This is a genomic window from Streptomyces sp. NPDC002845, assembly GCF_053591955.1.
This window is the reverse complement of sequence record NZ_JBSFUU010000043.1, coordinates 1-48,571: the sequence shown is the minus strand read 5'-3', so window position 1 is coordinate 48,571 and position 48,571 is coordinate 1. Positions and strand designations below refer to the sequence as shown.

Annotated in this window: 46 protein-coding genes and 3 pseudogenes; 17 read left to right on the top strand and 32 right to left on the bottom strand. The window is 70.3% G+C overall.

What is annotated here, in order from left to right; translation table 11 throughout:
- On the bottom strand, positions 1–1,850 hold a 1,850-nt coding region (locus ACWD3C_RS28295; protein ID WP_451148720.1), incomplete at its 3' end, for a sigma-70 family RNA polymerase sigma factor.
- Between the two features lie 221 nt (positions 1,851–2,071).
- Here ACWD3C_RS28295 and ACWD3C_RS28290 point away from each other — a divergent pair.
- From ACWD3C_RS28290 to ACWD3C_RS28280, 3 genes and pseudogenes are all read left to right on the top strand, one after another.
- The gene (locus ACWD3C_RS28290; protein ID WP_451148718.1) at positions 2,072–2,488 is read left to right on the top strand and encodes an SsgA family sporulation/cell division regulator; all 417 of its coding nucleotides are present in this window, start codon (positions 2,072–2,074) and stop codon (positions 2,486–2,488) included.
- Positions 2,489–2,635: 147 nt separating this feature from the next.
- Positions 2,636–3,820: an abortive phage infection protein gene (locus ACWD3C_RS28285; protein WP_451148716.1), complete on the top strand. Its 1,185-nt coding sequence runs from the start codon at positions 2,636–2,638 to the stop codon at positions 3,818–3,820.
- A 43-nt stretch (positions 3,821–3,863) separates the two neighbouring features.
- A pseudogene (locus tag ACWD3C_RS28280) lies at positions 3,864–4,031 on the top strand (nucleoside deaminase); the annotation flags it as partial.
- A 151-nt stretch (positions 4,032–4,182) separates the two neighbouring features.
- Here ACWD3C_RS28280 and ACWD3C_RS28275 read toward each other — a convergent pair.
- Both ACWD3C_RS28275 and ACWD3C_RS28270 read right to left on the bottom strand, forming a co-directional pair.
- Complete coding sequence (locus tag ACWD3C_RS28275) at positions 4,183–4,599, bottom strand: DUF7848 domain-containing protein (protein WP_451148714.1); 417 nt, start codon at positions 4,597–4,599, stop codon at positions 4,183–4,185.
- Entirely contained in the window at positions 4,596–4,748 is a 153-nt protein-coding gene (locus ACWD3C_RS28270) for a hypothetical protein (RefSeq protein ID WP_451148712.1), read from the bottom strand. The genes ACWD3C_RS28275 and ACWD3C_RS28270 overlap by 4 nt, the downstream gene beginning before the upstream one ends.
- A gap of 162 nt (positions 4,749–4,910) precedes the next feature.
- Here ACWD3C_RS28270 and ACWD3C_RS28265 point away from each other — a divergent pair, with 162 nt between their 5' ends.
- The 3 genes from ACWD3C_RS28265 to ACWD3C_RS28255 are packed head-to-tail and all read left to right on the top strand — an operon-like array spanning position 4,911 to position 6,368.
- Positions 4,911–5,873, top strand: coding sequence for a helix-turn-helix domain-containing protein (locus ACWD3C_RS28265; protein ID WP_451148710.1), 963 nt, complete (start codon positions 4,911–4,913; stop codon positions 5,871–5,873).
- Positions 5,776–5,976 carry a DUF397 domain-containing protein gene (locus ACWD3C_RS28260; RefSeq protein WP_451148770.1) on the top strand — a complete coding sequence of 67 codons (201 nt, stop codon included), beginning with the start codon at positions 5,776–5,778 and terminating at the stop codon, positions 5,974–5,976. Before ACWD3C_RS28265 ends, ACWD3C_RS28260 begins: the two co-directional genes overlap by 98 nt.
- Positions 5,946–6,368: a DoxX family protein gene (locus ACWD3C_RS28255; RefSeq protein WP_451148708.1), complete on the top strand. Its 423-nt coding sequence runs from the start codon at positions 5,946–5,948 to the stop codon at positions 6,366–6,368. The genes ACWD3C_RS28260 and ACWD3C_RS28255 overlap by 31 nt, the downstream gene beginning before the upstream one ends.
- Positions 6,369–6,522: 154 nt before the next feature.
- Here ACWD3C_RS28255 and ACWD3C_RS28250 read toward each other — a convergent pair whose 3' ends face one another.
- Together ACWD3C_RS28250 and ACWD3C_RS28245 are read right to left on the bottom strand one after the other, a co-directional pair.
- Entirely contained in the window at positions 6,523–6,921 is a 399-nt protein-coding gene (locus ACWD3C_RS28250; protein WP_451148706.1) for an SRPBCC domain-containing protein, read from the bottom strand.
- Between the two features lie 58 nt (positions 6,922–6,979).
- Entirely contained in the window at positions 6,980–7,108 is a 129-nt protein-coding gene (locus ACWD3C_RS28245) for a hypothetical protein (protein WP_451148704.1), read from the bottom strand.
- A 271-nt stretch (positions 7,109–7,379) separates the two neighbouring features.
- On the opposite strand from ACWD3C_RS28245, the gene ACWD3C_RS28240 reads away from it, so the two are divergent.
- Entirely contained in the window at positions 7,380–8,540 is a 1,161-nt protein-coding gene (locus ACWD3C_RS28240) for an RNA-guided endonuclease InsQ/TnpB family protein (RefSeq protein WP_451148702.1), read from the top strand.
- Positions 8,541–8,724: 184 nt separating this feature from the next.
- Here ACWD3C_RS28240 and ccsB read toward each other — a convergent pair whose 3' ends face one another.
- The 7 genes from ccsB to hemL all read right to left on the bottom strand — a co-directional run bounded on the left by ccsB (position 8,725) and on the right by hemL (position 16,807).
- Positions 8,725–9,825 carry a c-type cytochrome biogenesis protein CcsB gene (ccsB, locus tag ACWD3C_RS28235; RefSeq protein ID WP_451148700.1) on the bottom strand — a complete coding sequence of 367 codons (1,101 nt, stop codon included), beginning with the start codon at positions 9,823–9,825 and terminating at the stop codon, positions 8,725–8,727.
- The gene (resB, locus tag ACWD3C_RS28230; RefSeq protein ID WP_451148698.1) at positions 9,822–11,696 is read right to left on the bottom strand and encodes a cytochrome c biogenesis protein ResB; all 1,875 of its coding nucleotides are present in this window, start codon (positions 11,694–11,696) and stop codon (positions 9,822–9,824) included. Before resB ends, ccsB begins: the two co-directional genes overlap by 4 nt.
- 3 nt (positions 11,697–11,699) lie before the next feature.
- Positions 11,700–12,494, bottom strand: a complete 795-nt coding sequence (locus tag ACWD3C_RS28225; RefSeq protein ID WP_451148696.1) for a cytochrome c biogenesis CcdA family protein — start codon at positions 12,492–12,494, stop codon at positions 11,700–11,702.
- 6 nt (positions 12,495–12,500) lie between these two features.
- Positions 12,501–13,145 carry a TlpA family protein disulfide reductase gene (locus ACWD3C_RS28220; protein ID WP_451148694.1) on the bottom strand — a complete coding sequence of 215 codons (645 nt, stop codon included), beginning with the start codon at positions 13,143–13,145 and terminating at the stop codon, positions 12,501–12,503.
- 124 nt (positions 13,146–13,269) lie between these two features.
- Positions 13,270–14,604 (bottom strand): hypothetical protein, encoded by a 1,335-nt coding sequence (locus ACWD3C_RS28215; RefSeq protein WP_451148692.1) that lies wholly within the window; start codon positions 14,602–14,604, stop codon positions 13,270–13,272.
- A 212-nt stretch (positions 14,605–14,816) separates the two neighbouring features.
- Positions 14,817–15,491 carry a histidine phosphatase family protein gene (locus ACWD3C_RS28210; protein WP_451148690.1) on the bottom strand — a complete coding sequence of 225 codons (675 nt, stop codon included), beginning with the start codon at positions 15,489–15,491 and terminating at the stop codon, positions 14,817–14,819.
- A complete protein-coding gene (hemL, locus tag ACWD3C_RS28205) occupies positions 15,488–16,807 on the bottom strand; it encodes a glutamate-1-semialdehyde 2,1-aminomutase (protein ID WP_451148688.1) in 1,320 nt (439 codons plus the stop codon). The genes ACWD3C_RS28210 and hemL overlap by 4 nt, the downstream gene beginning before the upstream one ends.
- A 902-nt stretch (positions 16,808–17,709) precedes the next feature.
- On the opposite strand from hemL, the gene ACWD3C_RS28200 reads away from it, so the two are divergent.
- Complete coding sequence (locus tag ACWD3C_RS28200) at positions 17,710–18,147, top strand: hypothetical protein (protein ID WP_451148686.1); 438 nt, start codon at positions 17,710–17,712, stop codon at positions 18,145–18,147.
- Between the two features lie 141 nt (positions 18,148–18,288).
- Here ACWD3C_RS28200 and ACWD3C_RS28195 read toward each other — a convergent pair.
- From ACWD3C_RS28195 to ACWD3C_RS28185, 3 genes and pseudogenes are all read right to left on the bottom strand, one after another.
- Positions 18,289–18,758 (bottom strand): annotated as a pseudogene (locus ACWD3C_RS28195) (LLM class flavin-dependent oxidoreductase); the annotation flags it as partial.
- Between the two features lie 182 nt (positions 18,759–18,940).
- A pseudogene (locus ACWD3C_RS28190) lies at positions 18,941–19,132 on the bottom strand (LLM class flavin-dependent oxidoreductase); the annotation flags it as partial.
- A 108-nt stretch (positions 19,133–19,240) separates the two neighbouring features.
- Positions 19,241–20,260, bottom strand: coding sequence for an aldo/keto reductase (locus ACWD3C_RS28185; RefSeq protein ID WP_451148684.1), 1,020 nt, complete (start codon positions 20,258–20,260; stop codon positions 19,241–19,243).
- Positions 20,261–20,429: 169 nt separating this feature from the next.
- Here ACWD3C_RS28185 and ACWD3C_RS28180 point away from each other — a divergent pair, with 169 nt between their 5' ends.
- On the top strand, positions 20,430–21,038 hold the full coding sequence (locus ACWD3C_RS28180) for a TetR/AcrR family transcriptional regulator (protein WP_451148683.1): 609 nt from the start codon (positions 20,430–20,432) through the stop codon (positions 21,036–21,038).
- Positions 21,039–21,178: 140 nt separating this feature from the next.
- On the opposite strand, the gene pdxR is transcribed toward ACWD3C_RS28180, so the two are convergent.
- The 8 genes from pdxR to ACWD3C_RS28140 form a co-directional block, all read right to left on the bottom strand.
- On the bottom strand, positions 21,179–22,744 hold the full coding sequence (gene pdxR, locus ACWD3C_RS28175) for a MocR-like pyridoxine biosynthesis transcription factor PdxR (protein ID WP_451148768.1): 1,566 nt from the start codon (positions 22,742–22,744) through the stop codon (positions 21,179–21,181).
- 41 nt (positions 22,745–22,785) lie between these two features.
- Positions 22,786–23,556 (bottom strand): B3/B4 domain-containing protein, encoded by a 771-nt coding sequence (locus tag ACWD3C_RS28170; protein ID WP_451148681.1) that lies wholly within the window; start codon positions 23,554–23,556, stop codon positions 22,786–22,788.
- A gap of 2 nt (positions 23,557–23,558) precedes the next feature.
- Positions 23,559–24,212, bottom strand: a complete 654-nt coding sequence (locus tag ACWD3C_RS28165; RefSeq protein WP_451148679.1) for a LysE family translocator — start codon at positions 24,210–24,212, stop codon at positions 23,559–23,561.
- Positions 24,213–24,407: 195 nt separating this feature from the next.
- Positions 24,408–27,101, bottom strand: coding sequence for an FG-GAP-like repeat-containing protein (locus tag ACWD3C_RS28160; protein ID WP_451148677.1), 2,694 nt, complete (start codon positions 27,099–27,101; stop codon positions 24,408–24,410).
- A gap of 250 nt (positions 27,102–27,351) precedes the next feature.
- Positions 27,352–29,664, bottom strand: coding sequence for an N-acetylmuramoyl-L-alanine amidase (locus tag ACWD3C_RS28155; RefSeq protein WP_451148675.1), 2,313 nt, complete (start codon positions 29,662–29,664; stop codon positions 27,352–27,354).
- A 391-nt stretch (positions 29,665–30,055) separates the two neighbouring features.
- Positions 30,056–30,259 carry a hypothetical protein gene (locus tag ACWD3C_RS28150; RefSeq protein WP_451148673.1) on the bottom strand — a complete coding sequence of 68 codons (204 nt, stop codon included), beginning with the start codon at positions 30,257–30,259 and terminating at the stop codon, positions 30,056–30,058.
- Positions 30,253–30,717 (bottom strand): RHS repeat-associated core domain-containing protein, encoded by a 465-nt coding sequence (locus ACWD3C_RS28145; protein ID WP_451148671.1) that lies wholly within the window; start codon positions 30,715–30,717, stop codon positions 30,253–30,255. The genes ACWD3C_RS28150 and ACWD3C_RS28145 overlap by 7 nt, the downstream gene beginning before the upstream one ends.
- 132 nt (positions 30,718–30,849) lie before the next feature.
- Positions 30,850–31,455, bottom strand: a complete 606-nt coding sequence (locus ACWD3C_RS28140; protein WP_451148669.1) for a response regulator transcription factor — start codon at positions 31,453–31,455, stop codon at positions 30,850–30,852.
- Between the two features lie 257 nt (positions 31,456–31,712).
- Here ACWD3C_RS28140 and ACWD3C_RS28135 point away from each other — a divergent pair, with 257 nt between their 5' ends.
- Entirely contained in the window at positions 31,713–32,453 is a 741-nt protein-coding gene (locus tag ACWD3C_RS28135) for a transglutaminase domain-containing protein (protein WP_451148667.1), read from the top strand.
- Positions 32,454–32,493: 40 nt separating this feature from the next.
- Here ACWD3C_RS28135 and ACWD3C_RS28130 read toward each other — a convergent pair whose 3' ends face one another.
- Positions 32,494–33,936, bottom strand: a complete 1,443-nt coding sequence (locus ACWD3C_RS28130; RefSeq protein WP_451148665.1) for a HAMP domain-containing sensor histidine kinase — start codon at positions 33,934–33,936, stop codon at positions 32,494–32,496.
- Positions 33,937–34,644, bottom strand: a complete 708-nt coding sequence (locus tag ACWD3C_RS28125) for a response regulator transcription factor (protein WP_451148663.1) — start codon at positions 34,642–34,644, stop codon at positions 33,937–33,939. It lies immediately after the preceding gene.
- 211 nt (positions 34,645–34,855) lie between these two features.
- Between ACWD3C_RS28125 and ACWD3C_RS28120 the strand changes: the two genes are divergently transcribed.
- Positions 34,856–36,091, top strand: a complete 1,236-nt coding sequence (locus ACWD3C_RS28120; protein WP_451148766.1) for a glycosyltransferase family 4 protein — start codon at positions 34,856–34,858, stop codon at positions 36,089–36,091.
- A gap of 127 nt (positions 36,092–36,218) precedes the next feature.
- On the opposite strand, the gene ACWD3C_RS28115 is transcribed toward ACWD3C_RS28120, so the two are convergent.
- Together ACWD3C_RS28115 and ACWD3C_RS28110 are read right to left on the bottom strand one after the other, a co-directional pair.
- Entirely contained in the window at positions 36,219–37,262 is a 1,044-nt protein-coding gene (locus tag ACWD3C_RS28115) for an LLM class flavin-dependent oxidoreductase (RefSeq protein ID WP_451148764.1), read from the bottom strand.
- A 96-nt stretch (positions 37,263–37,358) separates the two neighbouring features.
- On the bottom strand, positions 37,359–38,006 hold the full coding sequence (locus ACWD3C_RS28110) for a TIGR03086 family metal-binding protein (RefSeq protein ID WP_451148661.1): 648 nt from the start codon (positions 38,004–38,006) through the stop codon (positions 37,359–37,361).
- A 90-nt stretch (positions 38,007–38,096) separates the two neighbouring features.
- On the opposite strand from ACWD3C_RS28110, the gene ACWD3C_RS28105 reads away from it, so the two are divergent.
- The gene (locus ACWD3C_RS28105) at positions 38,097–38,930 is read left to right on the top strand and encodes an AraC family transcriptional regulator (RefSeq protein ID WP_451148659.1); all 834 of its coding nucleotides are present in this window, start codon (positions 38,097–38,099) and stop codon (positions 38,928–38,930) included.
- Here the strand turns inward: ACWD3C_RS28105 and ACWD3C_RS28100 are convergent.
- The 3 genes from ACWD3C_RS28100 to ACWD3C_RS28090 form a co-directional block, all read right to left on the bottom strand.
- A complete protein-coding gene (locus ACWD3C_RS28100) occupies positions 38,914–39,111 on the bottom strand; it encodes a hypothetical protein (protein WP_451148657.1) in 198 nt (65 codons plus the stop codon). The two genes, ACWD3C_RS28105 and ACWD3C_RS28100, sit on opposite strands and share 17 nt — an antisense overlap.
- Positions 39,111–39,890: an SDR family NAD(P)-dependent oxidoreductase gene (locus ACWD3C_RS28095; RefSeq protein WP_451148655.1), complete on the bottom strand. Its 780-nt coding sequence runs from the start codon at positions 39,888–39,890 to the stop codon at positions 39,111–39,113. Before ACWD3C_RS28095 ends, ACWD3C_RS28100 begins: the two co-directional genes overlap by 1 nt.
- Before the next feature lie 222 nt (positions 39,891–40,112).
- Positions 40,113–40,451, bottom strand: coding sequence for a YnfA family protein (locus ACWD3C_RS28090; protein WP_451148653.1), 339 nt, complete (start codon positions 40,449–40,451; stop codon positions 40,113–40,115).
- Positions 40,452–40,592: 141 nt separating this feature from the next.
- On the opposite strand from ACWD3C_RS28090, the gene ACWD3C_RS28085 reads away from it, so the two are divergent.
- Both ACWD3C_RS28085 and ACWD3C_RS28080 read left to right on the top strand, forming a co-directional pair.
- The gene (locus tag ACWD3C_RS28085; protein WP_451148651.1) at positions 40,593–41,057 is read left to right on the top strand and encodes a hypothetical protein; all 465 of its coding nucleotides are present in this window, start codon (positions 40,593–40,595) and stop codon (positions 41,055–41,057) included.
- Between the two features lie 201 nt (positions 41,058–41,258).
- Entirely contained in the window at positions 41,259–42,053 is a 795-nt protein-coding gene (locus ACWD3C_RS28080; RefSeq protein WP_451148649.1) for a hypothetical protein, read from the top strand.
- 47 nt (positions 42,054–42,100) lie between these two features.
- Here ACWD3C_RS28080 and ACWD3C_RS28075 read toward each other — a convergent pair whose 3' ends face one another.
- Positions 42,101–43,294 carry an RtcB family protein gene (locus ACWD3C_RS28075; protein WP_451148647.1) on the bottom strand — a complete coding sequence of 398 codons (1,194 nt, stop codon included), beginning with the start codon at positions 43,292–43,294 and terminating at the stop codon, positions 42,101–42,103.
- 176 nt (positions 43,295–43,470) lie between these two features.
- Between ACWD3C_RS28075 and ACWD3C_RS28070 the strand changes: the two genes are divergently transcribed.
- The 3 genes from ACWD3C_RS28070 (at position 43,471) to ACWD3C_RS28060 (ending at position 46,980) form a co-directional block, all read left to right on the top strand.
- Positions 43,471–44,325 (top strand): DUF3558 domain-containing protein, encoded by an 855-nt coding sequence (locus tag ACWD3C_RS28070; RefSeq protein ID WP_451148645.1) that lies wholly within the window; start codon positions 43,471–43,473, stop codon positions 44,323–44,325.
- A 134-nt stretch (positions 44,326–44,459) separates the two neighbouring features.
- On the top strand, positions 44,460–45,392 hold the full coding sequence (locus tag ACWD3C_RS28065; protein ID WP_451148643.1) for a DUF3558 domain-containing protein: 933 nt from the start codon (positions 44,460–44,462) through the stop codon (positions 45,390–45,392).
- Positions 45,393–45,585: 193 nt separating this feature from the next.
- Complete coding sequence (locus ACWD3C_RS28060) at positions 45,586–46,980, top strand: DUF2637 domain-containing protein (RefSeq protein WP_451148641.1); 1,395 nt, start codon at positions 45,586–45,588, stop codon at positions 46,978–46,980.
- A gap of 95 nt (positions 46,981–47,075) precedes the next feature.
- Here ACWD3C_RS28060 and ACWD3C_RS28055 read toward each other — a convergent pair.
- Positions 47,076–48,571: esterase (locus ACWD3C_RS28055; RefSeq protein WP_451148639.1), on the bottom strand; the 1,496-nt coding region annotated here is incomplete at its 5' end.

Genomic DNA, 48,571 nt, shown 5'->3' with positions numbered 1-48,571 from the left:
GGGGACTCCCCCTCCGGCGACTCCGCCCCAGGAACCTCATAACCCGGGAGTTCGCCCTCCGGACCCACGGCCTCAGGAGCTTCAACCTCCGGGGACTGCCCCTCCGGGCACTCCACTTCGGGATCTTCCGTTTCCGGCGCCTCCGTGTCCGGGGCGTCGGTTCCCGGAGTCTCCGCGTCCGGAGAGTCCGCCTCCCCGCCCCCGGTCCCGGGGGTCTCGTCCGCGGGTGTTTCCGGCTCTTCGTCCGCGGGCGTTCCCGGCTCTTCGTCCGCTGGACCGGTATCGGGCTCGGAACCGGAACCCGCATCGGACTCGGATCCTGAACCGGACTCGGAGTCGGACTCGGCCCCGGCCCCGGCCCCGGACTCGGACTCGGACTCGGACTCGGACTCGGACTCGGACTCGGACTCGGACTCGGCAGGCGGCATACCCGAGTTACCCGGTGCAGTTCCGTCCTGCGGCCGACCGTCCGCCCCTGCATCCTCGTCCGCCGGCCCACCCGGGGCCGGCGTAGGCTCGCCCGCGGACTCCGCGTCGGCCACGACGGTCCCGGTCCCGCCGGTGCCGGCCGAGGACGCGGCCTCACCGCTCGCCCGGTCCTCAGTCACGTCGGTCTCGTCAGTCACGTCGGCGGATGCGTCACGTTCCTCGGGTATCTCCGCGACCGTACCGTCCGACGGACGCACCACCGGCGCCTCCGCCAACGGCACCCGCTCGCGGGCTGCTGACGGCGAGTCACCCGTGCCGAGTGCGATCACGGCCGCGAGGGCGGCGCCCGCGACGGCCGCGCCGACCGCGATCGCCGTGGGCACCTTCGCCCCGCCCGTGCCGGTCACGGCGTGACGCGCCGCGTGCAACAACCCGCCACCGTGCCCACCCACAGCGGCCACCGCACCCCCGGCCCCGCCGCCGACCCCACCCGCCGCAGCCGCCGCCCCACCGGACCCACCGGCCGCGACCCCCGCACCACCGGCGCCACCAGCCACAACCCCCACACCAACGGACCCCGCAGCAACACCCCCCGTCACAAAGGGAAGCAGGAACTTGCCCGCGCCGCCCACGACGAAGACGAGCAGGGCGGGGCCGGCCAGCGCGGGCAGGCGGTCGTTCGCGCGCATCAGGGCGGCGAGCCGGGCTCGGCAGTCGTCGCAGCCGTCCACGTGGCCGAGGAGTTGCCCGGACTGCCGGGATGTCGCGGTACCGCGCACGTAAGCGGGCATGCGCCCCCAGTGGGCCTCGCACGCGGGGTCGGCCGGGACGCCGGACTGGGCGCGCAGAAACGCCTGGCGCATGCCTTCACGGGCCCGGTGCAGAAGTACCGCCGTGGCGCCCTGCTTGGCACCGATGCGCCGCCCCACCGCCTCCAGCGGCTGCCCCTCGGCCTCCGCCAGCCACAGTGCCTCCACCCAGCGCTCGGGCAGTTGGCCCAGCACCCGTACCAGCAGGTCGACCGACGACACCTGCTCGGCCGGGTCGCCGTCGCGCACCCCGCCCTCGGCCCGACCAGCCCGCTCGGCCCGGTCGGCGGCCCACGGCCCCTGCGGGTCCTGAGGATCCTGCGGGGTCTCGCGCGCGGCGCTGCTGCCCGCGGCGGCCGCGAGATGCCGCACCGTCGTCATCAGATACGCCGGTACGTTGTCGATCTCGTGCCCCGCGGAGAGCCGCCGCCACACGCGGAAGTGCGCCTCCGCGACGAGGTCTTCGGCCGTCCAGGAGTTCCTGGTGAGCGAGCGGGCGTACGCGACGAGACGCGGCTGCTGCTCCTCGAAGATCCGGGTGTACGCGACGGTGGCGGACGCGGATGCAGATGCGGACGCCGGTGCCGACATCGCGACGGGACCGTCGGTCATGGAAGGAACACTCCAGTTGGAGTACGAAGGCAGAGGCAAGGACGATTTTGTAAGGCTAGTTGGCGAAAAACTCAAGTAATCACGGAAGGTGACACAGGTCACAGAAGGTGACTCCCGCGGTGGCGTAATACGCGGCCCCTCCGCGAGGTCGAGAAGGCGATCGGCCCAACTGGTCCACGCCCCTCCGCCTCCACGCCCCTCCACCGAATCGGAGTCCCCTCATGCACATCACCCTGGAACAGCCCGCCCGCGCCCGCCTGATCACCCCCGAGTACCTCGAACTCCCGGTGCCCGCCACCCTGCGCTACGACTCCACCGACCCACTCGCCATGCACATCGACTTCCCGGCCGACACCTCGGCCGACGGCGAGTGCGTGACGTGGACGTTCGCCCGCGCGCTTCTGGAGGAGGGGCTGAGCATGCCCGCCGGAATCGGCGACGTGCACATCTGGCCGTGCGGACCGTTCCGTACGGTCGTGGAGGTCCACTCGCCGCTGGGCATGGCCATGATCCGGTTCGACACGGCTGCCCTCCACCGCTTCCTGCGCCGCTCGTACTCCGTCGTCGCGCCGGGCAGAGAGGACCTGGAACCAGCCCTCGACCGCGGCCTCACATCCCTGCTCGTCGACGGAGTCTGACGCCGTGCGGACGTACAGCGAACGTACGACATGGCCGCATGGCGCGGATGTCTCATACCTTCGTCCCCCACCCGTAGACCATCGGCCGACACCGATCACCGCACCCGCTTCCCAGACTGGGGTCAACTCACTGCGAAGAGGGGGAAGATGAACATCAGCCGAGCACGATTCCTGGGCCTGACGGCAGGCATGACCGCAGGCATGACCGCAGGCATGACCGCGGCCGCAGGCGGGGTCTCCCTGCTGTCCGCCGGACCGGCCGCGGCCAGTACCAGCACCAGCACCGCCGCCCCCAACACAGGCCGCCGCCCCGGCCTGACCTACCGAGGCGTCGTGTACGAAGTCGGAGCGGGCGAGACCCCCGGCACCGCCTGGCACCCCCACCGCATGCGCGCCGACATGCACGCGATACGGCACGACCTGCACGCCACCTCCGTCAAGATCACCGGCGACGGCGTGGACCGCCTCACCGCCACCGCCGCCGAGGCGGCCGAACGCGGGCTGCGTGTCTGGCTGGAGCCGACCCTGGGCGACGTACCCGAGCCCGAGATCCTCGACCACCTCGCCGAGACGGGCCGCTTCGCCGAGCGACTGCGGCGACAGGGCGCCGATGTACATCTGAGCGTCGGCTGCGAGTTCTGGCTGTTCGTTCCCGGCATCGTCCCCGGCGAGGACGTCCGCGAACGCATCGACAACCTCCTGAACGGCAACTTCGACCCCGTGCGCATGCTGCGGGAACTGCGCCGCTTCACCGCCCGTGCCGCCGCCGTCGGCCGCTCCGTCTTCCAGGGCCGGCTGGCGTACGCGGCGGCCGACGACGAGGCCCTCGAATGGACCGACTGGGATCTCTTCGACATCGTCGGCGTCGACTACTACGGCTACCACCGCACCCACGCGGCCTACATCCGCGACCTGAGCCGCTTCGTACGTATCCGGCGCCGCAAGCCGCTGGCCGTCATGGAGTTCGGCTGCTGCACGTTCGAGGGGGCGCCGGAAGAGGGTGGCATGGGCTGGAACGTGGTCGACTTCGACAAGGAACCGCCCGAGATCAAGGGTGACCTGGTTCGCAGCGAGCGGACGCAGGCCGCGTACGTGACGGATGTGCTGGCGGCCTTCGAGGCGCTCGGCCTCTACGCGGCCCACGCCTTCACCTTCGTCAGCCCCGATGCCCCGCATCGCCCCGACGCTCCCCGGTACGACCTCGACCTGGCGAGTTACGCGCTGGTGAAACCCCTCAAGGACGACCCTGACGACCCGTCGTCGGAGTGGCACTGGGAGCCGAAGGAGTCGTTTCACGCGCTCGCGGGAGCGTACGGGAGGGCGGCCTGCTAGGTGGCACGTTGCCCCGGTGCTTCCGCCGATGGAGAGTGAACCCATGGATCAGGCACAGGCCCGCGCATGGCTCGCCACCGCCGTCGCCGAGGCCCGCGCCGGGCTCGCCGAGGGCGGTATCCCCATCGGCGCCGCGCTGTACGGCGCGGACGGCACGCTCCGCGGCCGCGGCCACAACCGCCGCGTCCAGCCCGCGGACAACCCCACCATCCAGCCGGACTGACCAGGACCTGTCCGGAGTCCCCCCGCGGCGAAACGCGGGCCCCGAAAGGCAATTGGCCGCTTTGGCTCAGCGGGGAGGGTCGCGACCAGGCCTTTCCGGGGGTCGGTCGCGAGCCAAAGCGGCCAATTGCCCAGGTTGCTCAGGGCTGCTGCTCCAGTACCGCGTAGTCGCCGAAGCTTCGGCGGTAGCGAAGGTGCCGGGTCTCCTGCGTGTGTCTGCGCTGCCACTCCTCCACGTCCGCCGGGTCGTGCAGTACGCCGGACTCGGCGCCGCACTCGGCCTCGTCCCCGGAGACGCACCGCGCCTCGTACTCCGTTGCCCCCAGCGCGTCCTGCACGATCGTGTACGGCACGTAGCGGAAGACCCGGCGGGGCGTGGCCACGCCGCCGTGTTCGCGCCGCTGGTGGTGGCGCAGGAGCACGTTTGCGTCGGTCTCGGCGCTGCGGTCGTACAGGGCGCGGGCCCGTTCCCGCCGTGCGGCGAACCCCGCGCATGTCTCGCAGCCGGGGACGGGGGCGGGCGGGCGGTCCAGCTCCTCTGCCTGACGCTGCGTCACAGCCCGCTCCCCACCGGGGCGTTGATCATCTCCATCGCCCGCACCCCCCAGGAGCGCATCTTCCTGCGACGGGGCGCCACCGCCCGGCCGCCACCCCCGGCCGCCTGCGACGACGCCGTACCCACTGCCTGGTTCGCCGTTTTCCTCATGCGCGTCTCCTCACTTGTTCTGCCATCCGGTCATTACGACAATCACGCCCGCAGAGCCGGACAGCCGATTACTCTGGGTGCAACCAGCGTTGCCCAGCGAGACGGCGGGAATCAATGGCTGGCGCGTGACAATTACCAACTGTCACAAAGGGGCGGACACCTGTGAGTCGACGACGCAATGCCGAAACGGGGGCGGCGGTCACCACCGCCGCCGTGTTCGGGGAGGTACTGAAGCACTACCGGGAGGAAGCCGGGCTCACCCAGGCGGAGCTGGCCGCACGGATTCCCTGCGACCGCTCGCATGTGGCGCGAGTTGAGGCGGGCACGCGGGTACCGCAGGACACGTTCGCGAGGCGATGCGACGAACTGCTCCGCACGGGTGGGGTGTTGGTGAAGTTGTGGGGGCGGATCGAGTGGTATCCGGAGGTTCACCATCCGGACTGGTTCGAACGCAGGGCGGAGATGGATGCGAAAGCGGTGGCTCTGCGGGAGTATCAAGAGAGGGTCATTCCGGGCTTGTTGCAGGCATCGGGCTACGCACACGCGCTGCTCTCCGAGGTCGCGAGCCGCGACGAGGTGGAGGATCGCGTCCGGGCCCGGCTGAGCCGCCAGCCGCGCTTCTTGGCCGACGGCGGCCCGCTGTACGTCGCCGTCCTGGACGAGAGCTGTCTGCGCAACGCGGTAGGAAGCCCGGAGGTCATGCGCGACCAGTGCGCCCATCTGCTGAACGTCGGACAGCGCCCCAACATCCGTATCCAGGTGGCCCCTGCCGGACTTTTCGGTCCCGTTCGACCCAAGAGTTCGATGTCGTTGATCAAGCTGTCCGACGGGCGCGAATGGGTGTACTCGGAGTCGCTGGAACGTGGCCATTTCAACGACGATCCGGCCGTCTTCGCACGCCACAGCCAGACCTATGATGTGCTCAGGGCGGACATCCCGTCAGCCCGCGAGTCCGCCGCTCTGATCAGCGACGTGATGGAGGGGTACGAGCACGATGGACAGTCACGAACTCGGCGCGGCACGCTGGATCAAGAGCAGCTACAGCGGCAACGACGGCGGCAACTGCATCGAAATCGCCCCCGCTATCCCCACCACCGTCCCCGTCCGCGACAGCAAAAACCCTGACGGCCCCGCCCTCCTCCTCTCCCGTGTGGCATGGTCGGCGTTCGTAAGCGCCGTACAGCACCAGGAGACTCGATGCCCGACACACGGACGGCCTCTCGGCTGAACCAGTTGAACCAGTACCAGCCGCTCGCCCTCGCAGGGTTCCGTATCGTCATCGGGCTGCTCTTCGCCGTGCAGGGGGCGGCGTCGCTGTTCGGGGTACTCGGCCGGGAGGCGGAGAGTGTCGGCGGGTGGCCGTACTGGTACGCGGCGTTGATCGAGCTCGTGTGCGGGACACTGGTGATGGTGGGCCTGGGGACGCGGGCCGCCGCGTTCCTGGCCTCCGGGGCCATGGCGTACGCGTACTTCACGGTGCACCAGCCGGATGGGCTGTTCCCCCTTCAGAACAAGGGGGAGAGCCCCGCGTTGTACTGCTGGGCCTTCTTGCTGCTCGTCTTCACCGGGCCGGGCGGGCTGTCCCTGGGACGCCGTCTGGGCACGCCGCTCGATGCCTGAGGCGTCACGACCCCCACACCAACACCATGCGACCAGGACCTTCTGACGTTCCGTTCAAACCCGCCACCCACCGGCTTGGCAGGACGCGTGGCCGACGAGGGGGAGCCGCCAGAGCCGAAGCCGTCATCAAGCACCCCACCGTCCAGCCAGGGGTCTATCCGGCGCCCAGCACCTCCAGCAGCCGTTCGAAGCGTTCGCGCCAGGGAGGCGGCTCACGAGCGCCTCGGTACTCGTTCGTGAACCGGAGCGTGGTACCGCTGGGGTGCGCGGGCTCCAGGTGGAACCGGAGGCGGCCCTCCCTGTCCACGGTGTACTCGGCGACCCGCTCCACGTCCCACGCGGTGATCCGCCCCTCCCCCAGGTCACGCAGCGTGATCGCGCCCCCAAGGTGGGGTTCGAGGAGGTCGGCCGGGGTGAACCAGGCCGCGAGCCCGTCCCGCGTGGCCAGCGCGGGCCAGACCGTCTCCATAGGCCGGGGAAGCCGCACCAGGAAGTGGAGGATGTGGATGTTCCCGTGGGTCTGGCTGATGCCCTGTTCGATGGAACCGGTCATAGCACCAGCCTGACTCTGCCAGGGACGATTCGCACCTCCTACGGGCGCTGACCTGCGTCTACGGTCGATGATCCGCCTTGTCGACGACCGCCCCCTCCAGCACGGCGCTGCGTCCGGTGACCGAGTCGGCTTTGATGACGCCGTCGCAGACCTCGCCGCGGTTGGTCTTGACGTCCTTGAGGACCACCTCCCGGGTGCCGAAGGAGTCAGCGTCTCCTTGTCGAAGATCAGCTCGCTTCGGCTGATCCCCTTCTCGTCCACGTACGCGACGGCGACCCCGTGCCGTCCGACGGTGTCCACCGAGTCGCCGCGTCTGCTGTGTGCCGGGCGGGGAGCGTCCGTACGGCTACCCGGCACAGCAGAGGGAATACGAGCAGCTGCCCTACTGATCACCGGATGGGGTGATCGCCGGATGAATGGCGGCCGTGTGTGTGGTGGTCGCACTACGGTCCGATGTCATGAAGCTGGTGGTGCGCGTGAAGCTGCTGCCGACGCCCAGGCAGGCGTCGGCCCTGGAGGCAACCCTGCGTGCCTGCAACCGGGCTGCCACCTACGCCTCGCAGGTTGCATTCGCCAGGGAGCTGAAGGACCGCAATGCTCTACAGAAGGCGGTGTACACAGATCTGAAGGCGACGTTCGGGCTGTCGGCGCAGCCGGTGGTGCGGGCGGTGAAGAAGGTCGTCGACGCCTACGCGGCTCTGAAAGCCAACCTGCAGGCCGGGAATCTGGGACCGTCCGCCTCGAAGCGGTACCGCAGGGCGGTCAGTATGCCGATCCTCTTCCGCCTGGACGCGGCCCAGCCGTTCGATGACCGCTGTCTGTCCTGGCAGTACGACGCACGCACCGTCTCCATCTGGACCGTGGACGGGCGGATGAAGGGCATCCGGTTCGCCTGCTCGGCCAACCAACTCAAGACGCTCGTGACCCACCGCAAGGGCGAGAGTGACCTCGTCCAGCGCGACGGAAAGTGGTTCCTGATCGCCACCTGCGACATCCCGGATCCCGACGTGTACGAGCCGGTCGACTGGATCGGAGTCGACCGGGGCATCGTGAATCTCGCCACCACCTCCGACGGCACCAACCACCAGGGCCGCCGCCTGGGCCGCTACCGGCGCTGGCAGGGGCGCAAACGCGCCGAACTCCAGGCCAGGGAGACCCGCTCGGCCACCCGCCGTCTCGCCCACCGCGCACAGAAGGAGAAGCGCCATGCCACCCATGTGAACCATCGGATCAGCAAGGAGATCGTGTCCTTCGCCCAACGCACCGGTCGCGGCATCGCCGTCGAGCAACTCGACGGCATCCGCGAGCGGGTACGGCTACGCCGCGACCAGCGGGGCACTCTCTCTTCCTGGCCCTTCCACCAACTTGGCGAGCATCTGAAGTACAAGGCCCGCAAGGCGGGGGTGCCGTTCATCAACGTGGATCCGGCCTACACATCGCAGCGCTGCCCGCGCTGCGGCCACACCGAGCGCGCCAACCGGTCCGCTCGGGACCACTTCTGCTGTCGTCGGTGCGGCCTCGCTGGACCTGCCGATCACGTCGCCGGGGTCAACGTGCGCAACCGGGCACGCTCGGCGTGGGCATTTGTCACCATGCCCGTCCCCGCACTGGGTGGATAGCCAACCGGTGGAGGGAGATGCGACCCGTGACCGTCCCGTCGTAGGGGGCAGTCGGGAGCGCGATCCGGTGTGAACCAAGCCGAGTCTGTGCAAACTCGGCTTGGTTCACGGCCGAGAAGATGACGCCGTAGTAGTTGAACAGCGCCAGGTAGGCGGCTCTGCGGTCTTGCTCGCGCCTAGAGCACTACACACCCGCGTAGGAATGCTTGCCGCTGACGAAGATATTGACGCCGTAGTAGTTGAACAGCCAGCAGCCGAAGGCGATGAGCGCGATGTACGCGGCCTTGCGGCCCTTCCAGCCGGCCGTGGCGCGGGCGTGCAGGTAGCAGGCGTAGGCGACCCAGGTGATGAAGGACCAGGTCTCCTTGGGGTCCCAGCCCCAGTAACGGCCCCACGCGTCGCCCGCCCAGATGGCGCCCGCGATGATCGTGAACGTCCACAGCGGGAAGACGGCGGCGTTGACGCGGTACGAGAACTTGTCGAGCGTGGCCGAGGCGGGCAGCCGCTCCAGGACGGAGGTGGCGAAACGGCCGGGCGTACCCCCGCCGGCCAGCTTGTTCTCGTACGAGTCCTTGAAGAGGTAGAGGATCGTGCCGACCGCGCCCACGTAGAAGACGGCGCCGCAGAAGATCGCGGTGGAGACGTGGATGTAGAGCCAGTACGAGTGGAGGGCGGGAACCAACTGGTCGCTGGCGGTGTACAAGACAGTGACGGCGAGACCGAGATCGAGGAGGACCGTGGTGATCAGGGGGAGGCCCAGCCAGCGGATGTTCTTCCGCAGCGCGAGGAGGGCGAGGTACACGCCGACGGCGACGGTGGAGAAGGTGATGTTGAACTCGTACATGTTGCCCCACGGCGCCCGCTGCACCGAGAGCGCACGGCAGAGCACACCGCCGAACTCGATGACGAAGGCGAGCGCGGTGAGGGACACGGCGATACGGCCGTAGAGGTCGCCCTGCTCGTCCCCGCCGTGCGCCCCGGGCCCGTCCGGCACGTCACGGGCACCGGCGGCGGCCCGCACGACGACCTTCGGCCGCTCCAGTACGGCGGTGGAGCCGCCCTTCTTCACGGTGACCGCGGGGGCGTCGGCCTTCTGTGCCTTCTGTGCCTTCTGTGCCTTCGTCGCGGTGAGCGCGGCGGCGGTACGGCCGACCTTGCTGCGGCTCCCGAAGAGCCATTCGGCGATGTACGCGAAGAAGGCCAGCGTGTAGACGGCCATCGCGGAGTAGATCAGCGTGTTGCTGATGCTCGCGAGGTTCTCGTTGGTCGCGGCGGCGAACGTCACTGCTTGTCAGCCCCTTCGGCAGGTACGGCGTGGGGGTCGGGCGCGGGGTCCCCCGGCTCGGGGTCTGGCTCGGGCGCGGGCTCCGGCTCGGGCGCGGGCGCGGGCGCGGGCTCCGGCTCCGGCTCCGGCTCCGGCTCGGGCTCCGGCTCGGGCTCCGGCTCTGGATCGGTTGCGGTCGGGGCCTGGTCGTGGACCAGGGCCGCCAAGTCCCCCAGCTCCTCCGGGAGCTTCGCGGACTCGCTGCGGCCGAGGCCGGCCATCTCGACGACCGTCACGCCGTCGGAGCCGGTCGTGGCGCGAACCCATACGCGGCGGCGCTGGATGAAGAGGGAGGCGGCGAGGCCGAGGATGGCGACGATGGAGCCGGTGAGGGCCCAGCCGCTGCCGGGCTGCTGGGTGATCTGGAAGTTGGCCCACTCCTTGACGCCCTTCTCGAAGGTGACCGAGCCGGCGCCGTTCGGGAGTTCCAGGGTCTCGCCGGGCAGCAGCCGCTGTGTGAGCAGCTTGCCGTCGGTGTCCTTGAACTCCTTCATATGGGTCTTGTCGAGCTGGTACACGCTCTTCGGGACGCCCGAGTTGACGCCGAGGTCGCCGTGGTAGGCGGACAGGGCCAGGACCGGGAAGTCGAGCGCGGGGAACTGGGAGAGCATGTCGCCCTGGCCCGCGCCCGCGAAGGTCGGCACGAAGAAGGCGTTGAAACCGAGCTGTTCCTTCTCGCCCTCGGCATTGCGGTAGCCGTCGAGGACCTTGATCGCACCGGAGGAGGTGACATTGGAGTCGAGCGGCAGCAGCGGCACGGCATCGCTGTGGACGACCTTGCCCTCGCCGTCCCGGACGGTGACGACGGGTGCGTAACCGTGAGCGGTCAGGTAGACCTTCGAGTCGCCGATCTCCAGCGGCTCGTTGACCTTGACCGTGGTCCGCTGCTCCTCGCCGTCGGCGCCCACGCTGTAGGTGAGGTCGGCCTCGTAGGTGCGCGGGGTGCCCCGGTTGGGGCCCGTCCGCTCGTACGTGCCCGTGAAGCTCTTCAGGTCGAAGCTGAACGGGTTGAGGTCGTCGACGGAGAAGAGGTTGCCGGACTTGAAGTCGTCGTACTGGGTGAGGGTGTTGGCGAAGCCGTCGCCCTCGACGATCAGCTTGTTGCCCTCGGACTTGAAGAGCTGGCCCCAGGCGAAGGCGATGAGCATCACGATCAGCGCCAGGTGGAAGGCGAGGTTGCCGACCTCCCGGAGGTAGCCCTTCTCGGCGGCGACGGCGTCCCCGGCCACGTGCGAGCGGTAGCGGCGCTGCTTGAGCACCTTCAAGGCGACCTCGCGCACCTGCTCGGGCTCGGCCTCGGTGCGCCAGGTCGTGTACGCGGGCAGCCGGGTCAGCCTGCGCGGCGCCCCCGGCGGACGGCCGCGCAGCTGCCCGACGAACTGCCAGGTGCGGGGCACGATGCAGCCGATGAGCGAGACGAACAGGAGGATGTAGATCGCCGAGAACCACACGGAGCTGTACACGTGGAACAGCCCGAGCTTCTCGTAGAGGGGCCCGAGGGTCTCGTGCCGGTCCATGAAGTCGGCGACCCGCGTCTCGTCCTGCCCCGACTGCGGGATCAGCGAGCCCGGGATCGCCGCGAGCGACAGCAGGAACAGCAGCAGCAGCGCGACCCGCATGGAGGTCAGCTGCCGCCAGAACCAGCGCGCCCAGCCGATGAGGCCCAGCGAGGGCAGGTTGGGGGCGTCGTCCTTGGAGGCGTCGTCCTTGGGGGCGGTGGAGAGCTGGGATCCGGCGGCGCCGAGGTCACCGTCCTCGGCGGCACTGGCCTTGGCCTTGTTCTCGGCCTTGGTCTCTGTGGTCGCCTCGGCCTTGGTCTCTGTGTTGCTCATGGATCAGATCCCCACCGTGAAACCGTTGGACCAGACCTGCATCTCCTGCACGATGCGGTCCCAGGCACCGGTCAGCAGGAGCAGGCCGGTAAAGATCATCATTCCGCCGCCGATCCGCATCACCCACACGTAGTGACGCTTGACCCAGCCGAAGGCACCGAGCGCTTTACGGAAGGCGACTGCGGCGACGACGAAGGGCACACCCAGGCCGAGACAGTACGCGACGGTCAGTACGGCCCCGCGTCCGGCGCTCGCCTGGCTGGAGGAGAGTGCCAGCACGGAGGCGAGGGTCGGGCCGATACAGGGCGTCCAACCGATGCCGAAGAGCGCGCCGAGGACGGGGGCGCCCACGAGCCCGGTGGTCGGCCGCGTGTGGAAGCGGAACTCACGCTGGGTCAGCCAGGGCATCATCCCCATGAAGAAGACACCCATGAGGATCATGAGTACGCCCAGCACCTTGGACAGGGTGCCCTGGTGCTCCTGGAGCGTCGAACCGAAGTACCCGAACAGTGCGCCGCCGGAGACGAACACCGCTGTGAAGCCGAGCACGAACAGCGAGGCGCCGACCACCATCCGCCCCCGTCGCGCTTCCGCGAGGTCCGTGCCGCTCACTCCGGTGACGTACGAGAGATAGCCGGGCACCAGCGGCAGCACACAGGGCGAGAAGAAGGAGACGAGCCCGCCGAGGACGGCGACCGGCACGGCGAGCAGCAGGGCCCCGCTGAGCACCGTCTGGTTCGTGTCAGTGACTGCGGCAAGGCTCGTGAGGGTCGTGGGCGCGGTGGCGAGGAGGGACACGAGCGGTCACTTCTCCGCGAGGATCGGCTCGATCATCTTGCGGAGCTTGTCCTCGCTGAGCGCCTGCAGCGAGCGTGCGGCGACCTTCCCGTCCCGGTCGATGACGAGCGTGGAGGGGATCGCCTGCGGGTTGAGCGTGCCCTTCTCGAAGCGGAGCATCAGCTTGCCCGTGGGGTCGTACAGGCTCGGGTACGTGACCTCGTACTCCTCCTCGAAGGCCAGCGCGGGACGGGTGCTGGTGTCGCGGGTGTTGATCCCGACGAACTGCACGCCCTGGTCCGCGAGGTCCTCGGAGACCTTGACGAGGTTGGCCGCCTCGGCGCGGCACGGCGAGCACCACGAGCCCCACACGTTGACGACGACGATCTTGCCCTGGTACGCGGAGCCGACGTCGAGTTCCTCGCCCTCAAGGGTCTTGCCGGAGAGGTCGGGGGCGTCGGCCCGCTCGCCCTTCTTCACGGTCGCGATGCCGTCGGTCCCGGTCACGAACCCGGTCCCGCCGCTGCCTCCCTCGGTCCCTCCGCTCGTACACGCGGACAGGACGAGCGCCGCGACCGCGGCCGAGGAGGTGAGCAGGACGCGACTGCTGCGGCTCCGGGACGTGCGGGACGTGCGGTTCGAGCGCTGGGGGGCATGGCTGGCGGCACTCATGTGAAAAGTTTCGCATGTCCATTTCGAGGATCTTCCGCACCCCCCTCAAGGGCTCCTCCAAGGACTCCCCAAGGACTCCCCAAGGACTGCTCAAGGACGGAAAACCTCACTTCAGGCGCTCATTTCAGGCGGCCGCCGCGGACCCGGCCGTCGGCTGCCCGGCCGACTGCTTCCCGGCGTCCGCGAGGAACTCCTTCCAGCCGCCCACGGGCTCCTGCCCGACCCCGAGCGTCCGGAGCCTGGCCACCACGTCGGGCTTCTGCACGTCCAGCCAGTCCACGAACTGCCGGAAGGAGACGATGCGTATGTCCCCGCCCTTCCCCTTCTCACGTGCGATGTGCTTGAGGGTCTCCTCGACGGCGTCCATGTAGATGCCGCCGTTCCACTCCTCGAAGTGGTTGCCGATGAAGAAGGGCGCCCGGTTCGTCTCGTACGCCCGCTGGAACCCGGCGACGTACGCGCCCGTCGCCTGCTCCCGCCAGCCCGGATAGTTGGCGGGCGGGGCCTGGGTGGAGTTGATCGACTGGTTGGCGAGGATGTTGTAATCCATCGAGAGCACCTCGAAGGTGTGCCCCGGGAACGGTATGCCCTGCAGCGGCAGGTCCCATATGCCCTGCTTCTTCGCCGGCCAGATCTGGAGGCCGCCGGGCGAGGAGGCGTCGTACCGCCAGCCGAGTTCGCGCGCCGTCGGCAGCAGGTTGTCCTGCCCGAGCAGGCACGGGGTGCGTCCGCCGACGAGTTCCTTGTCGTAGTCGAAGGGCAGCGGCTCGACGTCGGTCCAGCCGGTGTTGGTCCGCCACTCCTTGACGAACGCCTTCGCCTGGTCGATCTCGCTGCGCCACTGCTGTGGCGTCCAGTGGGCGACCGAGCCGTGGGCGTCGCCGCAGAAGTGGCCGTTGAAGTGGGTGCCTATCTCGTGGCCGTCGAGCCAGGCCCGACGGATGTGCCCGAGCGTCGACTTGATGTGCTCGTCCGTCAGATACCCGATGTCGGAGGCGCCGGGCGCGTTGTTCGGCGGAAGGTATACGCGCTTTTTCGACTCCGGGAGGAGGTAGAGCCCGGAGAGGAAGAAGGTCATGTGCGCGCCGTGCTCCCGGCCGGCCTTCAGGAACCGCTCGAAGAGCCCGTTGCCCACATCGCCGGCCCCGTCCCAGGAGAAGACGACGAACTGCGGCGGCGCCTCCCCCGCCTCCAGCGGACGCGGCTTCTCCGGCTGGTTCGGCTGCGCGCCGGTGTTCGCGGTGGACCCGTCCCCGAGGGGCTTGACCTGCCGCCCCCGCTTGTTCCCCGACTCCCCCGGCTTCCCTGGCTTCCCCGGCCCGCCCGACTTGCCCGGCTTCCCCGAGGAGCCCTCCGCACCGCTCGACCCGCCCGTCAGCCCCGTACCGCAGGCTCCCAGCCCCAGCCCGGCGGCCGCCGCGCCGAGTCCGATCATTCCCCTGCGCGTCATCTCGCCCATTTCGTCCCCTACTTCCCTATCCGCCGACTACATCCCCAATAAGGCGAAGGTCAGCTTTTTAGAGGTTCGGGGTGGGAGTGGGGTTCCGCCGGGCCGCCGCCTATTTCAGAGCTGTTACGTTCCTGTGGGGCGGCTATGGAAACACACCGAAAAGCCGTACGTCCGCGAGAGAGACATACGGCTTACGGGGTTCCGCTTGGACGTCTGGAGCGTTACGCCCCGAATGCCTTGTCCTTGCCCTTCACCGGCTTGGCGCCCGCCAGCAGATGGGCCGGAACGAGATCGCGCGCGGGCTCGCTGTATCCCACGGACACGATCTTGTCGTCCTGGTAGGTGAAGGTCGTCAGCGAGGCGAGCGTGCACTGCCGCTTGCGCGGGTCGTGCCACAGCCGCCGCCGCTCGACGTACGACCGCACGATCCAGATCGGCAGCTGATGACTGACGAGCACGGCCTCGTGCCCCCGCGCCGCGTCCTTGGCGGCGTCCAGCGCCCCCATCATCCGTACGACCTGGTCGAAGTAGGGCTCACCCCACGACGGCTTGAACGGATTGACGAGATGCTTCCAGTTCTCGGGCCGCCGCAGGGCACCGTCCCCCACCCCGAAGGTCTTGCCCTGGAAGACGTTCTCGGCCTCGATGAGCCGCGCGTCGCTGTGGAGGTCGAGCCCGTGCGCCTTGGCGATCGGGGTCGCGGTCTCCTGGGCCCGCTCCAGCGGGGACGCGACGACGTGGGTGACGTCCCGGGAGGCGAGATGCTCGGCGACCCGCTCGGCCATGCGCCGCCCGAGCTCGGAGAGGTGGTAGCCGGGGAGTCTGCCGTACAGGACCCCCTCCGGGTTGGCGACCTCGCCGTGCCGCATCAGATGTACGACGGTGATGTCACTCATGCCTGTGTGGCCTCCGCTGCTGCCCGCGCCGCCGCCGGAAGGGCGTCGGCGATCCGCTGAACCGCCCGCTCGTCATGGGCGGTCGACACGAACCACGACTCGAAGGACGACGGCGGCAGATAGACGCCCTGCGCCAGCATCGAGTGGAAGAAGGCGTTGAAGCGGTACGACTCCTGCGCCTTGGCGTCCTCGTAGTTCCGCACGGGCTTGTCCGTGAAGAAGACGGAGAACATGTTGGAGGCGTTCTGCAGGGTGTGGACGACACCCTCCTTGGCGAGTGCCTCCGTGACGAGCGTACGGATCTGCACCGATACGGCGTCGACCTTGTCGTACGCCGCCTCGTCGAGCAGCCGCAGCTGCGCGAGCCCGGCGGCGGTGGCGACCGGGTTCCCGGAGAGGGTGCCGGCCTGGTAGACGGGCCCGGCGGGCGCCAGGTGAGCCATCACGTCCGCGCGCCCCCCGAAGGCGGCGGCGGGGAAGCCACCGCCCATGACCTTGCCGAAGGTCATGAGGTCGGGCCGTACCCCGTCGATCCCGAACCACCCGGCGCGGCTGGTCCGGAAGCCGGTCATGACCTCGTCGGAGATGTAGAGCGCGCCGTTCGCCGAGCAGAGGTCCTTGAGGCCCTGGTTGAAACCGGGCATCGGCGGCACGACGCCCATGTTGCCCGGCGAGGCCTCGGTGATGACGCAGGCGATGTCGCCGGGGTGGGCGGCGAAGGCGGCGCGGACGGCGTCGAGGTCGTTATAGGGGAGAACGATGGTGTCCCCGGCCTGCGCACCCGTCACACCCGGGGTGTCGGGAAGGGCGAAGGTAGCGACGCCGCTCCCCGCCGCGGCGAGCAGCGAGTCGACGTGCCCGTGATAGCACCCGGCGAACTTGATCACCTTGCTGCGCCGGGTGAAGCCGCGGGCGAGCCGGATGGCGGACATGGTGGCCTCGGTCCCGCTGGAGACGAGTCGCACCTGTTCGAGGGGCTCGATCCGGCCGACCATCTCCTCGGCGAGCGCGACCTCGCCCTCACCGGGCGTACCGAAGGAGGTGCCGCGCGAGACGGCGTCCTGGACGGCGGCGATGACGTCGGGGTGGGAGTGCCCGAGGATCATGGGCCCCCAGGAACACACAAGATCGACGTACTCGCGCCCGTCGGCGTCGGTCAGATACGGACCGGTACCGGACACCATGAACCGGGGCGTACCGCCCACGGCGCGAAAGGCGCGCACGGGAGAGTTCACGCCACCGGGCGTGACGGCCTCCGCGCGCTCGAAAAGAGTCTGCGAAACCGGGGCTTCGTATGAATAGGGTCCTTGGGGCATGACCTGCGCTTTCTCCAACTTCTCCGACTCCGTCGCCAGTGACCCCTTCAGCGTAGGTCAGGGCCCTCCGGCCACTGGGCGGAAGATCTCAGCCACGGGGCCCTCCGGTGAACGGGCCACCGGGACGATGACCGCACGTCGGCCTTCAGCCGTCTGAGAGACTGGGGGCTTCGTACGGAAAGCTCGCACAAGCCATGGTGTCAGAGGCTGCGAAGATCTTGCGGACAGGTGTTTCAACGCACGTTTCGGCGGGCGGCCGTGGGGGAGGTCACTGACACGATGATCGGGTTGCACGGCGGGGGCCACGCGCCCTAGAAAAGCAGTCGGGTGGAGATATGCATCGCGGTGGCGGACTGGGCGAGGGGACCGGTGACCTCGGCCCCCGGCGTGCCCGGCGGGGAAGGCACCGGCGCGACGCGGAGGAAGCGGCAGAGGCATCACGACAGGCACAGGGCACGTCTGACACCCCGGGTAATACTTCGGGTACCTCCTCGGGCGGCACGTCGGGTAGCTCCTCGGGCGGCACGTCGAGTGCCACTTCGGGCGGCAACCCGGGTGGCAACCCGGGTGGGAGTCCAGTCGGCAACCCTGGCGGCAGCCCCGGTGGCAGTCCAGCCGGCAACCCTGGTGGCAGCCCCGGTGTGCAGAACGAGCCCGAGCAACCTGAGCAGATCGCCCGGCCGGACCGTATGGACGGTATGGGCATGGACCGTATGGACCGTATGGATCAGACCGGCAGCGGCAGCGGCAGCGGCAGGGCGGACCGACCCGGCCGAGGGGAAATGCCGGACCGGGCGGGCAGGGCAGACAGGCGGGGCCGGAAGAACCGGGCAGACAGCCCGGACCGGGCGGACCGGGCTGTCGACCGGCTTCAGGCAACAAGGAGCGGGAATGGTGGTCGGGTGGGGGTGACGTACAAATACTTCGGCGCGCCCGACGGTGCGACCGCGGCCCGCGTCCCGATCTCCATGCGCCCCGAAGAACTCGGCGGCGACGAGCTCGGCATGAACGGCATGTTCACCAAGATCAAGCCGGAAACCATGGCCGCCATGGTCCTCACCGGCATCGAGGGCGTCCCCCTCCACAAGGTCCCGCCCCTGGAACTGGTCGTCCTCCACCCCGACTACGCCGTCGTCCGCCTCCCCATGACCGTCGTCGACCCCCTCCGGGGCATCGGCGAGGAGGCCGTCGGCGCCGCCGCCTTCATCTGGTCGACGGTGCCGGACCGGGGTGGCCCCCAGGACGCGTTCAATGTGTACCAACTGCTGCACGAGTGGCAGGACTTCAGCCATCGGTTGCATGAGGCGGGGCATCAGGCTTATTGCCTTGTGTGGCCCTGAGCTGGGCCTTCGTGGTGTGGGCGGGGTTTTCGGACCCCGCCCTCGCTGGTGCATCCGCGGTTGCTTACCCGCCGGAGTCGAGTGGCTTCGGCACCGGGCCTGGGGCAGAGGCTCGTTGGCGTCCGGGGCAGGATGGCCTGCGTCCAGGAGTGCGCTGCGGCGGGCGGCGTCGTCGATGTCGCCGCCGGGGGATGTTCCAGAGGTCGGCATGCTCGGCGGCCACGCGCAGCGTCGGGGAGGAGCGTCCGCCGATGAGGGGCGGGGGGGCGCTGAACGGGTTTGGGGTTGCCGAACGCTCCGGTGAGGTGGTGGTAGGTGCCGTGGACATCGAAGGGCTTGTCCTTGGTCCACAGCCGCCGGATCACCGTGCAGGCTTCGGCGAGGCTCCCCACGGCGTGGGCGGTGTCGTGGAAGGGCAGGCCGTGTGCCGCGTACTCACGCCGGGCCAGGGGAGGGCTGGGTCGTGAGCCGACGCCGATGCCGAAGTCGAGCCGTCCGCCGGAGACGATGTCGACGGTCGTGGCGATCTTGGCCGGCATCGCGGGCGGTCGGAACCGGTTGCTGGTCACCAGCACGCCGAGTCGCAGTCGTCGGGTGTGGGCGGCTACTGCCCGGCGGATCAGGTCGCAGGAAATCGGCGGCGCCTCATCGACACAGGTGAGCGGGGTCTGGTGCGTCGAGCTGCAAGGCGGAGGAGGGAGTCGACGCGGAGCGTCGGCGACCGACGACAACGCCGCAGATCGGCGTGCCAGACCCCGCGTCTGCGGCATGATCCGCCGGGCAGGCCCTAGGCCGAGAGCAGCGTCCAGCCCTCGTAGGTCGGTCCGTCCGGGTCGCCGAAGATCGGCATGAGGTGATCGAACAACCAGGCGTGCTCGATCTCCGGGATCGTGTCCGCCTCGCGCCAGACCGGCAGGACATCGTGCTAGTCGACCTGCGAGGGGGCGGTCATGATCCCGAAACGGGGCCGGGGTGTGTGGGGCATGGAGTCGTTGGTCCTTTCGATACCGGCGGCGGCGCGCCGGCTGGGCGCGCCGCCGAGGTTCAAGCGGAACGTGATTCCGGAGGGATGCGGGATTTGATTCGCGGACGATCAGCGGCGCCGCAGTGACGGGTCGAGCAGCGCGGGCGGGGTGTCGTACTTCTCGTGTGCGGCCAGGTCGGTGCCGGGAGCGACGATCGTGTCGATCGCGTCGAGTACGTCGGCGGAGAGCACGGTGTCGGCAGCGGCGAGTTGCGAGTGCAGGTGGTCCGGTGTGCGGGGGCCAATGAGGGCGCTGGTCACGGCGGGGTGCGCGGTCACGAATCCGAGGGCGAGCTGGATCATGGTCAGGCCGGCCTCGTCGGCGACCTTGGCCAGTTGCTCGACGGCGTCGAGCCTGGCCCGGTTGGAGGGGATGGCGGTGTCGAAGCGTTCCGGCATGAACGCGGAGCGGCTGGTGGTGATGTCCCGGCCCTCGCGGATCGCGCCGGACAGCCAGCCCGAGGCCAGCGGGCTCCACGCCAGCACACCGAGCCCGTACTCCTCGGTCACGGGCAGTACGTGGGTCTCGATCCCGCGCTGGAGGATCGAGTAGCTGGGCTGTTCGGTGACGTAACGGCTCAGGTGATGCTCGCGGGCGGCCCACTGGGCCTGCACGATGCGGTACGCCGGGAAGGTCGAGGAGCCGAAGTAGCGGATCTTGCCCGCGCGTTGCAGGTCGGTCAGGGCGGACAGCGTCTCCTCGTCGCCGGTGGTCGGGTCCCACCGGTGGATCTGGTAGAGATCGACGTGGTCGACGCCGAGGCGGCGCAGGCTGTTGTCCAGTTCGGTGACCAGCCAGCGCCGCGAGCTGCCCTGGTGGTTGGGCTCGTCGCCCATGGGCATGCCCGCTTTGGTGGCCAGCACGATGTCGTCGCGACGGCCGGCGATGGCTTTGCCGACCATCTCTTCCGACTCGCCGCCGCTGTACATGTCGGCCGTGTCGATGAGGTTGATCCCGCCTTCGAGAGCGGCGTCGACGATGGCGGTGGCCTCGTCCTGGGTGGTGCGCCCGATCTGGCCGAAGTTCATCGCGCCGAGCGCGAGGGAGCTGACCTGTACGCCGGTGCGGCCCAAGGTGCGGTACTGCATGACCGTGTTCCTCCATTTGCGGGTGGAGCGTGGTGAGTGACAGGGCAAGGGCATGGCTTGGTGGCAGGGTTCCTGCTCTGGCATCATGAGCAAACGGAACGCCGCTCCGTTTAACGATACGGAACGCTGTTCCGCTTTGGCAAGCTCGCGTAGCGGAGGGAGTGGCGCGGTGAACGACAGCGACGAGGGCAACGAGGGCGCAGGGCACGCGGCCCAGTCCAGCCAGTCCAAGCGGAAGGACGCCCGGCGCAACAAGGAGACCCTGCTCGACGCGGCCGCCGCGGTCTTCGTCACCTCGGGCGTGGAAGCGCCGGTACGTGACATCGCGGCCAAGGCCGGCGTCGGGATGGGCACGATCTACCGCCACTTCCCGACGCGGGCGGATCTCATCATCGCCGTCTACCGGCACCAGGTCGACGCCTGCGCCGAGGCCGGTCCGGCCCTGCTGGCGACCAGCGAAACTCCGCATGCCGCGCTAGGGCAATGGATCAACCTCTTCGCCGATTTCCTGGTCACCAAGCACGGACTCGCCGCCGTGCTGCAGTCCGACAACGCCGGCTTCGAGACCCTCCACGCCTACTTCCTCGACCGGCTCGTGCCCGTGTGCGCCCAGCTGCTCGACGCCGCAGCCGTCGCCGGCGAGATCCGCTCCGACATCGATGCCTACGAACTCATGCGGGGCGTCGGGAACCTCTGCATCGGCGCGGAGAGCGATCCCCGCTACGACGCACGCCGACTGATCGAACTCCTCGTCGCGGGACTGCGCCGACCGCACTGACATCGGGCGGTGGACCGGCCGGTCCGGGCGGAGATGCAGGCGTGGGCGGCGAGTTTGGTGAACCACCTCCCGAAACGCTACGGACCGGAACGCTACGGAGGGAACCGCCCCAAGCCCGCCCGGAGATGTCTCGCATACCGTCAGGCCAGTTCGCGCAAGGCCTCGCCGAGTGCCGCCACCCCTTCGGTGATGACGCCGGTCGGGGTGGCCGCGTAGCCGAGGACGAGGCCGGGGCGGCCGGGGAGTTGGCGGTGCCAGGAGAGGGGATGGCACTTCACGCCGCGGGCGAGTGCGGCGGCAGCGAGTTGGGTGTCGGGTACGTCCGGGGCGTAGGTGACGGTCAGGTGCAGGCCGGCCGCCGCGCCGTGGACCACCGCGCCCGGGAGGTGTTCGGCGACGGCGTTGATCATGGCGTCGCGGCGGCGCCGGTGACGGCCGCGCAGGAGCCGTAGATGCCGTTCCAGGGCACCGGATTCCATCAGGCGGGCGAGCACCAGCTGCGGGAGCACGGCATTGCCCAGGTCGGTGAAGCGTTTCGCGTCGGTCAGCGGGTCGCGGTAGCGGCGCGGCGGTACGAGCCAGCCGATCCGCAGCGCGGGCGCGAGCAGCTTGGACACGCTGCCCATGTAGCAGACCTGGTCGGCGAGGAGTGCGCGCAGCGCGGGCACCGGCGGGCGGTCGTAACGGTGTTCCGCGTCGTAGTCGTCCTCCACGATCAGCCCGCCGTCCGCCGCCCAGCGCAGCAGTTCGCGGCGGCGCTCGCCGCTCGTCACCACGCCGGTGGGGAACTGGTGGGCCGGTGTCAGCAGTACCGCGCGGGCGCCGGTGGCGCGCAGTGCGTCCACGCGTACGCCGTTGTCGTCGACCGGCACCGGTGGGGTGGCCAGGGCCCCGTTGCGCAGGTGCTGGCGGGTGCCGAGCGAGCCGGGGTCCTCCACCGCGACGCCGTCGATGCCGTCCGCCAGCAGTACGGGGTGCAGCAGGGTGAGCGCCTGCGCGATGCCCGCGACGATCAGGATCTCGTCCGGCTCCACCCGGATGCCGCGGGTGCGCGCGAGCCAGCCGGTCACGGCACGGCGCAGAAGGGGGTCGCCGCGCGGGTCGCCGTAGCCGAGGCTCTCTGCGGACAGCTCGGTGAGCACGGCTCGTTCGGCGCGCAGCCAGGCCGCGCGGGGGAAGGCGGTGAGATCGGGCCGGCCGGGAGTGAAGTCGATGCGGGAGGGGGCGGTGCGCAGGGCGTCGAAGACGTCGGTGCCTGGTTCTCCGCCGAAGAGGCCGAAGAGTGAGCCTGGCGTCTCCGCGTCAGCGGGCGCTGGGGACGGAGGACGACTGGACGGGCCCGCCCCGGGCGGCGTCTCCGGGGGCGCGCAGGGGGATACCGCGACCACCACCGTTCCGCCGCGTCGGCGCCCCTCGACGTGGCCGTCCTCCGTCAGCCGCCGGTAGGCCTCGGCGACCACCCCACGGGAGACGCGCAGTTCGGCGGCGAGCACCCGCGTGGGCGGCAGCCTGCTGCCCACCGTCAGCCTGCCGTCGGCCATCGCCTGGCGCAGCCGCCGGGCCAGCCAGTCCGACTTGCCGCCGACGGGCGCGTCACTGACGTCGAGTTGCAGGAAATCCGAGCCGCCGGGCACCGAACCACCGGGCACAGGGCCGCCGTTCGGGGACCCGCCCCTCGCCGGTTCGTCCTCGTCCACCGGACTCATGGTGTCATGCACGCCTACACCCATCGCGCGCCGACCGGGACTCAGCCGCCAAAGGCGAACTCCGGTGCGGACGGGGTGAGGACCGCGGACGGGGTGAGGACCGCGGACGGAGTGAGGACCGCGGACGGAGTGAGGAGCGCGGACACGGGATCGGCCGTGCGGCGGTCGGCCGGCCAGTGCGCGGCCAGCTCTTCGGCGACCGTCTTCAGCAGTTCCGGCACAGCGGCCGCGCCGTCGTCGTGCATGGCCTCCGCCACCACGAGGACGGCGCTGGTGTGCCCGCCGACCGCGGAGTCGCCGCTCTGCCGGTTGGTCCAGCGGCGGGCGTGGGCCCGGCCCGCGGAGTCGGCGTAGGTCACCTCGCCGGGTGCGGGGTGCTCGGTGCCGCCGCCGAAGGGGGTGTAGTGCTCGTCGCCACGGGCGTAGCGCACTTCGAGCAGCGGGCCGGCGATGCGGTCGGCGTCGAGGACCGCCACCGGGATCGCGTACGCGGCCGAGATCGCGTTGCACAGGTCGACCACCGGGTGGATGCGCGGCAGATCGCCCTGCTTCCTCAGCCGCCGCAGCAGCGACTCCGAAGCGCACCGGTACTGCGTCGGCTTGAGCCCCATCCGGGAAAAGGTCCGCCGCCAGGCCCGCACCTCGGGGAACTCGCTTTCGGCGGCACCGGCCAGCCGGGCCGCGGCGCGGGCGGTGTACGCGGCGGCGCGCGGGCCGACGTCGGCGGCGGCGTCGACCCCGGTGGCCCACAGCGCGCCGGCGACGAGTTCGGGGTAGTCCGACCAGATGGCGTCCGCGTGCCGGAAACGCATGCTCACGCCACCGCCAGCCGAGCGCTCAGGCCCACGAAGCAGGCGGCGAACACCCGGCGGATGCCGGTCATCACCCGCGGCCGGGCCAGTACGCGGTCTCGTACGGCGGCGGCGCACATCCCGTACGCGGCGAAGACGACGAAGGTGAGCGCCATGAAGACAGCGCTGAGGCGCAGCATCGCGCCGAGGGAGCCGGGTTCGCCGACGGGGACGAACTGCGGCAGGAACGCGACGAAGAACATGGTGAGCTTCGGGTTGAGCAGGTTGACCAGCACCCCGGAGACGATCACCCGGACCGCCGGTCGCGGCTCGGCCTCGGCCCTGGCCTGAGACCCGGCCCCCGCCTCGGACCCGGCCTCGGCCCCCCGCTCGACCGTCAGTGCCTCCTTGTCCCGCAGCATCGCCCACGCCATGTACAGCAGATAGCCGACACCCGCGTACTTCACCGTCTCGAAGGCGACGGCGCTGGTGTGCAGCAGCGCGGCGAGGCCGGTGATCGTCGCCGCCAGATGCGGCACAATGCCGAGGGTGCAGCCGAGCGAGGCGATCACGCTCGCCCGGCGGCCGTGGGACAGCCCGGCGGCGAGGGTGTACACCACACCGGTGCCGGGGGTGACCACCACGATCAGGGTGGTCAGCAGGAACGCCATGCTCAAGGGGGACCTCCGCGAAGTTCGACGTCCCCTCACCCTGCCCGCGGTCATGGTCCGGCGAACAGGGCCAAAGTGAGCGGGATGCGGTGGTCCATACAGGGGTCGAACCGGCGTGGCACCGGCGTGGCGGAAGGTACCCGGAACGGAAACCGGGGCCCCCGAATCCGAGGGCCCCGGCCTTCTTGCCGTGAGGGATGGTTACGGCGTCAGCGTCTCCCCGAGGCGGGCGCCCGACGGGGTGCCCAGGGTGCCGCGGCCGTAGTAGACGCCGCCGCTGGTGCTGATGCCCGAGCTGCCGCTGTCGAGCTGGAGGATGATGCCGTCGTTCCTGTTCTCGCCCATGACGCCGATGGCCAGGTCGGCACGGCCCCAGCCGGAGAGGTCCCGCAGCACGACCGAGGAGCCGAACCTGTCGCCCGGCTCGGTGTAGCCGGCGACGCCTCGGGTGTCCTGGTGGATCATCCGGCCGCCGGAGCCCGTCAGTCCGCCGCCGGAGCCCTTGAGCAGCAGGGCCGCGCCCACGTTGCTGCGGCTGACGCCGCCGCGGGTGAGGTCCTCGTTCGGCAGGCCGGTCAGGACGTCCGCGTAACCGTCGGCGTTGTAGTCGCCGACCGAGACGGAGTAGCCCATGTCGTCGCCGGTCTCGGCGGCGCCGGGGACGCCGGTGGTGGCCTGGTGGAACGTGCGCATGCCGTTGGTGGTGAAGCCGGACGACGTGCCGGGTACGTACGTGACCTGGCCGCCCCGGAAGGCGCCGGACATGCCGCTGTACGGCTGGCCGATGACGATGTCGTCGTAGCCGTTGCCGTTGACGTCGCCCGCGGCGAGGGAGCGGCCGCCCTTGACGCCGGAGAGGGTGCTGACCCTGACCAGGCCGTTGGCGGAGCCCTTGAACCAGGTGATCTTGCCGACCTTGGACGCGGTGCGGTAGTTGAGCGCCACGTCCGCGTAGCCGTCCCGGTTGAAGTCGCCGGTCGCGGCGTCCGCGAAGGCGATCGAGCCGGTCGCGCCGGTCACCCTGCCGTACTGGGTGGCGCCGTCGGTCAGGCGGACGTTCCAGCTGCCGCCCCGGCCGGTGCCGGCCGAGAAGACGTCGGCCTTGCCGTCGGCGTTGAAGTCGTCGACCGCGACGGTGGTGCCCAGCTTGGCACCGGTGGGGACCACCCCTAGCGTGGTGGACCAGTAACCGGAGTCGAGGCCCGGCCCGTACAGGACGGTGACCGCGCCGCGGTTGGACCGGCCGGAGCTGTCGTCCTCGCCGGGTGCGCCGATCGCGAGGTCCGCGTAGCCGTCGCCGTTGATGTCGCCCCAGGCGGTGTCGGCACCCCACTGGTCGCCGGACTCGGAGGCGCTGGGCACTCCTGGGCTGGACTGGGTGAGCTTCACCTTGGCGCTGCCGACCGGGCCGTCCGTGCCGCCGGGTACGACGACCACGTTGCCCGCGCTGCCCGACGCCCGCGGCACACCGGCGACCAGGTCGGTGACGCCGTCGCGGTTGAAGTCGGCGGTCGGGATGGCGGAGTTCGCGCCGGGGCTCGCGGCGAAGCGGCGGATCTCGGCGAGCTTGGAGTAGAGGTTGGCGCCGGGGCACTCGGTGGCGTAGGCGTCGCGGTGGCCGGAGATCTGGTTGAGGGTGGCCTGCTCGCCGTTGTTCCACACCCCGGTGTCGCCCTTGGCGGTCAGGGTGACGGTGCCCTGCGGGTCACCGCCGTACTGGCCCAGCTTCCAGGCCGCGATCCGGGCCACGGACTCCAGGGTCGCCCGGGAGGGCTTGCCCGCCGGGATGCCCTTGGCCGGGTCGCCCTCGAAGTCGCCGAGTACGGCGATGCCGGTGGAGTAGCTGTTGAAGCCGTAGGTGTGGGCACCCATCACGGGCAGGTCGGTGCCGCCCGCGCGGCCCTCGAAGATCTGGCCGCACTTGTCGACCAGGAAGTTGTAGCCGATGTCGTTCCACTCGTTGGCGTTGACGTGGTACGCCATGATGCCGCGCACCAGCGAGGCGGACTGGGCGCAGCTGTAGTTGTTGGAGCCGACCGTGTGGTGCACGAAGACGGTGCTGACCTTGTCGAGGTACGTCGGCGGGTCCTCGACCTGGGACTCGTCGGCGCCCCAGGCGGCCCGGCCGGTCACGGGCGGCTGGGTGACCGTGGACGGCGGGGCGGTGGGGGTGGTGGTCTCGGCGGAGGTGGACGAAGAGGTGTCCGTGTCCGTCGTGTCCGTCGTACCCGCTGTACCCGTCGTATCCGCTGTACCCGTCGTGTCCGCCGTGTCCGCCGTACCCGGGCTGTCCTCCGCGACGAACGCGGCCGGTTCGAACTCGCTGCCCACGTACGTGGTCTCCGCCCGCGTCACCACACCCGGGTCCACGAGGTTGACCTCAAGTCCCTTGGGCAGGGCGGCACTTGTGCTGCCGTCCGCGCGGACGACCTGCACCTCGACCCCGTCGGACGGGCCGACCCACAGCGGCTCGGAGGCGCCGCGCATGCCGGGCTCGGCGTCCTCCGGCGGGTCCGCGTCGAGCTCCAGGTCCTGCCACGCGGTCCACTCGCCGGTCCCGGCGCTCCGGGTGCGCACCTGGGCGGTGCCGTCGAGCGCCTTCTTGGCGCCGGTCCACGAGACGCCGAGCATCGAGAACAGCTCGGTCTCCGTGCGGCCGAGCTCACGCTTCTTGCTGCCCGCGCTCTTCAGCCCGAGGTCGTACACCTTCGCCGGCCGCTTGTCCCGGCCGATGGCGCCCGGGTCGTCGGCGGCCGGACCGGCGGACGGGTTGGCGATGGCGTACGTCGCCGCACCCCCGCCCGCCAGGACCACGGCTCCGAGGGTCAGCCACGCTCTTCGCTTCAGAGTCAGCGGCTTGTACGCGTGCGACGTGCGGCGACTCAAGAAATCCACCCCAATAGCAAAGTCACTTGCGGCACACCTGTGACTCAGGGGCCCGTAGTGACCTGCGCGGGCGGCTCGCCGAACATCACAGGTTCACGAGGAGAAGTGACGTAGATCACCGTGGGCGCCGCCCTGCGAAGCCCCGACGGAAGGCGCCCCCGTCGTACCGCCGCTCAGAGCGTGGACAACGGGGGCGCCGCGGACAACACGGTCGTCAGACGTGTTCAGGCCAGGGTCAGCCCCTCAGCCCAGCCAACGCCTACTTCAGATACACGAGCCCGTCCGTCGTGACCGTGGGCCGCCCGGACGTACCCACCACCACGATCTTGACCGTGTGCTTCGCGCTGGAGGACCAGGTCTTCGTCCAGATCGCGTTGCGGTACTTCACCGTGGAGGACTTCAGGTCGACCGTCTTCACCTTCCTGCCGTCGACGTAGATGTGCGCCTGGCCCGAGGAGGAGGCCCGGGAGACCACCCAGGCGGCCGAGCGGCCGGTGAAGGTCCACTTCAGCGAGGCGCCCTTGGACTTGCTGGTGTACGACCTGCCGCCCAGGTAGCGCTTGGAGGACTTGGCCGTCCAGGTGCCGGTCTTCGTCGCCCTGCCCTCCTGGAGGATCACCGGCGTGCCGGTGACCGAGGCGGTGCGGGTGTTGCCCGCGAAGTCGTACGCCTTCAGGGACCACTTCGTCGCGGTGCCGGACTTCGCCACCCGCTTGGTCACGGTCACGGCCGGGCCGTAGGTCCCCCTGACCGGGGAGGTGAGACGGACCTCCTTCAGCGCGGCGTTGTCGGTCGCCTTCCACCGCAGGGTGACGGGGACGGCCCCGCTGTTCACCGTGCCGGTGCGCAGGGAGAGTTTGGGCCTGGTGGGGAAGGTGGGCGCGGTGGTCTCGGAGACGACGGTGGCGGCCGGGGTCGTCGTGGTCCTGCCGGACTGGTGCACGGCCCTTATCCGCACCGTGTGCGTGCCGGCCGCCAGGGTCGCGCCGGCGGAGGTGACGGTGCCCTCGGTGGTGGCCACCGTCTGTCCGTCGACCCGGAGTTCGTACCGGTCGATCAGCTCGGCCGGAGTGGTGGCCGACCAGCTCGCCGTGATGGTGGCCTTGGTGTAGTACGTCGAGCCGGAAAGGGCCGCGCCGGTCACGGAGTTGAGCTTGAGCCCGGTGACGGTGGGGCTGGCCAGGGTGCGTACGGTGTCCAGCTTGGCGTGGAAGGCGTCACCGGGGCACTGGGTGTTGTAGCCGTCGCGGTGGCCGAGGATGGCCGGGAAGCTCAGCTTCGCCCCCTGCGCCCAGGACTCGCGGAAGTAGTTGGTGCCGGCCACACCGGCGGTGAGCGTGACCGTCGCCTTCGGGTCGACCCCGTACTGGCCGAGCTTCCACGCGGCGACCCGGGCGACCGAGGTCAGCGCCGCCTTCGAGGGGGCGGCGTCGGTGTAGGTGCCGAGGACCGAGATGCCGGTGGTCTCGGTGTTGAAGCCGTAGGTGTGGGCGCCCATGACGGGCTTGTCCACGCCGCCCTTGCGGCCCTCGTAGACCGTGCCGCACTTGTCGACGAGGAAGTTGTAGCCGATGTCCCTCCAGCCCAGCTGCTTGACGTGGTACGCGTAGATGCCGCGTACGACGGCGGGGGCCTCGGCGCAGGTGTAGCTGTTGCTCTCGGCGGTGTGGTGCACGACCACCGCCTTGATCTTGCCGCCGGGGAGGTAGCCGGGTTCCTCGGGGCTGATGGACTCGTCCGCGCCCCAGCCGGCCCGGGAGGTGATCGGCGGCCTGGGTGCGGGGACCTGGGCGGCGGAACCGGCCGGCGCGGAGGCGGAGGCTGCCGCGGGGGCGGACGGGGAGGCGCTCTCGGTCGCCGACTTGTCCGGCGCGGAGGTCTCCGGGGCGGAGGTGGACGGCGAGGGCGTGTCAGCGTCCGTGTCCGACCCCGGCTCTGTCTCCGTCTCCGCCTCCGGCGCCGTCTCCGAGGCGGTCGGCTCCCCCGTGGGCTCGGTGGTCCCGTCCGTGGCCGTGGACTCCGTGGGCTCCGGGCTCTCCGTCCCCTCTACGACGAACGCCGCGGGGTCCAGGGGCGTGACCGTACCGCCGCCCGGGTCGATCATGTCCAGCCGCAGGCCCTCGGGCAGCCGTGCCGAGGACTTGCCGTCCACCCGCACCTCGACCCCGTCCGACAGGCCGACCCACGCGGGTTCCGTACCGGCCCGGTCGGCCCCGCTCTCCCCCGGCCCGTCCCCGTCCAGCTCCAGCCACGACGACCACGTACCCGAACCGGCGGCCCGGGTACGGACCTCGACCGTCCCGGCGACCTCGTCCCCCGGGTTCGCCCAGGTGACGCCGAGCATGCTGAAGGGCTCGGTGTCGCGACGGCCGAGCTCCGCGGAGGCGCCGTCGCCGCTCATCTTCAGCGAGACCGTGCGGGCCTCGCTCTCCACCGGTCCGCTGACCGGCCCGGGTCTTCCGTCGTCGTCCGCCCCGTCCGCGGCCCCGCCACTCACCCCCTGCACGACCAGCGCCCCGCACACACCGGCCGCCACGACGGCACCCGCTCCCCACCAACGACGTGCTCTCATGACAACCCGCGCACCTTTCTCCTGACAGAGACTCAGGAGATTCCAGAGGACCTTCACACCTGTGAGGCTGACGTGACGAAAGGTACACGGCCGCCGACTTCGTCCGGCGCAGGGCACGTCATATGAGCCCGCCCACCAGCAGGAAGGATGTGGCGGCGAAGAGCACGGAATGTCCTGTGCACACCGCAGGGCCGGGCGGCCTTCTCAAGAGCCTGACCGGAGAAACCCATGGCCATACCAAGATCGATGATCTTGGTATGGCCATGGCGAGCTGAGAACTCGCACGAGGGGGCACAGCGGCCATCGCCGCTGTGCCCTTTCCTCTTTACGTTGTGCACACGGTTGTTCTTGTGCGCACGGTCATCGCACCTTGCCGTGCACACAAGGCCGGTCAGGAGTCGGGCCGATCCTTCGAACGCCGTTCCCGCAACCACGCGGTGACAGCCGTGGCCGAAACCGCGAACAGCACGGCGGCATTGATCCACACCTCCCGGCTCAGGGACAGCACCGCCAGCAGCAGCGCCACCACGGAGGCCAGTCCGTAGAGCAGGAGCCTCGCAGTGCGCAGCGTCCGATGCCCCTGCGGCGTCAGCACTTGCGCACCCAGATGACCGGCGGGGTCGCGTACCTGACGGTCCAACTGGCGAACCTCTTGCGGCCACCGATGCCGATGCCGACGCACTTGCCGCGAGCGGCGGCGTATCCGGCGGTGAGCGCGAAGTAGGCGAGGTACCACTCAAGCACGGTTGTCGCCACCTTGGCCCATCCCTTGTTCACAGCTTTGATCTTGGAGAAGGTGTTCACCACCACCGTCCAGGCGGCGCCCGCACCCCAGGCGATCTTCGTGGTCTCGCTCTTGTTGAAGTGGTAGGCGACCCACCACACAGGCGACCAGAAGCTGTAGGAGCGGCTGATCAGCCGTGCCTTGCCCGTGAGGTCGGAGCAGTTTACCGGATCACCCACACAGTACTCGTAGGCATTGGCGTTCCCTCCATAGATCGGATCGACCGAAAGGAACCGGCCGGTCCCCGCGTCGTAGAGACGGACGCCCATCAGAACACCCCGTACAGCACGTACAGCCGGTCGCGGCACCGGCTCCGACACCGGGCGGCCCTCCGGCGTCCACGGTGTTCCCGGCCGTCTCCTGAGCTGTCGCGGGCGCTCGCCACCGGTGGGCGGCGCCGGTCAGATCCAGCCGCCCCGCTCGGCGATCCGTACGGCGTCCACCATCGTCCGGGCCCCCAGCTTGCCCATCACGTCCGACAGCCGATTGCGTACGGTACCCACGCTCAGCGAGAGCAGGACGGCGATCTCCCGGGTGTCGAGCCCGTCGGCGGTGGCCCGCAGGACCTCCGTCTCCCGCTCGGTCAGCGGGGACTCCCCCATCGCCCAGAAGTCGTCCGCGAGTCCCACGTCGATCGCCCGGCCCCCGGCGGCCACCGCGCGTATGCCGTCGAGGAGCCGCTCGGGCGTGGTGGTCTTCAGCAGGAACCCCGGGATGCCTGCGTCCAGCGCCCGGCGCAGATACCCGGGCCGGTCCATGCCGGTCAGCAGCAGCGTCCGGCAGGCCGGGACGTGCTCTCGCAACAGGGCCGCCGCCGCCAGGCCGTCGAGCCCCGGCATGCCGATGTCGAGCACGGCCACGTCCGGACCGTGCTCCAGCGCCGCGGGCAGCACCGCGTCCCCGGACCCCACATGCGCGACGACCTCGACGTCGAAGGCGTCCCCGAGCAGAGCCACCAGCCCGGCCCGCACGACGTGGAGATCCTCCGCCAACAGCACCTTGATCACGCCCGAAGCATCGGGCAGGGTGCGGGGGTGGGGCAAGTGTTGTCGGCGGACGAGGCGGCGTACAACGCCCCAGTCCCCTTCACGCGCCGCAACCGCGCAACCGCCACGACCGCGATCATCAGCCACTCCCGCCCCACATCGGCCAGACCCACATCACCGAACTGCTCGGCTCCCTGCCACCGCCGCCGAGCGGCACCTGAAGAAGTCGTACCGCGTGTGATGATGACCGGAACGGACGGGGACGACCGGGGGGCGGGATGACCAGTCGGCTGCTGATGCCGGGCAGGGGCAGGCGGGCGGACGTGCGGACGTCGGACCAGGTACAGGGTTCCACACGGGCCACCGCGATCCTGGACCGGGAGAATCCACTGATCGTGGCGCTGACGGCGCGGGCCCGGACGGAGGGTACCGCAGGCGACGCGCTGCGCACCGCGCACGGGATCATCGCGCGCGAGGTACGGCCGGTGTACTCGGTCGAGGACCGCCGCCGCGCCTCCCGGACCCTGCGGCTCGGCCGGGGCTCCTGCAGCCAGCGGATGGCCGTACTGGAGGCGGTCGCCCGCGGCATCGGCGTACGCACCCGGGTACGCGGCCTGCTCGTCGACGGAGCCTTCTGGTATCCCCGCTTCCCCCGGCTCAAGCCCCTCGTACCGGAGCACGTCCTCCTCGCCTGGCCGGAGTTCCGCCTCGACGGGGCGTGGGTGCCGATCGGTGAACTCTTCCGGAGCACACCCCGGGGCGGAGCCTTCACCAACGAGGGCGGCGAGACCCTGTTCGACGCCGTGTCCCGGACGTCGCTGCACTGGGACACGCCCACGAGCTGCGGCGCCCCCGGCACCACCTGCGACCTGTCCGCCCGGGTCCGCACCGACCTGGGATACTTCGACGACCGCGACGACCTGTTCACCCACCACGGCCAGACCTTGTGCCGGACGGCGCGCACACTGGGCGAGCCGGTGCTCGGGCGGTGGAGCGCGGGGGCGGGGACAGCGGCCTGAGCCGTCCCGAGTCCGTACAGCAGTCTCTCCGTACAGCCGACTACCGCACCCCACCCACCGTGAACCCGACCACCGACCCGCCCCCGTCCCGCCGGTACGCGAACGGCGCCCCGCCATGGGCCGCCGCCACCTCCCGGACGATGGACAGGCCGAGGCCGGAGCCGGGGAGGCTGCGGGCGTCCGGGGTCCGGTAGAAGCGGTCGAAGACGCGCGCGAGGTCACCGTCGCCGATGCCGGGGCCACGGTCCAGCACCTCGACCCGGACGTTCCCGGAGCCGGGACCCGCCACCCCGCCCCCGGTCACCCCCTCCCCCGCCACCACGATCTCCACAGCCCCCGTTCCCCCACGGTCGAACTTCGCCGCGTTCTCCACCAGGTTCGACACCGCCCGCTGCAGCGCCCCCGCCCGCCCCTCCACGGCCGTGTCGCCGCTCACCCGCACCACGACATCCCGCCCGGTCCGCCGCCGGGCCGCGACGGCGACGTCCTCGGCCACGTCGCCGAGCACGACCCGCCCCACGGGCTCCGTGCTGGACTGTCCGGCGGCGAGGTCGACCAACTCGTTGACGAGGTCGGTGAGTTCGCGCGCCTCCTGGGCCAGGTCACCGACGAGTTCCTCGCGCATGCCGGAGGGGAGTTCGTCGATCCGGCGCAGCAGGGAGATGTTCGTACGGAGTGACGTCAGCGGCGTACGCAGCTCGTGGCCCGCGTCCTGGACGAGGCGCCGCTGGTCCTCCTCGGACTGGGCGAGGCGGAGGAGCATACGGTCGAAGGAGCGGCCGAGGCGCCCCACCTCGTCGCGGCCCGCGACCGGCACCTGGATGCCCAGCTGCCCGGTGCGGGCCACGTCCTCCGCCGCCCCGGCGAGCTGGACGAGCCGCCGGGTGATCCGCCAGGCCAGCCACCACCCGAACAGCCCCGCGGACACGACCACACCCAGCACCAGCAGCAGCGTCCGCTCCTGCAACTCCCGCAGCAGATCCTCCGTGTCGCTGAACTCCTGCGCGACCTGCACGGCTCCCCGCCCGCCCCCGAGCGCGACGGTCGCCACCCGGTACCGGCCGCCGCGCACCTCGACCTCCCGGTGCTGGACGGCCAGGCCGGGCAGGGACGCCCGGGACGTACGGCGGTCGGAGTCGCGCACGGGCAGCCCGGGGTCGCCCTGGTGGAGGACGACCCCGTCCGGCCCGAGGACCTGCACATCCGTGCGGCGGCCGGACCGCATCAGGCCGTCCCGCGGCCCGCCGCTGCCGGAGGGCGCGAAGTCGGCGGGGGTCAGCTCGTCCTCCCGTACGAGCTCCCGCAGATCCCGCACCACCTCCGTGAACACGCTCTGCTGGTCCACCCGCACCAGCCGCGCCGCCGCGCTGTAGCTCAGGATGCCGACCAGGACGGTGACCACGCACGCCACGGCCACGAAGGACACCGTGAACGTCGCCCGCAGCGAGGACACCCGGCGCAGGCGGGCGAAGGAGAGAGACACCTAGTCCTCCCTCAGCACATACCCCACGCCCCGCACCGTGTGGATCAGCGCCGGCGCCCCCGGCTCGTCGAGTTTGCGCCGCAGATAACCGACGTAGACGGCCAGGTTCTTGGAGCCGGGGCCGAAGTCGTACCCCCAGATCCGGTCGTAGATCGTCGCGTGGTCGAGGACGATGCCCGCGTTGCGGACCAGCAGTTCGAGCAGGTCGAACTCGGTCCGCGTCAGCTCCACCTCCCGCGCCCCGCGCCAGATCCGCCGCGCCTGTACGTCCATCCGCAGCCCGGCGACGGTCAGCGTCCCGCCGTCCCCGGACGACCGGAGAGGTACGGTGCCCACGACGTTCCCCGTACGACGGAGCAGCGCCCGCAGCCGTGCGAAGACCTCCTCCACGTCGAACGGCTTGACCACGTAGTCGTCCGCCCCGGCGTCCAGGCCCGCGATCCGGTCGGCGGTCTCGACGAGCGCGGTGAGCATGAGGATCGGCGTACGGTCCCCCTCCGCACGCAGGGCACGGCACACCTGGAGGCCGTCGACGCCCGGCATCATCACATCGAGGACGAGGATGTCCGGTTGTCGCCGGTGGGCCTGCGCGAGCGCCTCGACACCGTCGGCAACGGCCGTAACGTCGTAACCCTCCAGGGTCAGGGCGCGTTCCAAGGCATGACGGATGGCACGGTCGTCCTCGGCGAGCAGCACATTCTGGGGCACGCGACCAGTCTGCCAAGGCCCGGGACACGTACCACCTGTGGAAGAGGGGTGCGGGCGGCTTCTTACCGGCCTCTCACCCCGGGAGGGCAGGCAGGAACAGGTGAAGCGGATGACTCACACCCGGACGAGCACACGGCACATGAGTACGCGGGAGATGAGTACGCGGGACATGAGCACCCCACTCGTGAGCCGGGCCGGCCGCGCCAAGCGCATGAAGATCGTGTTCCTGCTCCACAACGCGTACGCCGTCGGCGGCACCGTCCGCACCACGCTGAACCTCGCGTCGGCGCTCGCGGACCGCCACGACGTCGAGATCGCCTCGATGTCCCGCCACCGCGACACCCCACGCTTCACGACCGACCCGAGGATCACCCTCGTACCCCTGGTCGACACCCGCCCCGGCAGCCCCGACCCGGCCGACCCCGCGTACGGCCTGCCCGCCACCGACTTCCCGGCCGCCGACAAGCGCCGCCGCCAGTACAGCCGCCTCACCGACCTGCGCGTACGGGCGTACCTGGCCTCCTGCCGCGCCGACGTCGTCATCGGCACCCGCCCCGGCCTCAACGTCTACCTCGCCCTCTTCGCCTCCCGCCGCGCCCTGCGCATCGCCCAGGAACACCTTCGCCACGACGCCCACGACGAGGACCTGCGCGAGGTACTGGCCCGCCACTACCGCACCCTGGACGCCGTCGTCACGACGACGGAGGCGGACGCCCACGTCTACCGAGCCCGCATGCCCCTGCCGGGGGTCCGGGTCGCCGCCGTCCCGAACATCGTCCCGGACACCGGCGTCACCCCCTCCGACTGCACGGCCAAGGTGATCGCGGCGGCCGGCCGCCTCGCCCGCGGCAAGCGCTTCGACCTGCTGCTGGAGGCCTTTGCCCAGGTCACGGCCAAGGAACCGGACTGGCGGTTACGGATCTACGGGGGCGGCAAGCAGAAGGAACGCCTGCAGGCCCTGATCGACGACCTGGGCCTGACGAGCCGAGCCCGGCTGATGGGCGTGCACACCCCCATCGAGAACGAGTTCGCCCAGGCGTCGATCGTCGTCAGCGCCTCCGAGGCCGAGTCCTTCGGCATGACCCTCGTCGAGGCCATGCGCTGCGGCGTACCCGTGATCAGCACAGACTGCCCGCTCGGCCCCGCCGAGATCATCACCAACGGCGTCAACGGCCGCCTCGTCCCCGTCAACTCCCCCCACGCCCTCGCCGAGTCCATCCTCGACCTGATCACCTCCGACCCCACCCGCCGCGCCATGGGCCACGCAGCCCTCCAGAGCGCCCACCGCTACGACCCCGCCCCGGTCCTGGCCCGCTATGAACTCCTCTTCGCAGAACTGAGGGAAACGCGCTGCGAGAGGGCATGGGCGCGAACACGCTCACGCGTGGAGGCTTGGGCAAGCAGCAAGGTGCACTCTCTACGCCGCCAGGTACAGCCGCGCCCTTGAAGGGGCGGGGCTGTGACATATGCGGCTCCGCCGCGTGGGCGCGACCAGCCACACTCCTCCCGCACCAGTCACCCCACACGCACCCCTACGGCGCCCTCAGGCCCCCAACGCGGAGCGAGGCGCGCCCTCACGCCCCCAACGCGGCGCGCCCCGCGGAGCGCCTCGCAAACTCCTCCCGCAACACCGGCACAACCTCCTCACCCAGCATCTCGATCTGCTCCAGCACAGCCTTCAACGGCAACCCCGCATGATCGACCAGGAACAACTGCCGCTGATAGTCACCGGCGTACTCCCGGAAGGACAGCGTCTTCTCGATCACCTGCTGCGGCGAGCCGACCGTCAGCGGAGTCTGGTCCATGAAGTCCTCCAGTGAGGGCCCGTGCCCGTACACCGGCGCGACATCGAAGTACGGCCGGAACTCCCGTACCGCGTCCTGGGAGTTGCGCCGCATGAAGACGTGCCCGCCCAGCCCCACGACGGCCTGCTCGGGCGTGCCGTGCCCGTGGTGCGCGTACCGCGTCCGGTACAGCTCGACCATCCGCTTGGTGTGGTCGGCCGGCCAGAAGATGTTGTTGTGGAAGAAGCCGTCACCGTAGTACGCGGCCTGCTCCGCGATCTCCGGCGACCGGATGGACCCGTGCCAGACGAACGGCGGCACCCCGTCCAGCGGCCGGGGCGTGGACGTGAACCCCTGCAACGGCGTGCGGAACCTGCCCTCCCAGTCCACGACGTCCTCGCGCCACAGCCGGTGCAGCAGGGCGTAGTTCTCGATGGCGAGGTTGATGCCCTGGCGGATGTCCTGCCCGAACCACGGGTACACCGGGCCGGTGTTGCCGCGCCCCAGCATCAGGTCCACCCGGCCGTCGGCGAGGTGCTGGAGCATCGCGAAGTCCTCGGCGATCTTCACCGGGTCGTTGGTGGTGATGAGGGTGGTCGCGGTGGAGAGGATGAGCCGTTCCGTCCGCGCGGCGATGTAACCGAGCATCGTGGTCGGCGAGGACGGCACGAAGGGCGGGTTGTGGTGCTCGCCGGTCGCGAAGACGTCGAGCCCGACCTCCTCGGCCTTCAGCGCGATCGCGACCATCGCCTTGATTCGTTCATGCTCCGTCGGCGTACGGCCCGTCGTCGGGTCCGGCGTCACATCGCCGACGCTGAAGATCCCGAACTGCATCATCGCTGCACCTTCCGCAGGTTGTTTACGCTTCAACCATACCCGCGGAACGGTGCCCGTGCCCGGCCCTATTCCCTCAGCGCCCCTCAGCGTCTCTCAGCGTGCGGGACGCCTCCAGCCCGGATCACGCCCCGTCTCCCCCAGCAGCCGCGCGAAGGTGTCCGCCTCCTCCGGCACCGTCACCGGCTCGCCGAAGGCGCCCATCCGCCGGCCCGTGGGCGCCATCTCGGCCACCACCCCGCCGAGCAGGGGCAGCAGGCCGGTGGCCGCCGGGTCCGGCCGGTACTCCTGACCCGTCGCCCGTGCCAGGTCCCAGCCGTGCACCGTCAGGTCGAGCAGCACCAGACACCCGACCGTCCGCGCAGGCAGCCCCATCTCCCCGCTCGTCCCCTCCTCGGCCCCCGGCTGCGACCACGCCTCCACCAGCCGCCCGGCCGCCTCGGCGAACCCCTCCCGCCAGCCCTCGCCCTCACCCACGCGATCAGGGGTGCTCGTGAAGTCCGCCGATTGCTTGGCGGCCAGCTCCCGGAACTCCACGACGACGTGGAAGAGGTGGTTGACCAGCGCTTTCACGTCGTACTCGGCACACGGGGTGGGATCGCCGAGGGCCCCGTCCGGAATGGCCCGCACGACGGGCACGGCCTGGTCGACGGCAGCGCGAAGGAGTACGCCGAGCGAGGACGAGGACGAAGGCGAGGACGAACGCGAGGACGAACGCGCACCGGACTTGATCTCATACGTCATACCCCGACCGTACGTACGCCCCCGCCCCGGCGGCTTGAAGAAACGCGACACCCGGCGGCACGCGAGCGACGCCCGTCATACGATCCGGCCATGGCCGCTCTCCGACGCGACACCCGAGGAATCGTCGACGCCGCCGAGCTCTTCGCGCGCGTCCGCTTCCGGCGCCGCGAGGCCGCCGAGCCGCTGCGCCCCTACGTGGACAACTACTGGCTGATCGACTGGGACCTGCCCGAGCCGTACGCGTCCCACGTCGTGCCACACCCGTCCGTGAACGTCGTCTTCCAGGCTTTCACCGGGCGCGAACCCTTCGGCGAGGTCGCGGGCGTCATGCACGGGCTGTTCACGCAGAAGCTTCAGGCGCGGGGGCGGGTGTGCGGGGTGAAGTTCCGGCCGGGCGCCTTCCGGCCCTTCGCGCCGGGGCACCCGGTGTCGGACTGGTCGGACCGGCGGCTCCCGCTCGACGAGGTGTTCCCGCCCGGCGGCTCCGAGGAGCACGTGGACGCGGTCCTCGGGCCCGGCGACGAGGACGCGCGCGTGGCGGCCCTGGACGCGTTCCTGCTCGGGCTCGCCCCCGAACCGGACCCGCAGGCCGAGCGCGCGGCGGCCCTCGTCGAGCGCATCGGCGCCGACCGCTCGATCCGCCGCGCCGGAGCCTTCGCGCGCGCGGAGGGCATGTCGCTGCGGGCCCTGCAACGGCTCTTCTCCGCGTACGTCGGCGTCGGCCCCAAGTGGGTGATCCTCCGCTGCCGCATCCACGAGGCCCTGGAACGAGCGGAGACCGACCGCGCGGTGGACTGGGCGGCGCTGGCCGCCGACCTCGGCTACGCCGACCAGGCCCACCTGGTACGGGACTTCACGACGACGGTGGGAGTGCCGCCGACGACGTACGCGCAGACTGTTGCGGGTACTACTTCGCGTGCGTGACCGCGTAGATCATCACGAAGGCGACGATGTGGATGCCGAAGAGGAAGTACGCGAGGTAGTACCAGACCATGCGTTCGTTCTTCTTCTCCTGGGCCAGGCGCCGCTGCTCCTGATCCCGAGAGATCCGATCCCGAGAGATCTGATCCTCAGAGACCTCATCCTGAGCGGGCTCGTCCGGCATCAAAGCTCCCGGTGCACTTTGGTGTTGGAGGCCTGGGCGCGCGGCCGGACGACGAGGAGGTCGATGTTGACGTGGCTCGGGCGGGTGACCGCCCAGGTGATGGTGTCGGCCACGTCGTCGGCGGTCAGCGGCTCGGCGACCCCCTGGTAGACCTTCGCCGCCTTGTCCGCGTCCCCGCCGAACCGGGTCAGCGCGAACTCGTCCGTCCTGACCATGCCGGGCGCGACCTCGATCACCCGCACCGGGGTGCCGACGATCTCCAGGCGAAGCGTCTCCGCGAGGACGTGGGCGCCGTGCTTGGCGGCGACATAGCCCGCGCCGCCCTCGTACGTGCCGTGCCCGGCGGTCGAGGAGACCACGACGACCGAGCCGTCGCCGCTCGCCGTGAGCGCGGGAAGCAGGGCCTGGGTGACGTTGAGGGTGCCGATGACGTTCGTCTCGTACATCAGACGCCAGTCCGCCGGGTCACCCGTCGCGACCGGGTCCGCGCCGAGCGCACCGCCCGCGTTGTTGACCAGGACCCCGATCGTCCTGAACGCCGTGGCGAACTCGTCGACCGCCGCCCGGTCCGTCACGTCCAGGGCGTACGCCGTCGCCTTGCCGCCCGCCGCGTTGATCTCCTCCGCCAGCGCCTCGATACGGTCCTTGCGGCGCGCGGTGAGGACGACGCGGTACCCGGCCCCGGCGAGCTGCCGGGCCGTTGCCGCGCCGATACCGCTGCTCGCACCGGTGACGACGGCGATGCGGGAGTTGGCGGCGGGGACGGCGGGCGCGGTCATGGGCTGCTCCTGGGGCGGGCGTACGGGAGTGCGCACTCGCTCACGCGAGCCGGTGCGTTCGAATCCCCGCCAGGATAGGCCGGTCGCGGGGGCGGACGTCGAATGCCCTTCACCTGCCCCCGCGCCTGCCCATTGCCGCACGGACCGGCCGGTCAGCCCGCCCGAACCTGCCGTGGCCGGCCCGCGTCCGCAGGCGCCCCTTGACCAGATCCACCCTCGGCCTCAGCTCCCGCCCCGCGGCGCGTACATGATCACCGCCATCCCGGCGAGGCAGACCAGCGCTCCGGTCACGTCCCACCGGTCCGGGCGGTACCCGTCCGCGACCATCCCCCAGGCGAGCGACCCGGCCACGAAGACACCGCCGTACGCGGCGAGGATGCGGCCGAAGTGCGCGTCGGGCTGGAGGGTCGCCACGAAGCCGTACGCGCCGAGGGCGACGACGCCCGCCCCGATCCACACCCACCCCCGGTGCTCCCGCACCCCCTGCCAGACCAGCCACGCGCCGCCGATCTCGAAGAGCGCGGCGAGGACGAAGAGGGCGGCGGAACGGGCGATGAGCATGGGGGCAGCTTGGCACGGCGCTCCGACCGGCCCCGCCGCACCTGCCTCACCTGTTGGGAGGCGCCTGGGAGCCGGGGCGCGGGTGGCATACATCCGCAGACGACCTCCGGCAGACGACCTCCGAAGGACAGGACTCCACAGATGCCCGTCACCCGCGCCGCCCTCACCTCCCTGGCCACAGCCACCCTCCTCGCGGCCACCCCCGCCACGGCCGCGGCCCCCGAGGCCGACCTCGCCTACCACGGCCGCATCTCCCTCTCCGCCGGCCACATCGTCGTACGCCTCACCCCCGGCAACCACGGCCCCACCCCCGTCACCGACGCGACCGTCCGCCTGCACTGGTCGGCCCCCCTCGCCGACCGCCAGCACCTCCCCGAGGCCTGCGCCCGCGCCGGAGCCCGGACGGTGGCCTGCGGCACGGGAGAACTCCCGGCCGACGGCCTGGGCCGGGAGATCCGGCTGCGCGTCCGCCTGAAGGGCACGCCTTCCGAGGTCGAGATGGAGATCAGCACCCTCTGGAGCAGCGGCGACTCGGTCGACCGCAACCGCCAGAACGACCGCCGACGGGTACTGGCTCTGGACACGGGGGACGCGTACGTCTTCTAGCCGCCCGCCCTGAGCACCCCATAACCCACAAGGATGAACCCTCTCGATCACCCACACGGCGCACGAACTCGCGATCTAGGCTCACGCCACAACATCTAAAGAGACGGCCCTCGGCCGGGGTGCCACCCGAACCGAGGGCCTGACCGACAAGGAAGTAGAGGCTTCCCAGTGGCTGAATGCGAGCCTATCGCTCACCCGTTCATGGACCTGACAGTCCCCGAATACGCGTATATGTTCGGCTTCTTGCAGGCGGACGGGCATCTGCAACAGGGAGTCGGCCAGAAGGGCAAGTTGACCGTCGAGATCAACGCCCGGGACGTCGACCTCCTGCGCAAGTTCCAGAAACTGACGCCGTACTACAGCAGCATCACCGAGCGCACCCGGTCCACGAACTTCGCCGAAACCCACCGCTCGGCTGTCTGGAGCCTGTGCTCCCTCGAAGCCAGGACCAAGCTCAACGAACTCGGCCTGCCGTACGGCCGCAAGTCGAAGACAATCGCCCCGCCCCACGTCGAGTTCTCTCACCGCGACTACCTGCGAGGCGTCATCGACGCGGACGGATCCGTCGGCTACACCCGGCAGGGCTTGCCCTTCGTCTCTCTGACCACGGCCAGCACAGCCATCGGGACCTTCCTGTGCTCCTACACGCAAGTACTCACAGGCGCGCAGCGCACCCTGAAACGCAACGCCCGAGACGGCATCTACAACATCCTCTACACCAAGGAGAACGCCCAGGGCCTGGCAGCCAGCCTCTTCTATCAGGGCTGCCTCTCCCTGCAGCGCAAGCAGGAGGCAGCCAACTCCCTCAGCGCCTGGGTCCGGCCGACCGATATGAAGCTCAAACCGCCGACCATCCACTGGACCTGTGAGATGGACCGGACTCTTCTGGCGGCGCCGACGATCGCCCATGCAGCCGCCGAACTGGGCTACTCATGGAGCGCCTGCCAAGTCCGCCGGTGGAAACTCCTGCACGGACTGGTACCGCTGCCCGAGTGACCAGCTTCGATGGGCGCGGCATATGTCAGCCGCGCCCATCGTCGCGTCTAGCCCTTCACACAGATGAACTGCTTCAGCTTCGCTACGACCTCAACCAGGTCGCGCTGCTGCTCCATCACCTGCTCAATGTCCTTGTAGGCACCCGGGATCTCGTCGAGCACGCCGGAGTCCTTACGGCACTCCACGCCACGCGTCTGCTCCTCCAGGTCTCGCACTGTGAAGCGCCGCTTGGCCGCGTTGCGGCTCATACGCCGACCGGCACCGTGCGAGGCCGAGTTGAAGGCCTTCTCGTTGCCGAGCCCCTTCACGATGTACGAGCTGGTGCCCATCGAGCCGGGGATGATCCCGTACTCGCCGGAGCCCGCGCGAATGGCTCCCTTACGCGTGATCAGCAGGTCCATGCCCTCGTACCGCTCCCCGGCTATGTAGTTGTGGTGACACGAGATCTCCGGCTCGAAGGTCGGCTTGGCCTTCTTGAACTCCTTCCGGACCACATCCTTCAAAAGCGCCATCATGATCGTGCGGTTGTACTTGGCGTACTCCTGGGCCCAGTACAGATCGTTCCTGTATGCAGCCATCTGCGGAGTGTCCGATACGAACACCGCCAGGTCACGGTCGACCAGCCCCTGGTTGTGCGGGAGCTTCTGGGCGACGCCGATGTGGTGCTCGGCCAGCTCCTTGCCGATGTTCCGGGACCCGGAGTGCAGCATGAGCCAGACCGAACCTGACTCATCGAGACACAGTTCGAGCATGTGGTTCCCGCTTCCAAGCGTTCCCATCTGCTTTTCTGCACGCTCCTGACGGAACTTGACCGCGTCAGCCACCCCGTCGAACCGCCCCCAGAAGTCGTCCCACCCGGCAGTACCGAACCCATGCAGCCGCCCCGGATCAACGGGACTGTCGTGCATCCCCCGCCCCACCGGAATCGCCTGCTCGATCCTCGACCGAAGCCGCGACAGATCCCCCGGCAGATCATTGGCCGTGAGGGACGTCCTGACGGCCGACATCCCGCACCCGATGTCCACCCCCACCGCCGCGGGACACACCGCGTCCCGCATGGCGATGACGGACCCCACCGTCGCGCCCTTCCCGTAGTGGACGTCGGGCATGACGGCCAGCCCCTTGATCCACGGCAGGGTCGCCACGTTCTGGAGCTGCTGCATCGCCGCGTCCTCGACCGACGCGGGGTCGGTCCACATGCGGATGGGTACCTTCGCGCCCGGCACTTCTACGTACGACATATCGTCCTCATTCCCCCGGAAAGCAATAAAAGTCACAGATCGCAAAACCGGCGCCAAGATCAACGAAAGGGATGACGGACCGGCGTCCACGGCAGTGCGTGCGATACACATTGTCTCCAGGGGCCGCACCCGTGCGGCAACCGAATAACCCAGCGCCTGCCGAGAGGAACCCCACCGTGCAGCCGAAGGCGTACGCGTACGTACCCGCCGTCGCCGTGCTGCTCACGGCGCTGCTGGCCGGCTGCACGGGCTCGGACGGGACCGACGCGACGGACGACCCGCGCCCCGGCGGCACGAGCAGCACGGCGACGGCGGCCGAGCCGGGCCGCTACCGCACGCTCCCGGAACCCTGCGGCGTGGTCAGCCGCGACACCCTCGCCACGCTCCTCCCGGGCGTCAAGCTGGTCACGGACGCGGAGCAGCGGGAGATCGCGTACGCGGGTGAGCCGACCCTGACGTACGACACGGACCGGCGCGTCGGCTGCCGCTGGAAGGTGGAGTCGACCACTGCCACGGACTACCTCTTCGTCGATTTCGAGCGCGTGGTGTCGTACGACAGCACGGTCAGCGACGACAGCAGGGCGGAGGAGATCTACGGGAGGAAGGAAGCGGCCGCGGACCTCCCGGAGCCCGCCGACTCCACGACGGGTGACGAGTCCGGTGACGAGACTGCCGACGAGTCCGGCGACGGATCGGGCGGCGGGACCGGCACGGCGTCCCCGAGCGCCTCCCCGTCCACCTCCGCCGGCTCCGGCAGCGCCTCCCCTTCCGTCTCCCCCTCCGCCACCGGAACGCCCGCCTCCCTCCAGCCCCGCGCCCTCGACGATCTCGGTGACGAGGCCTTCCTGGACGACGAGCTGAGCACCGCGCAGCAGCGCACGGTGACTGTGGTCTTCCGCACGTCGAACGTGATCGTGACGGTCGAGTACGCGGAGCAGCCGGCGACCACGACGGACGTGCCGGACAGCGAGGAAATGCAGGACAGGGCGCTGAGTCTGGCCGGGCAGCTGGTGGAGTCGTTCAACGACTGACGGCCGTTCGGAGGGGTCCGGGGGCGCCCGGCGAACCCCGCGAACCGGGACCGCCCTCCTTCCCCACCGCGTACCGTGACCCCTCGGACCCCGGTCCGCACACGAATACCGCACGAGTCGTACGTACGAGCGTCATGAGTGAAGGAACCATGCACCGAGCCGCACAGCGAGTCCAGCGAGAGATGCGAGAGAAGCACGACGGACACAACGGGCACGGTGGACGCGACGTGCGTTTCCCGCGCGGCAGACACCTCGGCCGTTTCCTCGCCGGTGCCGTCGCCCTCCCGGTGATGCTGGTGGTCTCCGGCTGTTCCTCGGACTCGGACTCCGGCTCCGGTTCCGGTTCCGCTTCGAGTTCGGGTGACGCCGCGCAGAAGGAGGCGGGCGCGTCGGCGTCCGCGTCGCCGTCGGTGAGCGCGGTGAAGACGGCCGCGTACGCGAAGCTGCCCGCCGAGCCGTGCAAGGTGTTCTCGGAGAAGACGCTGAAGGATCTGGTCCCTCAGGGTGTGAAGTCCGGTGAGAAGGGCGGGTCGGCCGACCCGGAGAACCTGAGCCGCTGTCACTGGGACAGCCTCGACAACAACGGGGTGGACGGCTCGCAGTTCCGCTGGCTGAGCGTGTCGATGCGGCTGCTGGAGTCGGACCAGAGCCGGGGTACGGGTGAGTCGCGGGCCCAGGAGTTCTACACGCAGCAGGTCGGGGACGCCCAGGCGGTGGAGGGCGCGAAGAACGTCAAGTCGGAGCCGGTGACGGGCACGGGCGACGAGGCGACGGCGATCCGGTACGACCTGAAGAAGAAGGAGGGGGCCTTCAAGCAGCAGACGGTCGTGGCGCGGGTCGAGAACGTGGTGATCACCCTCGACTACAACGGTGCCGGCCTGGCCGGTGACAAGGCCCCGAGCGCGGACGACCTGATGAAGGCCGCGAAGGCCGCTGCGAAGGAGGCCGTGGGCGCGGTGACGGACGCGAACAGCCCCGAGTCGAGCGCGTCCCCGTCGGCGTCGGCGTCGAAGTCCACGAGCGGCAGGCCGTCGGCCTCGGCGAGCAAGAACACGAACAAGAACTGAGGGTCTTCGAGGGGCTCCGGCTACGTGTCGACTCGTAGCCCCATCAGGCCTTTTGAAGGAACCCGGAGCCCGCGCGGAACGAACTCACCCCCTACCGGACACCCGTACCCCGCACACATGTGCCACCCTGTTGCGCGCAACAGCACGCTTTGGGAGGGGAGTACGGGTGGCCGCGCCACTACAGCTGACTCGGATGCACCGCGTTCTCATCGGCGTGGTCGTCACCGGTGCCGTCGTCATCGCCGGTATCGGCTTCGCGGGGTCGTACGCGGCCGTCCGTGAACTCGCTCTCCAGAAGGGCTTCGGGGACTTCAGTTACGTCTTCCCGATCGGCATCGACGCGGGCATCTGCGTCCTGCTGGCCCTGGACCTGCTCCTGACCTGGATCAGGATCCCCTTCCCCCTGCTCCGTCAGACGGCCTGGCTGCTGACGGCGGCGACGATCGCGTTCAACGGCGCGGCGGCCTGGCCGGACCCGCTGGGCGTCGGCATGCACGCCGTCATCCCCATCCTGTTCGTCGTGGCGGTCGAGGCCGCCCGGCACGCGATCGGCCGCATCGCCGACATCACGGCGGACAAGCACATGGAGGGCGTCCGTCTGACCCGCTGGCTGCTGAGCCCGGTCCCCACGTTCTTGTTGTGGCGCCGCATGAAGCTCTGGGAGCTCCGCTCCTACGACCAGGTCATCAAGCTGGAGCAGGAACGTCTCGTCTACCGGGCCCGCCTCCGCTCCCGCTACGGCCGCGCCTGGCGCCGCAAGGCCCCGGTCGAGTCCCTCATGCCCCTGCGCCTGGCAAAATACGGCGTCCCCCTGGCGGAAACGGCCCCGGCGGGCCTGGCGGCAGCGGGCATCGAACCGGCCCTGCTGCCTCCGGCGACAGCCACACAACAACAGGCACTGGAGGCGGCTCCGTCAGCCGACACAGCACTGCCGACCGACGCAGCCGCCGTGGCGGCACCCGCAGCCGACATAACTGCGGGCAATCGTGCCGCTGGGGCGGCGCCCGTCCCACAGAGAGCGGCACCTCCCAGCGAGCAGCACCCCCAGCCAGAGGGCAACCACGACGCCGAGCACCCCGAATACGACCCCGCCCCGGACCACAGCCCATGGTTCAACCCCCCGCAACAGACCCAGTACCAGGGCTCCTACGACCCCACGTACGAGCCGGACTACGAGCAGTGGTACGCCCAGCAGCAAGCCGAGCAGCAACACCCGCAGGAGCCCCACTACGAGGACCAGTACGAGGAGCGGTACGGGCAGCGGCACGAAGAGCGGTACGAGGAACCCCCGACCCCCCACCAGGAACCGTCCCCCGAGGACACCGGCAGCTTCCCCATCCCCGTCGGCCCCAACCGCACCCGCGAGCTGGGCGAGGGCGGTGGCACCCCGGCCCCCGAGCCGGACGAGGAGTCGTACTACACGGTCTTCAAGCAGTCGATAAACGGCAGCTACCCGACCCCGCGCGAGTTCAGCGACAACGTAGAGGCGACGTACGGCGTCCCCGTCCCTGACGCCGACGCCAAGCGGATGGTCAACCGCTTCACGAACCGTCACACCGCGGAACTGCAGGAGGACCACATCGCGTAACCGCCAGGAGTACTGAGGCGGCACCCAGGAGTACGAGAACGGGGGCGCCCGGATTTCTCCGGGCGCCCCCATCTTCGTACAACCAGAAGGAAGTCCTACCGCGCCACGTAACCGAAGCGGTTGCCGACCGACGGGAGGCCGACCGTGCCGGGCCGGTAGGAGGTGGCCTCGGCGACCGCGCCGCCGGCGGTCACGTTGGACAGCGGCAGGGCGTGCACGGCGCCGCTGCTCGGGCCGTACGGCATGCCGACGTACAGGTGGGTGCCGGTGAAGTGGATGCTCCGGCCCATGTACTGGTTGGTGCCCGGGGTGCCGGGGATGCCGTCGCCGTCGCCGGCCTCCAGCCACCTGTCGTTGGCGCCGGGCGAGCCCAGGAGCGAGAAGTTCTGGACCGCGCCCGCGTTCGCCGTCGTGCCGAGGGCCTCGTTCGGGACGCCGACGGCCAGCTTCATCGTCGCCGTGGTGCTCACCGCGCGCGGCGCGCTGTTCACGGCGGTCAGGGTCGAGGCGAAGCGGTCGCCGGCCTCGGAGGTGCCGGATATGTCGTCGGTGGAGGAGCCCTGCGAGAATCCGTGGAGCTGGGTGTACGTGCCCGAGGCGGTGATGCGGAAGGTGTAGGCGGCGCCCACGTCGGCCCTCTGGGAGCCGTTGACCGCGAGGTCCTCGCCGGGCGCACCGACCGCGAGGATCGACTCGTTGGCGGTCGCCGCGCCCGACGGGCGGTACGGGGCCAGGGCCAGGGACCTGCCGAACTCGTCACCGGGCTCGGCACCGCCGGAGACGGTGTCCAGGTCCTGGTCGAGGCCGAACCTCGGGGTGGGGCGGCCCTCGGAGTTCAGCGTGTGGCTGAGGACCGCCAGGTTGCCGGCACCCGAGTCGGAGCCGATGGCCTCGCCGGGGGCGCCGACGGCGATGTAGTTGGCGTCGGCCGCGACGGCGCCGCCGAAGCCGTCGTTCGCCTCCACGGCACCGGGTACGCCCGTGCTGTCCTGGTGGAAGGCGATGTTGGTGTTGCCGTGCACGTAGAAGGCCGAGCCCGCCTTGGCGACGCTGCCGAGGGCCTCGCCGGGCACACCGATCACCACGAACGGCTCACCGGCGGCGCTGATGCCGGCGGCGAGGGCCTGGCCGGTGCGGTCGCCCGCCTCGGCGGCCGAGGCGGCCATGGAACCGTTGCCGGCGCCCTGCTCGAAGTGGGTGACCTTCTTCGCGCCCGTACCGAGGCCGCCCGGGGCGCCGTGCAGGATGTCGACCATGCCCGCGTCGGCGCGGGAGCCGATGTCCTCGGAGGGGATGCCGACGACCAGGTCGGTGCAGCCGTCCTGGTCGTAGTCGACGGTGTCGACGGCCTCGCCGAACCAGTCACCGGCCTCGGCGCCGCCCGGGACCCAGGCGAGGTCCTGGTTGATCTCGGCGGTGCCCTTGCCGCCGCCGTAGACGATGCGGACGACACCCGCGCCGGCATCGCCGCCGACGGCCGCCGCGGGGTCGGCGATGGCGATGTCCTCGACGGCGTCGCAGTTGAAGTCGGTGATGCGGGGCGCGCCGGTCTTGTCGTTCACCCAGGAGGTCAGGTCGTCGACGCGGGCGG

What these genes read in the sequence shown, in the direction of transcription:
- resB (WP_451148698.1), bottom strand. Translation starts at nt 11,696, where the DNA reads ATGAGCAACACAGAGACCAAGGCCGAGGCGACCACAGAGACCAAGGCC.
- ACWD3C_RS28060 (WP_451148641.1), top strand. Translation starts at nt 45,586, where the DNA reads ATGCACCGCGTTCTCATCGGCGTGGTCGTCACCGGTGCCGTCGTCATC.
- ACWD3C_RS28210 (WP_451148690.1), bottom strand. Translation starts at nt 15,491, where the DNA reads ATGAGTGACATCACCGTCGTACATCTGATGCGGCACGGCGAGGTCGCC.
- ACWD3C_RS28220 (WP_451148694.1), bottom strand. Translation starts at nt 13,145, where the DNA reads ATGAGTGCCGCCAGCCATGCCCCCCAGCGCTCGAACCGCACGTCCCGC.
- ACWD3C_RS28255 (WP_451148708.1), top strand. Translation starts at nt 5,946, where the DNA reads ATGCCCGACACACGGACGGCCTCTCGGCTGAACCAGTTGAACCAGTAC.
- ACWD3C_RS28065 (WP_451148643.1), top strand. Translation starts at nt 44,460, where the DNA reads ATGAGTGAAGGAACCATGCACCGAGCCGCACAGCGAGTCCAGCGAGAG.
- ACWD3C_RS28085 (WP_451148651.1), top strand. Translation starts at nt 40,593, where the DNA reads ATGCCCGTCACCCGCGCCGCCCTCACCTCCCTGGCCACAGCCACCCTC.
- ACWD3C_RS28090 (WP_451148653.1), bottom strand. Translation starts at nt 40,451, where the DNA reads ATGCTCATCGCCCGTTCCGCCGCCCTCTTCGTCCTCGCCGCGCTCTTC.
- ACWD3C_RS28185 (WP_451148684.1), bottom strand. Translation starts at nt 20,260, where the DNA reads ATGCAGTACCGCACCTTGGGCCGCACCGGCGTACAGGTCAGCTCCCTC.
- ACWD3C_RS28135 (WP_451148667.1), top strand. Translation starts at nt 31,713, where the DNA reads ATGACCAGTCGGCTGCTGATGCCGGGCAGGGGCAGGCGGGCGGACGTG.
- ACWD3C_RS28115 (WP_451148764.1), bottom strand. Translation starts at nt 37,262, where the DNA reads ATGCAGTTCGGGATCTTCAGCGTCGGCGATGTGACGCCGGACCCGACG.
- ACWD3C_RS28215 (WP_451148692.1), bottom strand. Translation starts at nt 14,604, where the DNA reads ATGGGCGAGATGACGCGCAGGGGAATGATCGGACTCGGCGCGGCGGCC.
- ACWD3C_RS28285 (WP_451148716.1), top strand. Translation starts at nt 2,636, where the DNA reads ATGAACATCAGCCGAGCACGATTCCTGGGCCTGACGGCAGGCATGACC.
- ACWD3C_RS28155 (WP_451148675.1), bottom strand. Translation starts at nt 29,664, where the DNA reads ATGAGAGCACGTCGTTGGTGGGGAGCGGGTGCCGTCGTGGCGGCCGGT.
- ACWD3C_RS28270 (WP_451148712.1), bottom strand. Translation starts at nt 4,748, where the DNA reads ATGAGGAAAACGGCGAACCAGGCAGTGGGTACGGCGTCGTCGCAGGCG.
- hemL (WP_451148688.1), bottom strand. Translation starts at nt 16,807, where the DNA reads ATGCCCCAAGGACCCTATTCATACGAAGCCCCGGTTTCGCAGACTCTT.
- ACWD3C_RS28105 (WP_451148659.1), top strand. Translation starts at nt 38,097, where the DNA reads ATGGCCGCTCTCCGACGCGACACCCGAGGAATCGTCGACGCCGCCGAG.
- ACWD3C_RS28100 (WP_451148657.1), bottom strand. Translation starts at nt 39,111, where the DNA reads ATGCCGGACGAGCCCGCTCAGGATGAGGTCTCTGAGGATCAGATCTCT.
- ACWD3C_RS28240 (WP_451148702.1), top strand. Translation starts at nt 7,380, where the DNA reads ATGAAGCTGGTGGTGCGCGTGAAGCTGCTGCCGACGCCCAGGCAGGCG.
- ACWD3C_RS28110 (WP_451148661.1), bottom strand. Translation starts at nt 38,006, where the DNA reads ATGACGTATGAGATCAAGTCCGGTGCGCGTTCGTCCTCGCGTTCGTCC.
- ACWD3C_RS28080 (WP_451148649.1), top strand. Translation starts at nt 41,259, where the DNA reads ATGGACCTGACAGTCCCCGAATACGCGTATATGTTCGGCTTCTTGCAG.
- ACWD3C_RS28170 (WP_451148681.1), bottom strand. Translation starts at nt 23,556, where the DNA reads ATGCGTTTCCGGCACGCGGACGCCATCTGGTCGGACTACCCCGAACTC.
- ACWD3C_RS28145 (WP_451148671.1), bottom strand. Translation starts at nt 30,717, where the DNA reads ATGGGCGTCCGTCTCTACGACGCGGGGACCGGCCGGTTCCTTTCGGTC.
- pdxR (WP_451148768.1), bottom strand. Translation starts at nt 22,744, where the DNA reads ATGAGTCCGGTGGACGAGGACGAACCGGCGAGGGGCGGGTCCCCGAAC.
- ACWD3C_RS28120 (WP_451148766.1), top strand. Translation starts at nt 34,856, where the DNA reads ATGAAGATCGTGTTCCTGCTCCACAACGCGTACGCCGTCGGCGGCACC.
- ACWD3C_RS28095 (WP_451148655.1), bottom strand. Translation starts at nt 39,890, where the DNA reads ATGACCGCGCCCGCCGTCCCCGCCGCCAACTCCCGCATCGCCGTCGTC.
- ACWD3C_RS28075 (WP_451148647.1), bottom strand. Translation starts at nt 43,294, where the DNA reads ATGTCGTACGTAGAAGTGCCGGGCGCGAAGGTACCCATCCGCATGTGG.
- ACWD3C_RS28250 (WP_451148706.1), bottom strand. Translation starts at nt 6,921, where the DNA reads ATGACCGGTTCCATCGAACAGGGCATCAGCCAGACCCACGGGAACATC.
- ACWD3C_RS28290 (WP_451148718.1), top strand. Translation starts at nt 2,072, where the DNA reads ATGCACATCACCCTGGAACAGCCCGCCCGCGCCCGCCTGATCACCCCC.